Here is a 57671-nt window from a genome sequence, read left to right on the forward strand (position 1 = left end):
AATTACGTCGTGGGATTGGTAATCGAGTGTTTGGCTGTGATGATTGCCAACTCATTTGCCCCTGGAACAGTTTTGCCAAAAAAGCCACGATTGAAGATTTTAATCCACGTCATGGATTAGATCAGGTTAATTTACTGGACTTATGGCAATGGGATGAGCAAACTTTTTTGTCCAATACAGAAGGAAGTCCACTACGACGCACAGGCTACCAAAGCTTTATGCGTAATATTGCCATTGGCTTAGGTAATGCACCTTTTTCACATCAAATTATTGAAATTTTAAAACAGCATTACGACTTGCATGATGAAATTGTGCAAGTCCATATAGATTGGGCGATTCAGGAACAAATGATTAAATCAGGTCTAGTTTGAATCTTTTAATAATATTTTTGTTTACTCTCTCAGTTTTCCAGATATTTACAAAATTTCATCTGTAGAAAAAAATTAGTTGCCTGTTCAAGGCATAGTTAAAAGATAAGTCAAAAAAACTTTGTAACGATAATGGCTAAAAATAGAATAATTTCGTGAATAAAGTTAAATCTTATAATGAGCATAAATTCACAAAATTAATCGATAGATACTATTAAAATTGGCTTTTTATGCCTGTAGATTTTAATTAAATTAGGTATGATAAAATAAAGTAATAACGATGATTATGGATTTCACTGATGACGAATGTACGTAATGACTGGACACGTCAAGAAATTGAGGCTTTGTATAACCAGCCTTTTTTAGATTTAGTTTTTGAAGCACAACGCATTCATCGTGAACATTTTGATCCGAATACGATTCAAGTCAGCACTTTGCTTTCTATCAAAACAGGTAAGTGTCCTGAAGATTGTAAATATTGCTCTCAATCGGCACGTTACGATTCTAAGCTAGAAGCTGAAAAACGTATTGCAGTCGATAAAGTCATTCAAGAAGCCAAAGAAGCTTTAGCCGCTGGCTCTTCACGTTTTTGCATGGGCGCAGCATGGCGAAACCCGCATGAACGCGATATGCCGTATGTACTGGAAATGGTCAGTGAAGTTAAAGCCTTAGGTTTAGAAACCTGTATGACTTTAGGCATGCTAAACCAATCGCAAGCTGAACGTTTAAATTCAGCAGGTTTAGACTACTACAATCATAATCTTGACACCTCTCGTGAATACTACGCCAATATTATTACGACGCGAACTTTTGATGATCGTTTAAATACCTTAGATTTCGTTCGCCAAGCGGGCATGAAAGTCTGTAGCGGTGGTATTGTCGGTTTGGGTGAAAGCCAGCAAGATCGTGTTGGGCTCTTACATGAATTGGCCACATTGGCCATTCATCCAGAATCTGTTCCGATTAATATGTTGGTTCCGATTGAAGGTACGCCTTTGGCAGAAGTTGAAAAATTAGAAGTGACAGAATGGATTCGTACTATTGCAGTGGCGCGTATTATTATGCCGAAAAGTTATATTCGTCTTTCTGCTGGTCGTGAATCTTTGTCTGATTCTGATCAGGCACTCGCATTTATGGCAGGTGCAAATTCTCTCTTTTCAGGCGAAAAGCTATTGACGACACCGAATGCAGGTGAAGGCAGAGATAAACAGTTATTTGATAAATTAGGTTTAATTGCTGAAAAAGCAAAACCCAATGTGAAACAATTATCAGTCGATGCTATGGCAAGCTAATTTATTGTTCTGTGTCATCTATCAAAAAGCCCACTTCGGGCTTTTTTTATTAGAACATTATTCAGCAAAGTTATGCGCCGTGAGCAAAATGCCATAGCTGGCATTGAGATAATCCCCTACTCGAATAATATCTGTTCCATTTGCATGCTGCACCGCTAACTCTTGAGTAAGAGCATTGTAAATAAACGAATCAAAAGTATCTTGATGATGGCATAACCAAGATAAAGTATCAGTTAAATGTTCATCGACAATATAAGTTAGCGATTTAAAATTTTTGCTCATATATAGAAATTCACAGTTATTTTTTCTAAACAAATTTTAGATATAAACGAAAAGCAAATGTAATGATTTTGATTAAATTTTCATATTATTTTTATACCATTTTTTTGATTAATATTCAGTTTTCACAAAAAGAATAAAAGCCTTTCAAACTAAATAATGAAACACGAAATTTAATTTAGCACAGCCTAAAAATAAAAAAGTGAGCTTTACGCCCACTAATAATGATCAATAATATCAGCTAAAGTGACTTATTTATGCCACACTTTCTACATTCCTTATGCTCACCTATTTCTTGCATATACTCATACTCGTAGACATGCAAACAAAATAATTTCATAAGTAATTGAAGCATTTCCAAAACTCCTTATTGGATTGTTTTCAAATTTAAAATTTGAAAAAGACATTTCATCCTGAAACATTAATATAGTTAAAAATAACTTACTTCTATTTATTAGCATATTTTCCAAATAACTCAAGTAAATTTACAATAATTTTTCAAGCAAATTTATGGAAAAATTAAATGACTTAAACACCAAAATTTTATTAGTATGAAATACTTAATTCTATTTACATAAAATTAGACATTAAAAAACCACTTAGGATTAGTACACCTAAGTGGTTGTTTTATCTGGTGGGCCCAGACAGACTTGAACTGTCGACCAACGGATTATGAGTCCGCTGCTCTAACCAACTGAGCTATAGGCCCTTTTATGCTATCAAACCCACTATTATCAATAGTTTGTTTGCGAACCAATACTATCTAACATTTCATTCTTGAGCAAGCATTTTTTACATGTAGACTTAAGCTAGACGCAAGAAATTATTGTGCTATATTTTGAAGTATTGCAATGGTTAGCGATTCTAGCGATGTCATCATCAAGAGTAAAGCTCACGGAGACATTTATTGATCAACTCGAAATGACACCCGCCATTTTTCGAGATAGCGAGCTGATTGGTTTTGCAATTCGAGTAAATTTGACCTGTAAAACTTATATTGTTGAAAAAAAAGTATCAGGCAAAACGGTTCGCTCTACCATCGGTTTACACGGCAATTTAACCTCTATACAAGCGCGAAATATTGCTCAAAGCAAATTGAGTGAAATGAGGCAAGGCATTCATCCCAATTCAATAAAACGTACTGCTACTTTAAATAAAAATGTAAAAACCGATTTACCTAAAAATAAACCTACACTTGAACAAGCCTTTCAAAACTATCTAAGTCATAAAAAATTAAAACAACGAACCCTTCATGATTATACGATAGTCATTGATCGATATCTCCAGGATTGGAAATCTTACAAAATTGATGAGATTTCACCTCGCATGATTCAAGCAAAGCACACCCACCTTTCTTTACAAAGTAAATCTCAGGCTAATATGGCAATGCGTGTTTTCCGCGCAATTTATAATTATTCAATTGAACACTATTTAGATAAAAATGATCAACCCATTCTTAACACTCTTAATCCAGTCACAATCCTAAATAGAAAAAACTCATGGAATAAAATTCGTCTTCGCAAAAACCACCTTAATCAAGATCAGATATCAGCATGGACTAAAGCAGTGTTTGAATATCAAGATCGCGGACAAAAAAATCATACCAATCGAGACTTTTTACTAACTCTCGTGCTGACTGGTTTTAGACGTGAAGAATGTGAATCTTTGTCTTGGTCTAGCATCGACTTAAAAAATGGGTGGATTCACTTAAGAGATCCAAACAGTCGAAAAACTCATTCTTTACCGATGGGTGATTTCTTATTTTCCTTGATGAGAAAAAGACGAGCTCATATTACGTGTAAATGGGTATTTCCATCGGTTAAATCTGAAACAGGCCACATCAGTAATATTTCAAAAGTATGTCAAAAAATTAGTGCGTTATCTGGAATTGAGTTTAACTTTCAAGATTTAAGACGCACATTTAGCATTATTGCTGAAACATTAGATAATGACCCACATACAATGAATAATTTACTCAAGCATCAAAGCGAGGATGATCAAAACATAAACTCAGATCATCTCAAAATCAGTGAGCAAAATTTACGTGAAATCCTGAACAGGATTGAGAATATCGTGTTAGGCGAATATAAAATTAAAGAAATGTAATAAATAATCCAACTCTGATTCTGTATTAAAGTAAGAATCTCCAAGAAAAAAATATTGGATAAAAATCAATAAATTATTTAATTAAAAAATATTTAAAATATTAAACATGCATTTAAACTATGAGCAAACTAAAACATAGAATTAGAGTTGATTTGTTGAAATGAACATATTTATCAAAATGATTTTTATAAGCATGACTTTATCATTTAGGCCTAAAAAGCATTTTTAAAGAGATGTTAAAATTAATTATGTTGAGTCAATTTATAGAGAGCAAAATCTATTCCATTCACTGTGTAATTTTGTTAGCTCTTCGCCTGCTAATTTTTCAACTGTATAGACATAAAAAGTATGCGCTGAATCATGAATAATATTGCGATAGTATTTTTCGGCACCCACCCGCACTTCTTCCAATTCCTGCTGTTGAAGTTCTAATCCTTCGGTAAAAATATATTGATTATTCTGATTCCTATTGGCTATCCATATACTCATATAAACATCCTGAATTCATTGGGCTAAATAAAAATATACCCCATCTTGATCTTTGTTCAATCAACTTAACTTTGGGTTATTGTTATATTTTTGAGTCATTATGTTCTCAAACAACTCTAATGCTTAAAAAATTTCACTCATCAAAAAATCTAAATTTTTTATAATATTTATAACTCTACGAATCTCTATTTTAGCAAATATTTTAAAAAGCCCAATTTGAAATTGGGCTTCTTCTTCACTGTTCAATTTCTATAGGGTCACCATCTTCAAGGCGAATATGGCGTTTACCATCCTCTGCGGGATCGATACTTGATCCATCTTTAGTAATAGGGTTATACATTTCATCCTCTTTCTTATCGTCGAGAAATTCTTCATCCTCGAAATCCTGAGGCTCATCATCATCTTCAAAATCTAAAGGCTTTTCTTCATCTATCATGGCGATCCATCACTTATTTAACCGAGAAAAGACCATGCTCAAACATTTGATCGTTTGATTCAATAGCGAACGATCATCATTCGTGTAACGTTGTATTTTAGAATAACGTTTATGTTCTAGTTGTGTGAAATATTATAAATAAGCGATCTTGTAAACTCAGCAATTTTTAATCATGTATTTACTTAAAGGGTCTCATTTGCCGTTCACGTCTAATCAGACCTAAAGTTTGTTTACGTTGTCTAATTTGATCTTCGGTATAAGGTAAGTGTTTACAGAGTTCATTCAAATTCAATGCACTATTTTCGATCAAGTAAATATCTTGTTCGATGGTCCATTGTGAGGCTGGAACAATTTTAGCAGTCTGGATAGAGCTTATGCGACTTTTCATAATAGCGAGCATTGTTAAATTTCAGCTTTAATTCAAATATTAATATAAAACTAAGGGATTGAAAAAATTATTATTTACTCTCATTTTTTTAATTATCAATGGATATGTTAAAAAGTTAAGTTCCCACTTATTTTTATCATTTTTAGGTATTGATTATTCATTGTTAAAAATTATTTTTTTATAAAAACGGATGATGGATTGATGAAATGTACCATTTAAATAGCTTAATCACTCATCTGTATCTAAAAGCAATCAATACCACTTCATTTTAACTATACTTTTAAAGTCTTAATATTTCATGATTAAAAGATACCACTCATTATTTTGACAAGAAAAATAAAAGTATCGATATTTAATAAAGCTGAATTTTTGATTTTTTGAGTGAACTAAACTTACGTTGCTTGCGATATTCTAGAGTAATTTCGATTAAAGACCACAGCACAATCAGTACAAACAAAATCAATGCCAGTAAAAAAGTAGAAAAATACGTCATTATTTTCATCCCTGATAAAATACACCTAAAGTCGAACATGCTGCTGACACACATTCGATCTTAGACAAAAGTCTAATAGGTTATCTTTAATCTGGATAGGCATTTTTGATCATAATTCATAGTTATTTTAGATCGAATCAGTGTTTTTAAAGATGCATCCGCGTTTATTTATACTTTAAACCAATAAAAACTTTTTTTTGTGGCAATATTTATTGATCAGTTTGAACAAAGCTGCTCTTGACTCCTCTTAAGAACAAGCAGAAATTACCACTCTTTAAAATTGTATTGTAATTTTCTATGCTAAAAAAAATGATAGGCGAATCAGCATTCAAACTTGCCGGATGGAATTACCATGTAGAGCCAAACCTACTTGAAGATAAGCAGGTGATTGTTGGTTTTGAACATACCTCCATGATGGATGCAATACTTTCACTGGCGCTTTTTCAAATACTCGATATGAAAATTCATACACTGATCAAAAAAGAGTTGTTCAAAGGCCCAATGAAACCCATCTTGGACGCGATTGGAGGTATTGCTGTTGATCGTAAAGCCAATACAGATATTGTGTCGCTGATGGTTGAATATTTTCAAAAAAATGAAAAATTCAACCTCGTGATCGCCCCAGAAGCAACACGCGCCAAAACAGGTGAAACGCGTCGCCCTATTCGTACTGGTTTTTGGCATATTGCCAAAGCAGCTAACGTTCCCATTATTTTGATGTATGCCAACTCAAAAACAAAACAAGGTGGAATTTTAGGCAAAATCTATCCCACTGAAATCAATCATGATTTGGCTTTACTAAAACAAATGTACAAAGATAAAGTTGGTTTGGATATTGTTATTCCAGAATCTCTCAACTAAACGCTATTTGTTCAAAAACCTAAAAGCCAGCTCTTCCTAATAAAAAAGGGCTTATGGTAGAATTTATCACATTCGATTCGGCATAAAGCCAATCTAAAAGGAGCATATTTCGCATGGCGGGTCATTCCAAGTGGGCTAATATTAAGCATCGCAAAGCAAGACAAGATGCTAGTCGTGGTAAAGTTTTTACCAAATACATTCGTGAATTAACCACAGCTGCAAAACTCGGTGGCCCAGATGCAGGCAGTAACCCTCGTCTACGTGCTGTTGTTGAAAAAGCATTATCTGTAAACATGACGCGTGATGTGATTAACCGTGCCATTCAACGTGGTGCTGGTGGTGAAGATAACGACGATTTAAAAGAAGTAACCTACGAAGGTTATGGCGTGGGTGGTGTTGCGGTTATTATTGAAACCATGACGGATAACTTAAACCGTACCGTACCTGATGTACGCCACTGTTTTTCGAAAACAGATGGCAACTTAGGCACCAATGGTTCAGTCGCATTCCTATTCACGAAACGCGGTGAAATTACTTTTGAAGATGTCTCTTTAGAAGATAAAATCATGGATGTTGCTTTGGAAGCGGGCGCAGAAGATATCGAAGTTTCAGAAAATGAAATTTTGGTTATTACCACCCCAGAAACATTTGGTGACGTGCAGGATGCTTTAACTGCTGCTGGCCTTAAATCTGATAACGCTGAAGTGGTGATGAACCCATCAACCAAAGCCGAAATTACAGACATCGATCAAGCGAAAAAAATCATGAAAATGATTGATATGTTTGAAGACTTAGATGACGTTCAAAATGTCTATACCAACGTTGAATTTTCAGATGAAGTTCTCGCGCAACTAGATGAATAAATCAACGCTATGATCATCAAACTTCCTTGAATAGGATTGGATATTTTCTCACTGAAAAGTTGCTTGAAATAAAGGAATTTACACCATTTTTTGGCACGGATGCCACTTTAGTTATGCTTTGAACCTGTTTTAAAATCATCTTTTAAATGGGTTCAAAAACTTTATCTAGCGGATAAAACTCTTACACCTTCAGAATATTTATTGGTGTTTTTCATCTTCTGCTTGATTAAAACGAAAGAGCTATAAAACATATTTAAGCTCCCTCTGCCAATTCAATTTTAAACTCTATTCAGTAAACCACTACAGTTGAGCACATTATATTCTTTAATTACAAAACTAGAATGTAGCGCAACCACATGTTCAATTTTACCGATCCGCTTTAAGAGGATGTCACTATAATTTTCCATATCTTTAGCCACGACTTCAACAATAAAATCGGCGGATTGTCCTGTGACTAAAAAAGCATTAATGACTTCTGGAATATTTTCGAGTTCTTCTAAAAATTGGGCGAAAGTGTCGGTATCATGTTTATTTAAAGAAACCTGCAATAGAACATGTAGACTAAAACCTAACTTAGCATAATTAATGTCCCGCTTTAAATGGGTCATAATCTTGGCTTCAATTAAATGTTTGATTCGTCGATGTACAGAACTGACGGATAGATTAATACGTTCAGAAAGTTCATTTAAATTTACATCTTCCTGATTTAATATTTCAACGATCTGTTTATCAAAACGATCCAGTTCCATTACAAACTCCCTAGCAAATACATTCATGAGTTGATCAAAATTTAGTTTTTTACGTCCACATCTGAATAAAAAACTCATCTTCTCATTCAAAATTATTTTTCTATATTATACTTTTTTTATATTTTTCTTTTAATAAAACAGCAATTCAGGAAATTTAATTCGAAAATTAACAGAATAAAGAAAAATTCATAAATTAATGGTTTTATTAGAGCATACAGTAAACTTTAACTTTTAAATTCCTCGCCAATCTACACGAGCGTTACGTTCTGTTTGGTAAACTCTGAGCACATATTGTCCGATCGGTAATTGAGTTAAGCGTTCTTTATAATCTTTAAATTCTTTGGATAAAATTTCTGTATGCTCTTTTTCCCACGGTGTACCCGCAATATCAAGCAGTGGTGCAAGCATCGAACAGACTGAAATATCGGCCAAACCTAGACGCTCTCCCACAAAATAACGTCCATGATTGTCAATTAAACGCTGATTTAACTGTTCCACAATCGTATCGATCTGTTGTTTAGATTCCGCTACTTTTTCGACATCCAACTGATAACTTTTTGACAGTAAGGCTTTCATAAAAGGCTTGGAGTATTTTTCAAATTGACGTAAATAGCCTTTTTCACCGATCATAATATCTAAAGATTCCTCACCTTCAGTCAAACTATGCGCCAACCCCCATCGGCGAACGTGTAAGCCCAATTCAGATGCCTGCGCATTAATCTCTAAAGCTAACTCACGTTCTGCACTATTTGGACGCAGCAAGGAATGTTCTGGATATATTTCATCTAGATACAACGCAATTTCGGTTGAATCCGCCACCCAACAATGCTGATCGCGTAAAATCGGTAAGCGATTTTGTCCAGTTTTTAATTGTGCAAATGCACGATGTACACCAGGAATGAGATTGTGCGCCACAAAATCTAACTCTTTATAATCGAGCAACCAGCGCGCTTTTTCACAAAAATGAGATAAAGGAAACTGGTATAAAGTCCGCATAAAATCTCCGCAGTTCTTTTTGTCATTCGGGTATCAATTGAACCCCGACTATAGTGGGTACTTTAGTCACCCTATTTCAGAAATACAATACACTTTTATTCTAAAAAGGGTTTACCACGTGTTATCTCAAATTTGATTTCAACTTAATGAATGATCTATACAAGAAGCTAAATCAGAAATCTAAATAAGAAAATAAAATCATCAAGTTGTATTATTCAAAATATCCTGATCATCCAGATAAAGCTGGCGATGAAACTGTGTATTTTATAATGATCAAGCAAAGATTCATCATTTTCCAACACTGATAATGTAGATCACTCCTCACCTGAATTTATCAACTGCTTTGTTAAACCATCACCAATGAAAATTTAAAGCCTAATCGACTTAGGGCATTTTCAAGAAACATCACAGCCATGACCTGACTTTGTAGTGGCTTTCATGTAAAATCAGCCACAATTTTTAAATTATACGTTGTGAGTCATTTCATGGGTTTTAATTGCGGTATTGTCGGCTTGCCGAACGTAGGTAAATCTACACTTTTCAATGCGTTGACCAAAGCTGCGATTGCTGCAGAAAACTTTCCGTTCTGTACCATTGAACCGAACACAGGGATTGTACCTGTGCCTGATCCACGTTTAGACAAATTGACTGCTATTGTAAAACCACAACGCGTAATTCCAACCACAATGGAATTTGTAGATATCGCAGGATTGGTGGCAGGCGCATCTAAAGGTGAAGGTTTGGGTAACCAATTTTTGGCTAATATTCGTGAAACAGATGCAATTGCGCATGTGGTACGTTGTTTTGAAGATGAAAACGTCATTCACGTTAATGGTAAAATTGATCCTCTAGATGACATTGCGACCATTAATACTGAACTTGCCCTTGCCGATCTTGAAACTGTGGCTAAAGCCATTACACGTTTAACAAAATCTGCAAAAAGTGGCGATAAAGAAGCAATCGCAACCAAAGCAGTTTTAGAAAAAATTCAACCTGTGCTTGACGAAGGCAAACCTGCCCGTGCAACAAATTTAGATGATGATGAACGCAAACTGGTTCGTGGTTTTGGTTTAATGACTTTAAAACCAACCATGTATATTGCCAATGTGGCCGAGGACGGTTTTGAAAACAATCCACATTTAGATGCAGTTAAAAAGTTAGCGGCTGAAGAAAATGCGATTGTGGTTCCGTTATGCAACCAAATTGAAGCTGAAATTTCGTTGTTAGAAGATGAAGATCGTGCTGAATTTCTAGAAGCAATGGACATGGAAGAACCAGGTCTAAATGTCGTGATTCGTGCAGGTTATTCACTTTTAGGTCTTCAAACTTACTTTACTGCTGGCGTACAAGAAGTACGCGCATGGACAGTGAAAGTCGGTGCAACTGCACCTCAAGCAGCGGGTGTGATTCATACTGACTTTGAAAAAGGTTTTATTCGTGCAGAATGTGTTGCTTATGACGACTTCGTACAATACAACGGCGAATCTGGTGCAAAAGAAGCAGGAAAATGGCGTTTAGAAGGCAAAACTTACATCGTACAAGACGGTGACGTTTTACACTTCCGTTTTAATGTTTAAGTCTTAATATTCAAAAGCCCTGAAATATTCGGGGCTTTTTTATACCAATATGATTTTTGCTTAATGCAAACTTGCCCTAATCTGTTTACTTTCCATGTCCGCCCTCAATATGCGCGCCTGCGCTAAAATTCTTTCTTCTAAGTTTTTACGAAATCCAAGCATAAAGATCATTTCTGCCAAGACAAATAAAGGGCCAATGGCTAAACCAATAATATCATCCGTAAATGCAGGTTTTTTCTTTTCATAGAAATGCCCCACAAATTGAAATAGCCACCCCACCACAAAAATACCGATACTTAAACTTAACCAAAGCATCCAATCCAGATGTGCAATTTTTAATGCGAGCGGATACATTGCCAATAAAATAACCAACATAATGAAAGCGAAAATACGATCTAAACTCAAATAATAAATACTGGTGACGACAATAAGCCCCAAAGCAAGTGTCAGTTCGATCCCTACCCCGATGAATCCCACTCGTGCTGTTAAACATAAAATAGAAAAAACAATAAGAGGAATACCAATAAAATGCGTCAAAATATTTTTATGATTTAAATGATAAGCTGCATATTGGCTGAGCAACCGTTCTAATTTTGTCATATCCTTTGTCCTTGCTAGACTGATATTCTCACTATATAAAAAACTAAAAAGCAAAGTTGTCTTTTAGCCGACAAAGTTCATGTTTAAAACGATTAATAAAAAGGAATCACAATGCTTGAACCTGAATATATCCAGCATTTGGAATCCAATACTTGGTTTTCTCAATTACCGACTCTATTTAAAACCTTTATTGTTCATCATGCAGTTCAGCAAACTTATCAGAAACAACAAACGATCTTTCATTCAGGGGATTCATTTGATGGACTCTATGCGGTTTTAGCAGGTGTAGTTCGCTTAGGCTATATTGATATTGAAGGCAATGAATCAGTGGCGGCCATTGTTGAACCGATTATGTGGTTTGGGGAAATATCATTGGTAGATGGCCAACCTCGTTCGCACGATGCCACCTGTCTTGAAAAAAGTTTAATTTTACATATTCCAAGTGCCGCTATTCAGCAATTACTGATAGAACAGCCCATTTTCTGGTATCACATTGCGCAATTGACCACGCAAAAATTACGCTTTGCTTTTCTGGAACTAATTTCAATTCAAACTCAAAACATGACTCAACGTTTAGCCCAGCGCTTAATGTTTATCTTAAACGGCTATGGGAATCATTTGATAATTGAAAAAAATATGATTCATCTGTCTCAAGAACAGTTGGCACAAATGCTCACCTGTTCCAGACAAACGGTGAATCAAGAATTACAACGTTTAGAAAAGCAAAATATTTTACGCTTATCGTTTCGTAAAATTGAAATTTTAGATATCACAGTATTAGAGCGAATTGCTCATGACTTTCCTAAACGCGATTAACTTATCGAGCCATCAGATGTATTCATCTCACGTTATCTTTAATATTTTTATCCTTTCAAAACTGAAAGTGAAAACCATAAAAAATGAGATTTCAGACTCGTTTTAAACGATTTAAATCCCTTTCTTTTTCGGGTCAGTATTACCTAATTCTGGATGGTCGATTGCACCCTTGCACTGTTGTTTATCCCGTTCGTAATCTGCTTGCTTTTGAGCCAGCGATGAACCCTGCTCGAGTGTTTCTCGTGCCCATATTTCTAAACTGGTTAATGCTTTACGACACAAAGCATATTTTCCTTCAGTCACAGAATCTGTCATTTTGACATTAATACGCCAATCTGTACTGAGTTTACGTGCAGGTTGGCGTACCTGCACATCCAATACATCCAATTGCTTGCTGTACACCAAGCCATCAATTTGATTCATCAATGTCCAAGCTGCATTAGCATAAGTGGTTGCATCGTTGGTTAATTTCGGTGCAGCCTTAATTTCAACTTTCGGCTTGGCTTGTTCAGATGACTGGCCACATGCTTGCAAGAGCAAACCACTCAAGAGGACTGAAATCACCACCATTACACGGGATCTTAACGCAAACATATCAGCAAGCTCGACAAACATTTCGGCACTATGCTAGTGAATTCAGGTAGAATACTCAATCATCATTTTGCCTTTCCGTGTTTAATCTCCCTTAGGTGTGTCGTGTCTGAGCACAAAGTTCTTTTTGTAAAACCTGCTGGCTTTTGGCAAGGTGCTAAAGATAGTCAAGCCATTATCTTTACTTATCTTCCTGTTTCTTTTGCATTTGGTGTGTCTGCTACACAGTTTGGCTTCACTCCATGGGAAGCACTATTTTTGTCTTGCTCGATGTATGCGGGCGCCAGTCAATTTTTGGTGGTTGCGTTACTCGGCAGCGGTACATCTATCTGGATGACGGCCCTTACAGTCATTGCATTAGATATTCGTCATTTACTCTATGGCCCAGCACTACAAAACTTAATCAAAGAGAAATTAAATTTAAAAAAAACTGCAATCTGGGCTTGGGGTTTAACTGATGAAGTTTTTGCTTCAGGAATGATTCAATTATCGCAGCGTCGACAACAATGGTCTGAATCATGGATGCTGGGCTTAAGTCTCTTTAGTTGGCTGTCTTGGGCATTCGGTTCACTTTTAGGTGGATTATTTGCCGACCAAGTCAGTGCCATGCCACAATTTTTACAAGCTGCACTAGATTTCTTATTACCCGCTTTATTCTTGAGTTTTTTATTGGCTGCCTTTGAAAAAAAATATACCTTTGTCGTCGCTGTCTGTTTAATTGTTTCAGCGATCGCCTGTTATTTTATTAATTTATCGGCTGCAATTTTCATTGGTATTTTGTCGGGTATTTTGGCAGGTTTGTTTAAACATTATATTTTAAAACAATACGACCATGATGTTGGAGAGTCTCATGAATCTTGAAATTATTCTAATCGGGATCATTGTCGGAATCGCCAATTTCATTTCTCGTTTTGGACCCTTCTACATCATTCAAAAAAATCAACAAAGCTCGCAAAAACGTGGTTCACTTTGGATCAAAATTGCATTAAGCAGTATCGGTATTGCAGCAATTAGTTCCATGTTGGTGGTTGCTACATTGCCGCCTTTAATGGAAACACCCAATAAAAGTTTTGCCATGCTGATGGGTTTTATCACTTTAGCAGGACTATATTTTAAATTTAAAAAAATTGTCCCTGCCACTTTAATCGCTGCGGTCAGCTATGGTGTAATTTATACCTATCTGCCTTTCCCTTTTTAAAGAAGAAACTGATCAATATGTTTTTTAATGAATCAATACTCCCTATTTCTTTATTCTGAATTCGTCCATTCATGCGATATGTAGGACTGTCTTTATTCATAATTTAAAGCTTGATAAACATCCGCACCCAAATCAAAACTTAATATTTATAACCTATATACTACTCAGCAAGCATATAAGAAGCCATGCGCTAAGCGACTGAACGCCAAATTCTAAAAATAACACGCGACAATGACCAATCTAAAAAATGTGTTATTTATCCTAAAATCGCTGAGTGAATCAAAATAATTGATTTTAGGAAATCAAATTTAAATCCAGACTAAATTTATCAATACATTTGTTAGACAATATGATTATTTTCTTTCAATCAAGACTTAACACTGAAGTCAGTTCTGCTATGCTAAAAGCTCAATTCAGCAAGGATGATGTATATGAGCGTGATTATTGGTACTCCCCTTCAATCTTCAGCTTTTAAAGTTTTACTTTTAGGCTCTGGAGAGTTAGGTAAAGAAGTCGTGATTTCTTTACAACGCCTTGGAGTCGAAGTCCATGCTGCCGATCGTTATGATCGTGCGCCAGCCATGCAAGTTGCACATTTTTCTTATACCTTGAATATGGCAAATGCCGAAGAACTCAAACAACTCATCCAACAGGTTAAACCTCATTTAATTATTCCAGAAATTGAAGCGATTGCGACTGAAGTTTTAGTTGAAGTAGAACAACAAAATATTGCAACGGTCATTCCCTCAGCCAAAGCAGTGAATCTGACCATGAACCGTGAAGGTATTCGCCGTTTAGCCGCAGAAGAACTGGGGCTTCCAACTTCAGCGTACCGTTTTGCAGACTCACTCGACTCTTTCCGTGCAGCCTGTGACGACATTGGTTATCCCAACTTTGTCAAACCCGTGATGTCATCTTCAGGTAAAGGGCAATCCCGCGTCAAAAATTTTGATGAAGTCGATGCTGCTTGGGAATATGCACAAACAGGCGGTCGTGTGAATCAGGGTACTGTGATTGTCGAAGCCCAAATTGACTTTGATTTTGAAATTACCTTATTAACAGTTCGCGCAAAAAATGCTGAAACAGGTGAGATTGAAACTCAATATTGTGACCCGATTGGGCATCGTCAAGATGCTGGAGATTATGTCGAAAGCTGGCAACCTCAAGCGATGACAGCTGCTGCATTAGAAGAATCTAAACGTATCGCGCATAAAGTCACAACAGCTCTAGGCGGCTGCGGAATTTTTGGCGTCGAATTATTTATCAAAGGTGACAAAGTCTGGTTTAGCGAAGTCTCACCACGTCCGCACGATACTGGACTAGTGACACTTGCTTCACAATTCCAAAGTGAATTTGAACTACATGCGCGTGCTATTTTAGGTTTACCTGTTAATACAACACGCCATAGCATGGCTGCCAGTGCGGTCATTTATGCAGGTGTTGATGATCTTAATTTATCATTTTCTGGCTTAAATCTTGCATTAGTACATCCAGATACAGATTTACGCCTCTTTGGGAAACCCGAAGGATTTAAACGTCGTCGTATGGGCGTTGCCACTGCACGTGCTGAAACAATAGATCAAGCACGCGAACTGGCTCAACAGACTGCAGCGCAAATCAGTATTCACCAAAACTAAACTTGTGACTTTATTTATGGATTTCTGTTCATGATCAATACCTCTCCGCTGTTGCATTACGTTAAGAGTAACCACGATATTCAAGCCATTAATCAATGGCGAACTGACGTCGAAAAGCAACTTCAAGAAGGTTTTGAAAATGGACAGAGCATTCGTGAAGTTATTTTAACGCGCTCCAACCTGATTGATGAAGCATTACAGTTCTTATGGAAACATGCAGAACTGGATCAGACCGATTTGGGTTTATTTGCCGTGGGTGGTTATGGTCGTCGGGAAATGTTGCCCTATTCTGATGTCGATATTATGATTTTATCGCAAGATGAAATCACCTCTGATCAAGAAAAATTAATTTCGATTTTTATCTCTTCACTTTGGGATGTCGGTAATTTTAAACCTGCCATTAGCGTTCGTACAATTTCTGATTGTGTAGAACAGGCCACCAATGATTTGACCGTTGCGACTGCATTGATTGAATCACGCTTGATTATTGGCAATATACATTTGACCAAATGGCCACGTCGTATTGTGTCGCAAACGTGGACAGACAAAACTTTTTTTGATGCAAAAATGGATGAGCAGGCCAAGCGCTATGCGGCACACAATGATACTGAAAGTAATTTAGAACCCGATATTAAAAATGCACCAGGTGGGATACGCGATATTAATCAAATTGGCTGGATTGCTAAGCGTCATTTTCGCGTCAATCGCATTTATGATTTGGTGCATTTGGGCTTTATTTCAGAATTTGAACTGGGTGTATTAGAAGAAGCTGAAAGTTTTTTATGGGAAATCCGCCATCATTTACACCGCTTAACCAAGCGCGATGAAAACCGTTTATTGTTCGATTATCAACGTGATATTGCTACGCTGTTTGGTTATAGCCGAACAGAGCATCAATCGCCCAATTATCCGATTGAACAATTTATGAAACGTTATTATCGTAGTGCACAGCAAGTGTCAACGTTAAATGAAATGCTACTGGCCTATTTTAATGAATCTGTGATTACGCCACGTTTACCGCATTATGAACGTAAGATTGAAGAAATTAATGAAAATTTCAAACTGGTCGATGGCAAACTTGCCGTACAACATCATAAAATATTTTCAGAACGTCCAAGTGCCATCTTAGAATTATTTTATATCTTGGCTAACCGTCCTGATATTGAAGGCATTCGCGCACGTACCTTACGACTTCTCACCCTTGCAGCAAAACGAATCGATCAAAACTATCGTAACAACCCTGAACATCAAGCTTTGTTCATGGCAATTATTCGTTCACCGCATCGTCTGTATGACACCTTAGTTGCTATGAAACGCTATAGTGTTTTAGGCAACTATATTCCAGCATTTGGACAGATTATGGGATTGATGCAATATGACTTGTTCCATATTTATACTGTCGATGCGCACACATTATTATTACTTCGTAATTTAAATCGCTTTAAAGCGCGTGAATTTGCTAAAGATTTCCCTGTGGTAAGTTCTGTTTTTCAACGTCTTGCACGACGTGATATTGTTTATTTAGCCGCCTTATTTCACGACATTGCTAAAGGTCGTGGTGGTGATCATAGTGAATTGGGTGCAGAAGATGCGATTAAATTCTGTCGCACCCATGGCTTTACTGAACGTGAATGCAAACTTGTTGCATGGTTAATTCAAAACCACTTGCTTATGTCTATGACTGCGCAGAAAAAAGATATTTCAGATCCAGATGTGGTACAAGCTTTTGCAGAAAAACTGGGAGATATGGAGCATCTGGATTATTTGTATACCTTAACTGTCGCTGATATTAATGCGACCAATCCAAAGCTTTGGAATTCGTGGCGCGCGTCACTCATGCGTCAACTCTATACCCATGCCCGTGACGTCATTCGTTCAGGTTTAGGTCGTCCTGTAGATTACCAAATGTTAATTGAAGACACTAAATTTGCAGCCAGTGAGCTGCTGGTGAATGATTTTTCTTTATATGATGTAGAAACAGTTTGGCAGGAACTGGGCGATGAATACTTCATTAAAGAATCCGCTGATGAAATCGCATGGCATACCCGTGCTATTTTACAACATGGCAATAATCCCGAACCTTTAGTTCTTATGCGTGCTCACAGACAATTTGCGCAAGATGCTGTTCAACTCTTTATCTATACACAAGATCAGCCAAATTTGTTTGCCACCACCGTTGCCGTTTTTGATCGTATGAATTTGGACGTTCAAGATGCACGTATTATTACCGCCACGACTGCATTTAGTTTAGATACTTATGTCGTGTTAGATCGATTTGGCACTTTACTCACTGACCCTGACCGCGCAAAAACAGTGATTGAAGCTTTAGTGAAAGCATTGAGCCAATCTGATAAATATCCAAATTTAATGCAACGTCGTATTCCTCGTCAATTACGCCATTTTGATATTGAAAATACCGTCGATATTACTTTAAATGCTGCATTGCAACAAAATATGGTGGAAATTGCGACCCTAGATCATCCGGGTTTACTTGCCAAAATTGGGGGTTTATTTATGATGCAAGGTTTAGATATTCATTCAGCCAGAATTGCTACTTTAGGGGAGCGCGCTGAAGATATTTTCTTTGTCACTAAAAAAGACAGTATTCCCATGTCGAATTCAGAAGCCAAAACTTTTGCTGCACAATTAAAATCAGCATTGGATGAAGCATCTAACCAAGTTTCTGGTCAACATTAATTTAGATTAAGCGGTATCGATTTCATGAATTCAAGTTTGTCATTATTGCATCCCTATCCTTTTGAAAAGCTCAATACACTTTTTCAGGATATTCAACCTGCAAATTTACCCCTCATTCCATTATCCATTGGTGAACCTAAACATCCTGCACCTGAGTTTGTAAAGCAAGCAATTATTGACAACTTTCACCATTTATCGACTTATCCAAATAGCAAAGGTCTACCTGAATTACGCCAAAGTATTGCAGATTGGCTTACACGTCGTTTCAAGCTCAATAGTATCAATGCTGAAACCCATATTCTTCCCGTTTCAGGAACACGTGAAGGAATTTTTTCTTTTGTTCAAGCCTTGGTCAATCGTGAAGATGCGCCTTATGTGGTAATGCCTAATCCGTTCTATCAAATCTATGAAGGTGCAGCACTTTTAGCGGGTGCTCAACCCTACTTTATTAACTGCACGGAAGAAAACCATTACCTTGGTGATTTTGATTCAGTGCCTGCTGAAGTCTGGGAAAAAACAGCATTACTCTTTGTATGTACACCTGGTAATCCTACTGGCGCTGTATTATCAGCAGAACAATTTAAAAAATTAATTGCGCTGTCTGATCAATATAATTTTGTGATTGCATCGGATGAATGTTATTCCGAACTTTGGTTTGATGAAGCACCCATAGGTTTATTAGAAGTTTGTGCTGAAATGGGCCGTGATGACTATAAAAACTGTGTCGTATTTCATTCACTCTCCAAACGCTCAAACTTGCCCGGCATGCGTTCAGGTTTTATTGCAGGTGATGCTGCATTGCTTAAACCTTATTTACAATATCGGACTTATCATGGTGCAGCACTGTCGGTTCAACATCAATTGGCCTCGATTGCAGCTTGGAATGATGAAACCCATGTGGAAGAAAACCGTAAGCAATATCGTGCAAAATTCGAACTTTTCCAAACAGAACTTGGTCATTTACTGCCATTAAAAAAACCAAATGCAGGTTTTTATTACTGGTTAAAAGTGGATAATGATGAAAAATTTGCTCGTCTTTTAATGGAAAAAGCACACATTAAAGTACTGCCTGGGCGTTATCTATCTCGTGAAACAGAGCACGGCAATCCAGGTGAAAATCATGTTCGTTTGGCTTTGGTGGCAGATCTTGAACAATGTAAAGAAGTCGTAAAACGACTAAAAGCTATTCTGTAAATATCGACAACTATTAAAAATCAGGGCGATGTTTAAATCGCCCTGATTTTTTATCCATAAAAATTTATTTCGCTAGTGCAGCTTGTATATCATTTTCTAAAGTTTCAGGTTTGGTCGTAGGTGCATAACGATTTAAAATCGTGCCATCTTTACCTATCAAAAATTTGGTAAAATTCCACTTAATCCCGTTGCCTAAAATACCTTTACTGTTATTGGTCAAATAACGAAATAAAATATGTGCTTCTGGTCCTTTCACATCTACTTTGGCAAACATAGGGAAATGAACACCATAATTTTTTTGACAAAAATCGCCTATTTGTTCATTTGTACCTGGATCTTGTCCGCCAAACTGATTACATGGAAAACCCAAAATCTCTAAACCTTGATCCTTGTATTTTTCATATAGTTTTTCAAGCCCCGCAAATTGTGGTGTAAACCCACACTTACTGGCGGTGTTTGCAATTAATAAAACTTTACCCTCATAATCGGCAAATGATTTATTTTTTCCATCTAGCAACTCAGCTTCAAACTGATAAATGTTGGTCATGGATAAGTTTCCTCGTCATTTTTTTCTTGTGATTTTAATTCTAATGAAGCGGAATTCACGCAGTAGCGTAAGCCCGTAGGTTGTGGACCATCTTCAAAAACGTGGCCTAAATGTGCATCGCAATGATGACAAATAATTTCCGTTCTGACCATACCATGACTGGCATCTTGATTCTCTTCAATTGCAGCGTTATTGATCGGTTTGTAAAAACTTGGCCAACCACTACCACTATCATATTTAGTTTCGGACGAGAATAATTCTGCGCCGCAACATCGGCATAAATACGTCCCCGCTTGCTTAGTATTCCAGTACTTTCCTGTAAAGGCAGCTTCGGTTCCATGTTGTCGCGTAATGCGAAATTCGTCTGGTGATAACTCTCTTTGCCATTCTCGGTCTGTTTTATTGAGTTTTCCCATCACTAACTCCTTTAAATCTTTGACGTTCAGTGTCATGCTTCAGTACTTCATATTTACGCTAGAGCAAATAAAATATCTAGCTAAATTTCAAAATAGATTGTGATATTTCAGTAATCTATATTTTCTTAACTTCTAATATAATTGGATGGAAATATGTCCGTTTCAGGTAACACTACGCCACGCGAAATTAAAAAATCGTCTAAGCTCGAGCATGTATGCTACGACATTCGTGGACCTGTGTTACGAGCGGCCAATGAAATGGAAGAAGCCGGTCATAAAATTATTAAGTTGAATATCGGCAATCCCGCCCCATTCGGTTTCGAAGCACCACAAGAAATTATCAATGATGTGGCATTAAATCTGCCAAATGCGGTTGGCTATACCGATTCAAAAGGTATTTTCCCTGCGCGTAAAGCCATTTGCCAGTATTACCAGCAAAAAGGTATCCGTGATATGCATGTCAATGATGTGTATATCGGAAATGGCGTGTCTGAGCTGATTGTGATGGCCATGCAAGGCTTATTAGATGATGGCGATGAAATGCTCGTGCCAATGCCAGATTATCCACTCTGGACAGCTGCGGTGAATCTATCAGGTGGCACTGCAATTCACTATAAATGCGATGAAGAAAACTATTGGTATCCTGATATTGCCGATATGGAAAGCAAAATTACGCCAAACACGCGCGGTATTGTGATTATTAACCCAAACAATCCAACCGGTGCAGTTTATCCGCGACATGTGCTTGAACAAATTGTTGCACTGGCAAAAAAATATGATCTGATTTTATTTGCAGATGAAATCTATGACAAAGTGATTTATGACGGAATTGAACATGTAGCGGTGGCCGCGCTTGCTGGCGATCAATTGTGTATTTCCTTCAATGGTTTATCTAAAGCCTATCGTATTGCAGGTTTCCGTTCAGGTTGGATGGCCATTACTGGCGATAAATCTCGTGCGATGGACTATATTGAAGGCTTAGATATGCTGGCTTCAATGCGTTTATGCGCCAATCATCAAGCACAATATGCTATCCAAACGGCATTAGGCGGCTATCAATCTATCAATGATTTGATTCGTCCAGGCGGTCGACTGTATGAACAACGCAATATTGCATGGGAAATGCTCAGTGAAATTCCAGGGGTAACCTGTGTAAAACCTGAAGGCGCAATGTATTGTTTTCCTCGTCTTGACCCAGAAATTTATCCTATTCAAGATGATGAAAAACTCATGCTCGATCTTTTACGTGCTGAAAAAGTCTTATTGGTTCAAGGAACAGGCTTTAACTGGCCTACCCCAGACCATTTCCGTGTCGTATTTTTACCTGCAGAAAATGAACTTCGTGAAGCACTCACACGTTTAAGTCGTTTCCTCGCAAAAATGCGTTAATTCTGTTTTTGAAATAGGAATTAAACATACCCGTGCCAGTCTATTCATGTGTAGACTGGCATTATTATTTTAAGTTTTTTAATCGTACTTTTTTAAAATAGTACATTCTGCTTAATGTCTATAAATAATGAATGTATATCAATAAACGCATTTATTTCAATTTTTTGATTTATTTTTCAGTCCTATTAAAACAATACAAATCATGTTATTGATAGTCTTAATAAATCATCCTAAGCCGTGATCATCCACATGTCTTCAAATACCATTAGACTCAGTATTTTTTTATGCCTTAGCATGTGTTTGGGAATTGGTATCTTACGTTTTTCTTATACTGCTTTATTGCCTTCCACACGCGAAGCATTTGAATGGACAGTACAATTTGCCAGTCTTTTAAGTAGTGCAAATCTATTGGGATATCTGATTGGCGCATTGATTGCGATGCGTTTACCTCAAACTAAAATTATGAGCCTTTATATTCAAATTGCCGCTATTGCCGGTATGCTGAGTTTATTATGCTGCGCATTTTCTGGTTTTTCTGAGATTTGGTATATCTTTTGGCGTATTATTTCTGGGATTAGTGGTGGCTTGCTGATGATTCTATCCCCCAGTGTGGTCGCACAATGCTGTGATCTTCAAGATCGCTTTAAAATTAATTTTATTGGTTTTAGTGGAATTGGTATTGGCGTATTATTGGCCACGTTATTTCTGCCGTATTTAGATCAAATTTCGACTCACACTGCTTGGCTCATTTTATGTAGTTTTGCACTGATCATCTGTATGTGCTTGAGTCGTTTATTACACCAGTTTAAACATCATTTATCGACTGAGACTGTAGCTAGTTCAACAGAAATTCCTTTAAATGCCTTATTTTATAGCTTACTCATTGCTTATAGTAGTAGCGCTTTTGCCTATATTCCACATTCCTTATTTTGGATTGACTATCTCCAGCATACGTTAAAGCTGAATTTGTTTTGGATTAACTTTAATTGGATTCTTTACGGTCTAGGCAGTGCCTTGGGTGCTTTTACGGCCTATGTACTGGCCAGAAAATTTGGTAATTTCAATGCACTCAAAATTTTATATAGTCTCTATATTTTGGCTATTTTTATTGCTACTTTAGCCACCCATCCGATGTTGACCCTGACCTCATCATTTTTTACCGGTATGCTTAACCCTGCAGTGGTTTTTCTTACCTCTTATACGATTTTACAACTCTATGGCATCGCTTATAAAAAACTCTGGAGTATTGCGACGCTATGTTTTGCTTCTGTTCAACTTATTGGCGGTCTGAGCTTTAGTGCTTTACAACATTTTGCTGTCAGCTATCATCAACAATTCTTATTGGCTTCTTTTATTTTGCTTTTGGGAACTTTACAGCTCATTTGGATGACTCGTAAAAAACAAAATTAAATAACAGAATAAAGTCGTCAATTTATAAATGGTTTGAAGTAGAAACCAAATAAGGATAGGGATTAACGGCCCCTTGACCATTTAGATAAATTCCATAATGTAAATGTGGGGGTGTATTTTTAGCATTTCCCGTATTTCCGACATAACCAATAATTTGTCCTACTTCGACCCAATCACCCGCCTGAATGTCATCTGCATATGCATCTAAGTGCGCATAATAATGTCGACTTAAATTTGGCCCTATTATCCAAATCACGTTTCCACCTAACTGATTGGTGCCCACTCGCGATACGATTCCTGAAGTCGCACTGAGTACTGGTGTTCCTCGTTTCGCGAAAATATCTACGCCTTCATGCTTACGTCCTTCGCTACGTGCTGCACCCCAAGTGTCCGCTATTTGACGTGGTTGAATATCTTCCACAGGAATTGCAACTTGTGTAGGTAGATCCATTTTTTGTAATTGCATATACAAAATTGGATAACGCATACCCACGGCTTCACCTGAGGATGGCGGCTGACAACCTGATAGCGTGATCATTCCCAGCATCAAAGTGATGAAGCACAGAATACATTTAGTATTTTTTTGATATTCAGACATAGGCTTTATCAATTAAATTGGGATGAATAATAGCGATCTCAACATTATGAATTTCAAATTATTTAAAGAAATATCATTTCTGTAAAGAAAAAACCCGCATCAAATACGGGTTTCTCTAAGGTGATTTTTAGCCCAAAAATCTAATCCATATTATGAATAATAGCTTGGCCAAATTCTGAACAACGCAACAAGGTTGCATCTGGCATTAAACGTTCGAAATCATACGTCACCGTTTTTGCTGCAATTGCACCTGAAATCCCTTTAATGATTAAATTGGCTGCTTCAGTCCATCCCATGTCACGGAGCATCATTTCAGCAGAAAGAACAATTGAACCTGGGTTAACTTTATCTTGGCCTGCATATTTTGGTGCTGTGCCATGCGTGGCTTCATAAACTTGGATTGCGCCGCCAATATTTGCTCCGGGTGCAATGCCTATTCCACCTACTTCAGCAGCCAGCGCATCGGAAATATAATCACCGTTTAAATTAAGCGTTGCAATAACGGAATAATCTGCAGGACGCATTAAAATTTGCTGTAAGAATGCATCGGCAATCACGTCTTTAATAACAATGTGTTTCCCATTCTTCGGATTTTTAATCGTGACCCATGGACCACCATCCAAAACTTCTCCACCAAAACGCTCAAGCGCAACTTCGTAGCCCCATTCTTTAAATGCGCCTTCGGTATACTTCATGATGTTGCCTTTGTGAACTAAAGTTACGCTTGGCTTGTCATTGTCAATCGCAAATTGAATGGCCTTACGAACCAGACGTTGTGTTCCTTCTTTAGAGACTGGTTTAATGCCGATACCACAGTTCTCTTCGAAACGAATTTTAGTCACCCCCATTTCTTCTTTCAGAAACTTAATGACTTTTTTAGCTTCTGGAGAATCTGCTTTCCATTCAATTCCCGCATAAATATCTTCAGAATTTTCACGGAAAATCACCATATCAGTCAATTCAGGATGATGAACAGGTGAAGGTACACCTTCAAACCAACGAACTGGACGGACACACACGTAAAGATCGAGTTCTTGACGTAATGCAACGTTCAGTGAACGAATACCGCCACCGACTGGAGTCGTTAATGGGCCTTTAATCGAAACGACATATTCACGCAGTGCCTCGAAAGTTTCTTCAGGCATGTAAGTTCCATAAATTTTGTCTGCTTTTTCACCGCAATAGACTTCCATCCATTCAATCGAACGTTTGGCACCATAGGCTTTTTGAACCGCTGCATCTACCACAGCCTTCATGGTTGGTGTAATATCAACCCCTATTCCATCACCTTCAATAAAAGGAATGATAGGATGGTTCGGAACATTGAGTGATAAGTCTGCGTTTACAGTAATTTTGCTACCATCCATAGGAACTGTGATTTTTTGGTATCCCATTGTACAAGTTCTCCCTTTGTCGCTGGCGGATCTAAAAAATAATTGCCAATAAGCATTACTTTCAATTGTTCTTAACGCATAATATTCTAATCGAATTTAAGTGTTTTTAAGATTTAGAGGGGAAATCATCACATTTCCCTACAAAATAAAACGCAATGTTTCCAGTATTTACCTTTATTAAAGTAGTTATTTTTTATGAAAATCGTCATCCTGAATAAACCTTATGACGTTCTCTCCCAGTTCCGTGCCGATGAGAAACATCAAACCATGGCTGATTTCACTCAAGACCCTGATTTACGCATTGCAGGTCGACTTGATTTAGACTCAGAAGGCTTAATGTTTTTAACTGATCACGGTGGTTTAAACCAATTCATTACCAACCCAGCCAGTAAGAAATTTAAAACTTATGTGGTTCAGGTAGATGGCGAGATTACTGACGAAGCGTTAGAACAACTTCGCAAAGGTGTTGAACTTAAAGATGGTATTACTCTACCCGCAAAAGCTGAAAAAATTGATGAGCCAGATTGGTTATGGGAACGTACTCCACCCGTTCGTTTTCGTGCATCAGTGCCAACATCTTGGGTAGAAATTCAAATTTGTGAAGGTCGTAACCGTCAAGTGCGTCGTATGACTTCTGCAGTGGGTTTCCCAACTTTACGTTTAATTCGTACTCAAATCGGAACCATCAGTATTATCAAGCTGGGTTTGCAGCCAGGTGAACAAGTGGAAATTGAACCATTACTTTATCCTGACTTTAAAGATGTTCCCGCGGATAAACCGTATGAAGGTCGCTCTTTTGCGAAAAAGACCACACCAAAAAAACAGCACTTTTCTGTGGCAAAAGATAAAGCTCGAGAAGAAAAAGGCGAAGCGCCTTTTAAAGGCAAGAAGAAAGCCGGTGGTGGTACGACCCGTATTTGGCAAATGGATGATGCTGATAAACCACGTCGTAAAACCAATGGTACAACGCGCCCGAATAGCAAAGCACCTCGGGGTCGCGGACGTAATGCACGTTAAATTTTAGTTTAAATATTTTTCTTTTAGAACCAATTTAAATATTGAAATATCCTAGATAAAAAAGCCGGTGCATATGCACCGGCTTTTTATTTGAGCAACTAGTTCACCCAAATTTCAAGTTAAGCTTGAGCAGCTTCAAGCGCTGCATTAAGCGTAGCACTTGGACGCATGATCGCATCTACTTTCTCTTGATCTACAGCGTAGTAACCACCGATATCAACCGACTTACCTTGAACGGAAGCAAGTTCAGCAACAATTTTATCTTCGTTCTCAGCCAATGTTTTCGCAAGCGGAGCAAACTTCGCTTTCAGCTCAGCATTTTCATCCTGCGCAGCAAGCTCTTGAGCCCAATACTTAGCTAAGTAGAAGTGACTACCACGGTTATCAAGCTCACCAGTACGGCGTGATGGTGACTTGTCATTATCAAGTAATTTACCTGTGGCTTGGTCAAGTGTTTTCGCAAGCAATTTTACACCAGCATTGTTTTCTTTAATGCCCATTTCTTCTAGCGAAACAGCCAAAGCCATGAATTCACCCAGTGAATCCCAACGCAAATGGTTTTCTTCAACTAACTGTTGAACGTGTTTCGGAGCCGAACCACCTGCACCAGTCTCGTACATACCACCGCCAGCCATCAATGGTACGATCGACAACATTTTCGCAGACGTACCCAATTCCATGATTGGGAACAAATCAGTCAAGTAATCACGTAAAATATTACCCGTCACTGAAATGGTATCCAGACCACGTGCCACACGTTCAAGTGTATAACGCATCGCACGAACTTGTGACATGATTTGGATATCTAAACCTTCAGTGTCATGCTCTTTCAAGTATTCTTCGACTTTCTTGATCAACTCATTTTCATGTGGACGGTACGGATCAAGCCAGAAAATTGCAGGCATGCCTGAATTACGTGCACGTGTTACTGCAAGTTTTACCCAATCACGTATCGGTGCATCTTTCACCTGACACATACGCCAAATGTCGCCTTCCTCAACATTTTGAGTCATCAACACTTCACCAGTATCTAGATCAGTGATGTTCGCAATACCCGCTTCAGCGATTTCGAAAGTTTTATCGTGAGAACCGTATTCTTCTGCTTTCTGCGCCATCAAACCAACGTTAGGCACAGTACCCATCGTTTTCGGATCGAAATTGCCATTCCATTTACAGAAATTAATCATTTCTTGATAAATACGTGCGAAAGTTGATTCAGGCATCACCGCTTTACAGTCATATTGCTTGCCGTCAGCACCCCACATTTTACCGCCACCACGGATCATTGCAGGCATAGATGCATCTACAATCACGTCGTTCGGTGAATGAAAGTTAGTAATGCCTTTAGCTGAATCGACCATAGCTAACGCAGGACGGTGTTCCTGACAAGCATGTAAATCTTCAATGATTTCTTCACGCAATGAAGTCGGTAAAGTTTGGATTTTTTCGTAAAGTCCCGACATACCGTTATTCACGTTAATGCCAAGCTCATCGAATAATTTACCGTGCTTCTCGAACGCTTCTTTATAATAAATTCTCACACAGTGACCAAATACGATCGGATGAGAAACTTTCATCATGGTCGCTTTGACGTGTAATGAGAACAAAATACCTGCTTCACGACAATCTTCGAGTTGTTTCTCGTAGAAATCACACAGTGCTTTTTTGCTCATGAACATAGAGTCGATGATTTCGCCATCTTTAAGCGCAACTTTTGGCTTAAGAATAACGGTTTCGCCCGACTGAGTGATCAATTCCATTTTTACGTTGCGTGCGCGGTCAAGCGTCATTGATTTTTCACCGTGGTAGAAGTCGCCTTCTTCCATGTGTGAAACATGTGTTTGTGACCATTGCTTCCATTCGCTCATAGAGTGAGGATGCTTTTTCACATAGTTTTTTACAGCAGCAGGTGCACGACGGTCAGAGTTACCTTCACGCAATACTGGGTTTACAGCAGAACCCAAGCACTTGCTATAACGCGCCTTAATGGCTTTTTCTTCATCAGTGGTTGGATTTTCAGGATAATCAGGAATTGCATATCCTTTAGACTGAAGCTCTTTAATACATGCTGTTAATTGACCAACAGATGCACTGATATTTGGGAGCTTAATAATATTAGTATCTGGATCTTGAGTAAGACGACCTAGCTCTGCGAGCGTGTCAGGAACCTTCTGTTCATCACTGAGGTAATCTGCGAATTCTGCAAGCACACGTACGGCTACAGAAATGTCACTTTTGACGATCTCGACGCCAGCTGGCTTAGTAAAGGTCTCAATGATCGGCAGTAACGAATAGGTCGCTAGTAATGGCGCCTCATCGGTCAGTGTGTAAATAATTGTTGACTTTCCACCAGCCATATATAGCCCCTTGCTTTGGATTAAATTTGTGAGGATCAAGCTTTTGACTCAATCCTGTGAACCGGTTTGTTTAAATAAAACATTTAAAGTATGGATGCTCTTCGCACCTCAGCACAGTCATCACTATTCATATGACTCTGGCTGAATATTTATACACATCAGTGTTGTTCACTAACGCCCATATTCTACTTGAAATTTCATCTTTTTTCGAATAAACACCTCTCTTCTCGATCTTTGGAAGTACTCCAACCCAACTTACCAATCCAGCATCAATTCCAGTATTTTTTAAAAATAATTATTATTTATTAGATACTTAGTAAAATAAAACCAAGTAAAAATGTTTAAAAGTTAAACGACTAAATTCGATGTTTTTTAGCCCAATTACTTAGAACATGTTGGGTATCATGCAAATAAATTATACATGTCAAAATATGGGTTAAATTTCTTCTCATTAGGTTAAAAAAGTGCATAGTTTGCGAGGCGCTATTTGCCACTATATTGCACTCATTTTAACGTTGAAGGGCAAATTTCAGCAAAAATACAGAATACATATATTTATTTGCATGATTGCAAGGTAAATAATATTGGTGATACATATTAGAATCAGTAATAAAATATTCTTGGCTTACCCCCCAAATAACGATTGATCTGTATGCGTTTTAACCCTGATTAATCTTGATTTTTATTTCAATAAAAAACCGATACAAGTATCGGTTTTTAATCAATTCAATAAAACCAAACTTTCCTACTTAGTTTTAAGCCATTGGTCAAGTTTGCTTTGATCTATGACCTTTAATTCAACAGTACTTAACTCAATTTCACTACCTTGAATTTCAAATCGCATCAATTCATCACGGCGGAACGCATAAACACAATACATCTCATTTTGTTTTGCATATTTGGTTAAAAGCTTTTCAGAGGCTTTTAAACCATCAATCGCAATAATGATATCACCTGCAGCAAGTCCTGCTTCGGCTGCTGCACCATGACGGCGAACAGTTTGAACCAATACCCCTTCTGCTTTATCTGCAAACTTCAAACCGAAAGCTAAATTTTGCTCATTTTTAAGCTCAAAAGACAGGCCAAATTCTGGCATTAACTGTTCTAACGGCAACTCATCTGTCGTATTGATGAGATGATTAATTTGCTCTGCCCAATCTTGACCCGTCAATTGCTTACACAGCTCAAAAATAGTCCGCTCATTGACCTGAATACGATTTTGTGCATTTTCATAGAGTTTACGCATTAAGGCATCAAGGCTTGACCCGCGTAGACGTAGCCCTAAATCCAAACAAAGTGCAACCAAACAACCTTTGTTATAGTAGCTTGTTTCAGCATTATTGGAGTTTTCATCTTGACGATAAAATTTTACCCATGCATCAAAACTTGACTCTGCGACAGTCTGAATAGCATGACCAGGATTTTGTAAATAACGATCAATCTGTAGTTTGAGTAACGTCAAATATGATTCTTGATGAATGACTCCGCTACGTAGCAAAATTAAGTCATCATAATAAGAAGTGAATCCTTCAAAAATCCAAAGCAGTGACGTATAACCTTCTTTGTTTAAATCGTAATTGACGAAATTTTCTGGACGAATAAATTTAACTAGCCATGAATGAAAATACTCGTGACTGCACAAACCCAGAAAACGCTGATAATCTTTGGACGGTTCGACAGGTTCATCGGCTTTGGGTAAGTCATCACGGGGGATAATCAAACTGGTACTATTGGGATGCTCTAATCCACCATAACTATTGCCCGTTGCCATAGTCATAAACGTATAATTTTGAAAAGGTGCACTACCAAACATCTCAATTTCTGTACTACAGATTTTCTCAATATCTTGCTGCATTCGTGTTGCATTCATAGCATGTTTGCCAGAAATCACAAACTCATGTGGAATTTCAGCTACATTAAAACTAAAACGAGTTTGCTCTGCCAGCTCAAAAGGCGCATCGATGAGTGCGGCATAGTTTTTCGCTTTTAAAGTATGTCGGCCTTTAACCAAGCTTTTGTTTTCAAGGCCAGTTGCCAATTGGAAATGCTTTAATTCAGTTGGCAGGAAAATTTCAACCTCAATGGCTTTATCTTCCTGATCGTCCAAGCCTAAACAAGTACAGGCTGGGTTCACATATAAACGAGTTTGATCGACATACGCCCCTCGCACCGACAAATCATAGGCATAAACGTCATATTCAACCGTAATCAGTTCATGGTCGGTATTAAATAAACGCCATTTATTTTTTTCAAATTTACTGATTTCTAAAACGCGTCCATCTTCATCATAGGCTTTCACAGATTCTATATGTTTCGAAAACTCACGAATTAAATAGCTTCCCGGAATCCAAGTCGGAAGAGATAATACTTGCGTTGGGTTTGCTAAAAAGCGAATCGTTACGTGAATTAAATGCTGACGATAATCGTCAAATTCGATTTGATAATGCAACATAATAGGCAATATAAAGTTTAAAAAGAGAATCTAACAATTAGCTTAGCATTTTTTACAAAGCAGTGCTGAACTGTCGCATTTGTCTACAATTCAGACTAGCCATTCTTTTAAAAAAGGCATAGCATTCGCCATATTTTTTGCATTTTTTAGTCAATGGACTGACAAATAAAGGAACGACATTGAAAGCTGTTATTTATCTCCTTATATCTTTAAGTATATTTTGTTCTAGCTGGGTAAACGCCGCCCTCCTTAACCTTGTTCCTGAAAGTGTTGAAGCACAAGCATGGACTGTTTTAGATACCCAATCTGGACAAGTAATTGCAGAACACAATAGTCATGTGCAACGCGCACCTGCGTCACTCACTAAAATGATGGTGGCGTATATTACTTTAAAAGAAATTGCAGCAGGTCATTTGCGTAAGGATGATATTTTAACGGCAACGCCCATCGTCAATACAGTGATGTGGGATGAATCACAGATGTATTTAAAACCGGGTGAACAAATTTCGATTGATCAATTGCTTGCAGGCTTAGTGGTCATGTCCGCCAATGATGCTGCGGTAAGTTTAGCTGAACGGATTTCAGGTGATGTTCCTCGTTTTGTTGAACGGATGAATCAAGAAGCGCAAGCTTTAGGCATGAAAGACACACATTTTCAAAATCCAGCAGGGATTACTATGCCAGAACATTATTCTACAGCTGCCGATTTGGCACGTCTGGGACAAGCACTGGTGACACAAACACCCGACTATTTAAATTACTCAAAACAGCAAAACTTTTCTTATAACAATCGCTTTCACCGAGCAACCAATAGCCTGTTGAAATTAGATCCTTCTGTTGATGGCTTAAAAACGGGTTTCACCAAAGCAGCAGGTTATAATTTGGCGGTGACTGCTAACCGCCCTTCTATGAATCCTGACAATCCAGAACGTCGTTTAATTGTTATAGTTTTAGGTACACCGAGTGCAGCAAAACGTGCGGAAGTGGCTTATAACTTGATGAATATGAGTTATACCTATACCCGCAATGAAATTGCAATTAAAAATAAACAACTGATTGCGGAATTGCCTGTCATTAAATCCACACTTAAGATGTTTAAGCTAGAAACCACACAACCTCAAATCATTACCACTTCTTTATATGACCAACCTTATGTCATAGATTTAAAAGCTTTTGATACAGTCAATCAGCGTATTGTCTTGAATACAGGCAATGGCATACTTCAAACAGTAGAACCCTTGCAAGAAACAAAAACACACTTAAATATTGAACTAAATGAAAAATCACTTACTGCACCTTTAGCCAAAGTCATGCAACTAGCCACTGTACATGTGTACCAAAATAATCAACTTATTCGCACCATTAATATTGAAGATCACGTAGAGATTGAAGAAGCAAATTTTTTGCAAAAAATCATGCTTTGGTTCAAGCAACTGTTTACTTTATTCTCCAATGAGCAGGTAGAAAGTAAAACTTATCCTTTAGGATAAGGAAATTATTTTTATTTAAATTATGTAAGTTGTATAACAATTTTAACAATAACAGCAAATTAAAGATGGCATATTAACGCCATCTTTTTTTATTTTCAAAATAACAAATAGGTTAAAAATGAATCTTCCTCATAAAATTGTGATTATTGGTGGTGGTGCTGGAGGTTTAGAACTGGCAACGCAACTGGGTCAATCTTTAGGTAAAAATCATAAAGCTCAGATTACTTTGGTTGACCAAAAACTGACTCACATCTGGAAACCACTTCTACATGAAATTGCGGCAGGCACCCTTAATCCGCATGCAGAAGAAACCAACTACTTTGTGCATGCCTCTAAAAATCATTATCAATTTGTATTGGGTAGCTTCATCGATGTTGATCCAAGCAATAAAAAAGTCCTCATTGAAACCACATCTGCTCAGCAAAAAGAATCGGCCATAAAAAACCATAGTTTAGAATACGATACGCTGATTATTGCAGTCGGTTCAACCTCAAATGATTTTAATACTGAAGGAGTAAAACAATATTGTCATTTTCTGGATAGCCGTAAACAAGCAGATACTTTTCAGCAAGACTTATTACACTTATATTTAGAAGCACAAAATCAGGAAAATACACGCGCATTAAATATTGCCATTATTGGTGCGGGCGCAACTGGTGTCGAGCTGGCTGCGGAACTTTTTCAGGCAAAACAAACTTTCTTTAAATATGGCTTAAACAAAATTGACCCGAACAAGGTCAATATTACCTTAATTGAAGCAGCTGACCGAATTTTACCTGCCCTGTCTGACACCATAGCCAAGCATACCCATGCACAATTACAACAATTTGGCGTTAATTTACTGACTCAGCATCGTGTAGCAAAAGTCGATCAAGATAAAATTTATTTTACCGATGGAAGCTCAATTGATGCTGAATTAAAAGTCTGGGCTGCTGGCATTAAAGCACCTGCCGTGATTGAAAAGTTAAAAGACTTTCAAAAAGACAATATTCATCGTTTAAAAGTGTATGCGACTTTACAAACCCTTTCTGATCCCAATGTATTTGCCTTTGGTGACTGTGCACATTGCCAACCGGCTGCCGATGAACCAGTACTTGGCCCACGCGCCCAAGTTGCAAGCCAACAAGCCAGCTTTCTCGTTGAAGCGATGAAAGCGAGAATCCAAGGCAAATCTCAACCCATGTTTAAATTTTCTGACAAAGGTTCTCTCGTCTCTCTAAGCCATCACAAAGCAGTGGGAGAATTACTGGGACAAGTCAATGTACAAGGATTTATTGCCAAATCAATGTATGTTTCTTTGTATCGTTTGCATCAGGCCACCATTCATGGCTATACCCATGCAGGCCTTTTAACAGCTAAAGATTTTGTCACAAGAAAAATCGGCCCTAAGATAAAATTGCATTGAAATTTAAAAAACCGTCCCTATTAATAAAAAAACGCCATATAAAAGGTGGAAAATGCAGTTTTTTGATAAATATGGTCTACAAAAACTGCTTTTCACTTTATGATGTACCCTTTAAAAATTGAATGGATCAATGACATGACTGCTATTGCAAATGACCTCGTGGTTTCTTTCCACTACACGTTGACTAACGCAGAGGGCGAAACTCTCGACCAATCACAAGGTGAGCCACTTGCATATTTGCACGGTGCAGGTAACATCATCCCAGGTTTAGAAAACGCTTTATTGGGCAAAACTGTTGGTGAAAAATTCACTGTAAACGTTCCTGCTGCTGAAGGTTATGGCGAATACAACCCAGAATTAGTTCAAGAAGTTCCCGCACAAATGTTCCAAGGTGTGGACAATATCCAAGCGGGTATGCAATTCCAAGCGCAAACTGATGACGGCGTTCAAATTGTGACTGTTAAAGCAGTTGAAGGCGAAAACATCGTTGTTGATGCAAACTTCCCACTTGCTGGTCAAGATTTAACTTTTGAAGTTGAAATTGTTGAAATTCGTGAAGCTTCTGCTGAAGAATTAGAACATGGTCACGTACACGGCGCAGGTGGTCATCACCACTAAGATCTTTACAGATCAAAAAAAGGCAAAGTTTTTACTTTGCCTTTTTTATGATTTTAAAAATAGTACAGCTTTCATTCGATTTAAAATAAATCAAATCATCATAAATTTTATTTTTAATCAACACATCATTTAAATCAAAAACTTAAAGTGCTTTTTAGCATCTACATGATTCGATATTATCATTATAGATAATCGCCTTCACGCTCTGGTTGATACAACACTTTTTCAATCTTAACCTTCATTAAATGACCATCTGGTTGTGGCCATTCGATTTCTTGTCCTTCGGACAGTCCCAAAATTGCTGCACCCACTGGTGCAAGCACATTGACCTGCCCTTTATCCCCGCGGAAATCATGTGGATAAACCAAAATAATTTCTGTAGGTTCATTGGCAGGTGCAATCGTTATTTTTACGCGCGCGTTCATGGTGACTACATTTCCAGGTATCTCTTGCGGAGCAACCACATCAGCACGAGCCAACTCATCTTCAAGATGTTGCATCGTTGGCGTCAATTTCGATTGATGCTCAAGCATCGTTTCTAAACGTTGTAAATCTTGCTGAGAAATAATAATTGCGGGTTTAGCCATTTACCTGATTCCTTTGAATGAAAGATGTCATTAGAGCAACAGCAAAATGATTTATATTTGGTATGAGATATTATTCTGTTATAGCAGAAATATAATCTTTGAGAATATCACTTTTCACTATATAAAAAAAAAGCCCCCCTTGAGGGAGCCTTCTCAAGTGTTTACTTAGTTTGCGTAAACAGGGAATTTAGCGCAAAGCGTTTCAACTTTTGCTTTCACAGTATTGATCACTGCTTCATCACCTTTCGCATCTAGAATATCAGCAATCCAACCTGCCAATTCACTGACTTCCGCTTGACCGAAACCACGCGTGGTAACAGCTGGTGTACCAATACGAATACCCGAAGTTACGAATGGAGAACGTGGATCATTCGGTACAGCATTTTTGTTCACAGTAATGTGAGCTGCGCCTAACCAAGCATCTGCTTCTTTACCTGTCACATCTTGTTTAATCAATGACAATAAGAATAAATGGTTTTCTGTACCACCAGAAACGATATCATACCCACGTGCAATTAATACTTCAGCCATCGCTTTAGCATTAATGACCACTTGTTTTTGATATTCTTTGTATTCAGGCGCCATAGCTTCTTTAAAGCAAATCGCTTTCGCTGCAACCGCGTGAACCAATGGACCGCCTTGGTTACCCGGGAATACAGCAGATTGAAGTTTTTTCTCAATCTCTTCGTTGGCTTTTGCAAGGATTAAGCCTGAACGTGGGCCACGAAGTGTTTTATGTGTCGTTGTGGTTGTTACATCAGCAATTTGCACTGGGCTTGGATAAACACCCGCAGCAACTAGACCTGCCACATGCGCCATATCTACAAATAGGTACGCACCAACTTTATCTGCGATATCACGGAAACGTTGCCAATCTACAATTTGACTATATGCAGAGAAACCCGCAACGATCATGCGTGGTTTATGCTCTAGAGCCAAACGTTCAACTTCTTCATAATCAATTTCGCCAGTTTCAGTGTTTAAACCGTACTGAATTGCGTTATATGTTTTACCAGAAAAGCTTACTTTTGCACCGTGAGTCAAGTGACCACCGTGTGCCAAGCTCATCCCTAGAACAGTATCACCCGGGTTTAATAGGGCTAAATATACGGCAGAGTTTGCTTGTGAACCTGCATGTGGCTGTACGTTTGCATAGTCCGCACCGAACAATTCTTTAGCACGGTCGATGGCTAATTGTTCAATCACATCTACATATTCACAGCCGCCGTAATAGCGTTTGCCTGGGTAGCCTTCTGCATATTTGTTAGTAAGTTTTGAACCTTGCGCTTCCATAACTGCTGGAGAGCAATAGTTTTCAGATGCAATCAGTTCGATGTGCGCTTCTTGGCGAGCATCTTCCTTTGTGATTGCTTGCGCGATTTCTGGATCAAATTCAGCAATTGAGATATTGGCAAACATTAGCGAGGTCCTATGAATTAGGGCTTTTAAGCCGTGCTAAGATTGGCGCGTATTGTAGCATGAAGTTTATAAATATCGGGAGTGAACTTTGTGTAGTTTCCAAATAAAAAAGCTTATGTTTAACAAAACCATAAGCTTTTTATTTCATTCAAGTTATTTACTTGGCATTAATGTATTTATATCTTTGATAAAATTGGCAAAGTTATTGGTATAAACAGTCGTATGATCGAAATTTGGATCTACCTTGTATTGAATTGTCATCCCTTTCGCTTCAGCTGTTGCTTTTAATAAATCTGTAGCCGCTTTAGGTACAGTCTGATCGATTCCACCTTGATAAATGATCAATGGCGTAGAAACTCTTTCTGATAAGGGTTGTGAATCTTTAACTAAAAAGTTTTGAATAACAGGTATAGACATAAAGTTATCCTGATTTCGTCCATAACCCTCTAATGAATTCAAATGTTCAGGCATAGAAGCATAATCTTGCATTCCTTTAGCCAAAACAAGTCCTACTGTATCAGAACATTCTTGTTCTGCAATAGGTGCAAGTGCTGCAGTTTGTAGTTTAAAGACCTGAGCATAATTGACTGAAATTTTATGCCCTTGCATGCCAGCAACGATTAAGCTCGTAAAAGTATCCAAAGGTGCTAAAACAGGTATTTGTATATCTGCAGGTTGATTGTTAACTGCATTTTCACCGCCTTGTAATATAGCTGCAAGGTTTGATGCCGGAGCAACCGCAATGGTTCCTTTATAATTTAATTGTGCCCGTGATGCATATTGAGCCGCACCAAGAACAGCCTGTCCACCTTGTGAATGTCCAATAGCCAACCAATCTTTTGAGACCAATTTACCTTGGCGACTTAAATAATCTCTGGTTGCAACAACGGCATCAGTAATAGAATAGGCTTCACTTTTAACATTGAGGAAAGGATGTGACTCCTTACCGCCCGGCTCTCCCAAACCTTCATAATCGGGTGCTACAATGACATAGCCTTGTGCAAGAAGTTGTTGTAATAAATATTGCGTACCCTTTAAACCCTGTTGACTGGGTGCACACTTATCGGCTACACCTGTCGTTCCGTGTGCCCACACAATCGTTTTCCACCCGCCTGCCGGTGCAGCAGTTTTAGGCACAAAAACGAGTGCTGTTGCTTGAGTTTCGGTTCCATCTACACCCAACATTTTATATGTCATTACGCGACTTTCTGCTGCAATTTCAGACATTCCATCTTGTGTATATTCAGTTGAGGTCACAAAAGGCTTATCAATATTGTTTTTGGGTATTCCATCATCAAATACAATAGAATCATCATCCCCACCACAGGCAGTGAGTAAAAATGCGCTGCTCATTAAAACCGTTAATACATGTTTATTCATCCCTAACTTCCTTGGTTTTTGTTTTTAAATATTTATTTGAATTTTATTGCATGTATTCGCAGCTAACACAATAGGGTGACAGAACAATTACACATTTTGCGAAAAATAAGACGCTTTAAAGTTTTTTGTTTTTAAAATTGAATTAACACTTCGTAAAAAGTTGCGATTTAGCTCAAAATAACGATTTCGCAGAAATGGATGATTATCTTATTTGATAAAATGTAAATTTGATCTGATCTATACACATTTCGTTATTAAGCTATATTTTCATCATCTAAAGGCCAAAGCAGTAACATTTATAGGTCTTTCATTTGTTAATGTTCCATGCAAATGATAAATTGACGTTTTAGTCATCTTCCACATGTGATCAGCGATGCAAGCCATTATTCTCGACACCGAAACCCATACCCTAAATGGTCAACCGATTGAAATTGCTTATGCACCGATACAAGTGAATGAAGGCAAACTCACACTAGATAAAACCCAAATTTTTGATCAATTTTTCAGTGTAGATGAGCCGATTTCTTATGCAGCAATGGCTGTTCATCATATTTTAGAATCGGAGTTGGTAGGTCAACCCCACTACACCACGTTTCAGCTTCCAGAAAACACCACCTATATCATTGGTCATAATATTGATTATGACATTCGTGCAATTGCAAAATGTGGTATCGATACCTCGAATATTAAAGCAATCTGTACCCTCGCCCTTGCACGACTAGTTTGGCCCGAAGCTGAAGCACATAATATTTCAGCACTCATTTATATGATTTCTAAAGGCAGTGAAAAAGCACGTGAGATGATTAAAAAAGCCCATCGTGCAGACATGGATATTATTTTAACGGCAAATATTTTGATGCATCAAATTTATCATTTAAAAATTCAAAATATTGAGGCACTCTATGCGGCGTCCGAAGATGCGCGTATTCCTCGCACAATCAATTTTGGTAAACATCGCGGTTCAGCGATTGCTGATTTGCCTGCTGATTATATGCAATGGCTGCTTCGCCAAGAAGATTTAGATCCCTACCTGCGTAAAGCGATACAGAACACCAATCTTTTCAATTTATAATCTTTTGATTTGTAATATTTTTTAAATCATATTGTCATATTTATCCCCTACAATCTGCTTGAATTTATTTTGGGGGAGTAAATTAAGCAATGTCTCAGTATTATAAAACCGATTTAGGCATTGAAAGTTTAAAACAGCGTTCTATGAATTTGAATGCTCGACAACGACGGCTTTTACTGCTCATTGGTACAGAAGATTTTGATCTACTCAATGAACAGTTTAAACAACGTATTGCCTCACGAGAATTATTGGAGCAATTAATCAATTTGGGATTGATTGCTGATGACGCTCCTTCACATGTTAATTCTTCAAGCATCTTAAAGAGCTTCGAATCTGCAAGTGAGATTACTCATCCAAATCAGTTAATCAAAAAAAATCAAGAAAACATGACCGATGCGATTATCACGCCTCGAGTCAACGACAATCTTAGTCCTGAAATTCAGGCTGATCTTTCCATTACAGACACTCATCACCCATTAGAAATCAAATTACATACTTTGGGTTTTGACGAAGTAAAGCAGTTGATGGCACAGCTACTCCAACAAAATTGTGGCTTAATGGCCAAACAACTGATTAATCGTATTTTACAGGCTTCTGATTTAGCGCAATTGAAATTATGTCAAATGCAGTGGATTACGACATTACAAGAAAGTCGAATTTCATCGAATGAGTTAAATTTTCATTTAAAGCAAATCAATTTTTCACTACAAAAAATTATGAGTTCATAGCATGCATAGTTTGATTTTTGAGATCAGCTGAATCTATTATTTAATTAAGCGAGTTATTCTTATATAAAAAATAAAAAAAAACGCTTTATTTTAATAATTGATTTATTTCAAAAATTATTTTATGAACTCAATTTCTATTTTGATGATATTAAATTAATTTTAAAACTATTCAACCACACGATAGATACTATCCGACTGGCGACTTTCAAATAGTAATTCAATACTGGGACGAATGGTTTCACCCTTTACGACTATATGTTCAATCCGCTGAAACAATGAGAGTTGATTCAATTCAGCTTGTTGAGGAATTTCTCGAAGTAAAGCTTGAACTTCGTGTATTTCACTAAATTGATCTTTGACCTTTATCTCTATCATTTTCGTCATTTTGGAACTCCCTATTCTTGTGTTTAATTGATCTTTTTTATAGCACAAGATATTTTAAAGACCATCATTTAAAATGTTAGATTTTTTGGCAATGTAATTTTTTATAACACTTAATGACGTTTTTTTCTTTGTTTAGGAAAACAAGATATCTTATAAATTTTAAATATAAATAACAAAAAATCAATCATTCAAATGGGTGCACAATAAAAAAGCCCACATTTCTGCGGGCTTTTATGTTGGAAGGCTAGTGCTGATTTATTGTTTAACCCTTAAGGTTATAAACTCAACGAGCTGTCATTGATCCGTCCAACTTCATCGTAGCGTCTGTAACGACCTACTGTATGATCAATATATAACTTTATTTTTTCCTATGCAATAGCGTTCAACATTTATACACATCAATCCAATAAAATTCTTATTGTGTAATCCTTGAAGATCAAAAACTAAAAACACTAAATTGCATTAAAATTAAATATTTATCTTTTTATTGAATCAATTAATATGATTTTATAGAAATTTAAAATAAAAAAATTACGTTTATTTTTTGTCCAGCCCTTAATTTTAAAATTTAAAAGTGCTCTTTATATTCTTATGCTTATTACAATAAAATAATGAAACTTAACTCAGACATACAAAGTAATTTTTCATTATTGTTTGTATGCCTTATTTTATTATTCTCCCCTTTATTTTTTAAATGATATACCTTAAATGCTGTTCTTAACCAATATACATTCTATAGAGGTACAACATGACAGCTATTAATATTACAGATATTAAAGAACATTCAAACGTTATTGCAGCTTGTGGTACGAAAGTGGGTGATGTAGATCATGTTCAAGGTTCAGATATTAAATTAACCAAACATGGCGATGGTAAGCATCATTTGATTCCTTCTGCTTGGATAGGTGAAATTCGAGACGGAAAAGTCATTTTAAATAAAGACTCTCAAGAAGTAAAAGATACTTGGATTGAAGCATAATTTTTAAATCTCTATTTAATCTATTCTTATCAAAAATATGGAATAGATAAATAAACTCTAAGACTGATTTCTATAATAAATAGAAATCAGTCTTTTTTTAGTTTGGTTTATTATAAAATTAATTTATTTTATTAAAACGTGATAAAAAATAAAGAAATTAACTCAATAAAGTCTATCGAATAAATAAGCAGTAGATCTAAAACGATTCATTCATTTAAGTAGACCTTATATTAGAATTATGTCTTCAATTTAAATAAGCTTAAAAAATTCAACGTTTACATTTTTATTTGATAAAGCATATTGAGTAGTGCAAATTGTATTTTCATATCTATCAGACTGCTAACTTCATTTAGGTGTTTTTTCACGACAACCTAACAAGGTATTGGACAACACAGATCCTCACTTAGCATAAATTTATTATTCTTAAATTATTTTAGATGTTTCTAGAGGTGATAAAACACAAAGATGGTACGGCCAGCGGGACTCGAACCCACGCCACAGGCTTCGGAGACCTGTACTCTATCCAGTTGAGCTATGGCCGCTTCTTTTGGATTGCGCACATCATAACAAAAAAAACTACAAGGTAAAGCAACTATATAAAGTGATTCATCTTTTGTGCTTATAGTTTAAACAATATCTCAATATTGAAACGCAGAATTCCACCTGAATTACTTGGTTTATTATGCAAGATCACTCACAATACCCATATTATTCACTCTGTGAGAATTTTATGACTGATGCATTGACCTTGAGAGAGTTATCAAAAACTTATCGAAATGGTTTTCAGGCACTTAAAGGAATTGACTTAACTGTGCCTGAAGGTGAGTTTTATGCCCTTCTTGGACCCAATGGCGCAGGTAAATCTACCACCATCAGCATTATTAGCTCACTGACCAAGAAAACTTCGGGTACGGTTGAAATTTTTGGACATAATTTGGATAGTCATCCATCTAATGCCAAACAATGCTTAGGCGTTGTTCCACAAGAATTTAATTTCGGTCAATTCGAAAAAACCTTTGATATTTTAGTTACTCAAGCTGGGTACTACGGAATTCCCAAAAAAATTGCCGAACAACGTGCCGAACAATATTTAGAAAAACTGGGACTTTGGGATAAACGTGCCGTTCAGGCCCGAATGCTGTCTGGGGGCATGAAAAGACGTTTGATGATCGCACGAGCAATGATGCATCAACCTAAGTTACTCATTTTAGATGAACCTACTGCGGGTGTAGATATTGAATTGCGTCGTTCCATGTGGGATTTCCTTACTGAAATGAATGAGCAAGGCACGTCTATTATTTTAACCACCCACTACTTAGAAGAAGCTGAAATGCTGTGCCGTCGTATTGCGATTATTGATCGAGGCGTGATTAAGGAAGATACCAGTATGAAATCTTTCCTCAATCAGCTGAGTGAGGAATCCTTCATTTTCGATTTAGTTGAACCTATTCAACCGATTCATATCGATATTATTGGCGTACGTTTTAATTTGATTGACTCTGTCACCTTAGAAGTCACTATGGACAAAGCTCACACTTTAAATGAGCTATTCCAACTGTTAGAAGCTCAAGGCATACAAGTAGCCAGCATGCGCACTAAATCGAATCGACTTGAAGAATTGTTTGTAAAAATGGTTGAAAAAAATCTTGAAGGAGCTACGTCATGAATTTCAATCAGTTATGCGTAGCACTTTATACCTTGGTACATAAAGAAGTACGCCGCTTCATGCGTATTTGGCCACAAACGTTGCTTCCACCTGCCATCACCATGAGTCTTTATTTCGTGATTTTTGGTAATTTGGTCGGATCTCGTATTGGGCAAATGGGCGGTTTCAGCTACATGCAGTTTATCGTACCTGGCTTAATTATGATGGCAGTGATTACCAATAGTTATGCCAACGTGTCTTCCAGTTATTTTAGTGCCAAGTTTCAAAAAAGCATTGAAGAACTGATTATGAGTCCTGTGCCTTTACACATGATTCTTTGGGGATATGTGATTGGCGGGGTTTGTCGTGGGGTCTTGGTCGGTATTATTGTGACTGCAATGAGCCTGTTTTTCACCGACCTTTACATTAACAATTGGTTTGTAACGATTTATACCGTTTTAATTACCTCGCTATTGTTTTCTTTAGGCGGTCTTATTAATGCAGTTTATGCCAAATCCTTTGACGATATTTCAATTATTCCAACCTTTGTGCTAACACCACTTACTTATTTAGGTGGGGTATTTTATGCGATTAGTGCTTTAACGCCATTTTGGCAAAATCTCTCTTTAATTAACCCGATCGTATATATGGTCAATGCTTTCCGTTTTGGTATTCTGGGACACAGCGATGTTAATGTGTCTATTTCATTAAGTGTGATTACTTGCTGTTGTATTGCACTTTACGGTATTGCTTACTATTTACTGTCTCGTGGTTCAGGAATGCGTGAATAATGACTGTAGAACTTTCTTTACTCGGTAAAGACACTCACTATCCAACTCAATATCAACCAGATATTTTATTTGCTATTGCACGTGCTCAATCACGTGAAAAATATGCACATATTGAAGGCATTCAACAAGGGCAGGATTGGTGGCATGTTTTTGAAATTTCTTGGCTAAATCCACAGGGTATTCCCCAAGTCGCCATTGGTCGCATTTCAGTACCTGCAACCTCTCCCAATTTGCTCGAATCAAAATCGTTAAAACTCTATTTTAACAGTATGAACTTTACCGAATTTGACTCTAAAGAAACTTTCATTAGCGTCGTAGAAAAAGATTTATCTGCGGCGGCAGGTGCAGCCGTCAGCCTGAGTCTATTCCAAGCCGATGACTTAGAGGTTTCAAAACCTGAAGGCATTAATATTGATGACTTGCTTCCTGAACGTTTAGAAAATCATCCAGATTCGACACTATTAAAGTTTGATACAGAAAATAGCGAACATGTCGAAGTACAACTGTATTCACATTTGCTTCGGAGTAACTGCCCTGTAACGGGACAACCAGACTGGGGTACAGTTTTTATTCGCTATCAGGGCAAAAAACCTTGTTATCGCAGTATTTTAGCTTATATTATTTCCTATCGTCAGCATAATGGCTTTCACGAGCAATGTGTGGAACAAATATTTGCAGATCTTTGGCAATTTTTTGCGCCACAAAAGCTGATGGTATATGCAACTTATACACGTCGTGGTGGATTAGATATTAATCCTTGTCGTGTTTCAGATTTCACATGGATGCCTCGCCCCATTCGTTTGGCGCGACAGTAAAATAAAGAACAATGAGGTTTTAAACATGCCCTTTTTTGGTTTTATCCCTTCTGATGAACTATTAGCCAGTATTCAAACAGGTCAGGAAAAGAAAAATTCGAGTGAACCCCTTTATCCCTTACGTGATAAAACAGCCTTACTGATCAATGACGAAATTATTGATGCCGTTTTGACTGAACTGGTTCGTCGTTTTCCACCTAGCGATAAACGCGATACCGCAGAGAAACTTGCAGGTTATATCAAATCAACTGTTGCGGTGTTACTGAAACAGTTACTCGGAAAATCTTCAAATGATGTGGTAAAAAAATCGATCGAATTTTCTGAAAGAAGCTTATTTAAAGATACAGATGGTAATTTCCGCGTCGGTGAACCTTTAGATGCAAGTTTAGTCATCAATCTTAAAAATAGTTTTGCAGAAATTAAAGCTGGCAATGAAGTTGATAAAGCAGTTTTAACCGAACTTTACAAACAGTTCGCTGAAGCGACTGTACGTCACTTTATGAGTGACTTTAACAAAACCCTTGATTTAGGTATGATTAAGCGTAAAGCAGCTGATATTGGCGCTGCTGCTGTGACCAAAGCCGTTCATATTGCTGTGAATAAAATTATTCCCAATTTGAACAAGGAAGAATTAAAGCAACTGGCCGAATATCATGATACTTTATTTCATGTATAACCATGTCTAAACCTAAAAAACCTAGCTTTTGCTAGGTTTTTTATTGAAATAAAAATGTCATTATTGCCTATCGTATTTTAATTATTTTTTTTAAATTCGCTCTATTTGATTGAATAAATAGCAGCTTAGTTAACTGGATCATTAACTTGAAATATAAAATGTTTAATTTACTGATCTGTTGAATTCTATAAATTGGACTTTTAGCATTATAAGGTCGAATTTTTATCTTAAAATTTTATAGCTACATTTAAATTGACTTCATAATCATTTAGCATTCTTCATCAATAGATGCGCTTTGTGGTTTTTTATATGACGATTTGTTAATCCTCTACTAGTCGATGATATGTTACTTCTTATATAGATTCTGGCTGTATGTCTACACTTTATTATTGAAGTAATTTTTGACCTTAATCGCTGTTTTTAGCGTCGCACTCTCTAATCGTACACAAATCATGTTTTTGGAACTTCGAGCAATATGTTAAATATTCACTTTTATAACAAGATTAAGCGTTTTTCTTTGCTTTGTGGTGCTTTTTCTATTACCAGTTTCTGTCAGGCCAATGATTTTTATAATCACCCTAGCTACAACAGTTTTAAACAGAAAACCATGCAAACTTATGGTCTGACTGCACAGCAAGTAGACTGGTCAATGAATGGTTCTAAAAACCTACCCAATATTATCAATATTATGAATCGTCCAGGCGAAAGCAAACCGTGGTACGAATATAAAACCAATTTTATGGCCGAAGGAACCATTCAACGCGGCATACGCTTTAAAAATCAATATGCAGACACCTTAAATCGTGCCGAGCAGCAATTTGGCGTACCTCAATCTATTATTCTTGGAATTTTAGGTGTAGAAACTGGTTTTGGTGCCAATAAAGGGAATTTTATTACCCGTGATGCTTTAGCAACTTTAGGGTTTGGATACGAACGCCGCGCTCAATATTTTCAAGATGAACTTTCTGCACTGATTGCTTGGTCATATAAAGATGATGTGCCTACACAATCCGTGGTGGGTTCTTATGCAGGTGCGATTGGTTACCCTCAATTTATGCCGAGTAATATTCCTAAATTTGGTGTTGATTATGACGGCAATGGACATATTGATTTGAGAAATTCTGCAGTCGATGCAATTGGTTCAATTGCAAATTATTTAGCCCAACATGGTTGGCAACGTAATCAACCGATTGGATTCGCTGCACGCTATACAGGGAACAGTCCTGAGTCAGTAATTGCTAAAAACTTAGAACAACCTACCCCTTATGGCATTCTTAAAAATCAGAATATTAGTCCCATCAATCCTATTGTTAAAATTGATGATTTAGACATGGTCAATATCATTCAACTGCAAGAACGTTATGGGGCTATTTACTACATTACTTACCCTAATTTTCAAGTGATTACGACCTACAATAAAAGTCGTATGTATGCCACAGCAGTGTGGCAATTAGGCACTGAAATTGCGAGCCGATAAACACACGTTTTACTAAAGAACACAAAAGTCAATCATTTTTTATGCAAAATAGCGCACATAATGCGCTATTTTAATAAAATGTTACAATATTGATTATTTTTTAACCGTAAAACGTTATATTTCTGTGCTTTTTGTAATTATTTTAATTAAAAAGTAGACAGCTTAAGCGTGGCATGAATATTATCCATTTCGTCAAATGTAGTTGCAAAAGAGAATTAACAGACTGGATTACTTATATTTCAATTAGTTAAACGAAATTAAGTCAAAGTCTTTAGGAGTTTAATAATGCAGTCAAGGCTTAAATATGTTTTAGCTATAGCCACCACGTTCGCCCTGAGTCATTCTCAAGCAGAGTTGGTACAATCTTCATTCAATACCGATAACGATACTTCACGTTTAGCTGCTCGCGTTTTAAATAAAGATGCGCAAGATTTTAATTCACACTTTTCGAATTTAAATAGCCTTTCAATCACTGAACGTTCTGGCGATAAAATTCGTCGTCAAACTATTGCAGCAAAAATTGAAATTCCTGAAGATGAGCCTTCAGTGATTGAAAAGTTAAACAATGTTGCTTCTAACACTGTACGTAAATTTAGCCAAACTGGCGCAGCGTCTTGGTACGGTCGCCAATTTCATGGTCGTAAAACGGCAAGTGGCGAAACATTTGATATGAATGCCATGACAGCCGCTCACCGTAGCTTACCGCTGAACTGTTACATTCGTGTCACCAACAAAAATAATGGTAAGAGTGTTGTAGTCAAAGTAAATGACCGCGGCCCATTCCATGGTAACCGAGTACTTGATTTGTCTTATGGTGCTGCTAAACAGTTGGGTATTACCAATGCAGGTACTGCCAAAGTGAATATTGAACGTGTAGATGGTCCAAATTCATAAGCTATTACTCAACTCCTAATTCATTTGACGTTAAAGCCACCTTTTGGTGGCTTTTTTATGTCTGCTCAAGTAATCATCCTGTTCTCACATATTCAAACCATACCTTCTAGAGCCAATATGAATAGACATAGCCATTCATTTTAATCTTGGCTTAAATCACCCACTAAATGCTAGCCCCCTCAAACAACCCTTACGTTAATTCTAAATTCCTTTTTCTTAAACTTTTATAATTTTCATCTTAAAATTAAATTTTAACTTCAAAATAGACAACTCAATTGAAAATGAATGTTATTGAAACACGTCTAAACTTTGACCCGTCCATCCTTCTCGTTTATATTTGAACTGAATAAAAATAAGTTAATAAATGTGATTCCAAAGGAGTGGAAGATGAAAACAATAGCTGAATGGTTAAATGAGTACAGCGAGAGTCATCAGAACCAAACCAATAAAAAAATTCACTGGATATGCGTACCTGCTATTTTATTTTCAATTATTGGAATGATTATGCATTTTAGTGCCCTATTAACAGCTTTGCTCTTGGTATTAAGTTTAGTGTTTTATGCACGACTAGATTTGATTCTTGCCGTAGCTATGGCTGCACTTATGATGCTTATGGTCTGGCTGATTGTTATTTTACCTGTGGGGGTCGGTTTTTATATTGCAGTTTTTGTTTTGGCTTGGATTGGACAGTTTTATGGACATAAAGTTGAAGGGAAAAAGCCTTCTTTCTTAAAAGACCTCCAATTCCTTCTCATTGGGCCGGTATGGTGCATGGATGCTTATTTAGCTAAAGTTATACCCAGATGGAAAACACGCCAAAAATCGCAAATGAACGCCATTTAGGCTATATCATCGTTTTATACGGATGAAGAACCGTTATTGATAGGTTCTTCCTTTATATTTCAACCAACCATCCGCATGTTTTTTTGTGGATCATGATGTGTCCAATGGATGATTCCCCCTTGATGGCTATATTCGTACTCTCCATAAAACTCAACAATCTCACCTTTTTTCAAGCCATCTAAACGTGGGCTCAAATCAATATTATGTGCAACCAAAACAGTTAAGCCATGTTTAAGCTCTAAAATAAACTTTTGATGACGTGAGCCTTCATTATCATCACGCAAAATGGCTTTAACGCGTCCGCTCGATTGAACTTGAATATTACTTCTTTGATCTCTAAATGCTTGTCGAATTTTATCTTCATCATTTTCAGCCGCTACATTAACTGGATTTGAATTGATCGTTTTGTCCAAATGGGAATTCGGTAAAATTTGAGTTTTTGAAACAGACTGATCCAGTGTCTGATGGCTAGGATTGTGCTGTTGTTTTAAATCTATTCCCAAATAAGCTGCTATCAATACAATAATGACAACACCAATCCCCATATTCATTTTATTTGCCATTTGAGCATTCCTTAAAATTAAATTTTTATAATTCTATTTTTCATAAAAAAAGCCCCTCTCGGGACTTTTTTACAAAATATTTTTAGCTGTATAGCAAAAAATTATTTTGCAGCAGCTTGAGCAGCAGCAACTTCTTCAGCGAAGCTCATTTCTGCCTTTTTCTCAATGCCTTCGCCTACTTCAAAGCGAACAAATTCAACCACTGTAGTTGCAGTTGCTTTTAAAATTTCAGCGACTTTCTTGTCATTGTCGATCACGTACATTTGACGCTCAAGCACAACTTCGTTCAAGTATTTCTCAACTGAACCTGTGACCATTTTTTCAACGATATTTGCAGGCTTACCAGATTCGATTGCTTTTGCTTCAGCAATTTCTTTTTCTTTCGCAATAAGCTCAGCAGATACGCCTTCAGCATTTACAGCAACCGGATTGAATGCAGCAACGTGCATTGCAATACCTTTACCTGTTGCAGCATCACCAGCAAAAGATACAACAACACCAATTTTTAAACCGTGTTTATAAACTGCAAGGTTTTCACCTTCCACAATTTTTGCACGACGTACTTGGATGTTTTCACCAATTTTTTGAACCAAAGCAATACGTGCTTCTTCAACAGTCACGCCGTCTTCAAGTTTCAATTCAGAAATTTGAGCAGCATCAGTTACGTTAGCAGCAAGCGCAGCAGCAGCAACTTTCGCAGAGAAACCAGCAAAGTTTTCGTCTTTTGCAACGAAGTCAGTTTGGCAATTAACTTCTAAAAGAAGTGCTTTATTACCTTCTTGGGCAATTGTGATCGCGCCATCAGCAGCAATGTTACCCGCTTTTTTAGCAGCTTTTGCTTGACCTGATTTACGAAGATTATCAATCGCTAATTCAACATCACCATTTGATTCTGTTAATGCTTTTTTGCATTCCATCATGGCAAGACCAGTACGGTCACGTAATTCTTTTACCATGCTCGCAGTAACTGCAGTCATGTTGTTCTCCTAAATACGGTAGAAAAATGAATCTGTTCAACAAAAACGGCCCAAAGTGTTCTCTGGGCCGTTCTGCTTTCTTGACGCTTAATTTGCCACGATTACATGTCGCAAAAATGACAAGCCTGCGTCAAAACGCATTAAGCCTCTGGCGCTTCTTTAGCAGCAACTTCTTTAGCAGCTTCTTCGCCTTTCGCTTGTGCATTTGCTTGTGATTGAGCGTACTCTTTACCAGCAAGAATCGCATCAGCCATAGCAGAAGCATAAAGTGTTACTGCACGGATCGCATCATCATTACCCGGAATAACGTAATCTACGTTGTCTGGGTTAGAGTTTGTATCAACGATACCAATTACAGGAATACCTAGGTTTTTCGCTTCTTTAATTGCAATTGATTCATGATCAACGTCAATTACGAATAATGCGTCAGGTAAACCACCCATGTTTTTAACGCCGCCTAAAGCACGTTCAAGTTTTTCCATCTCACGCGTACGTTCTAAAGCTTCACGTTTAGTCAGCTTAAGGAATGTACCGTCTTGAGATTGAGTTTGAAGGTCTTTCAAACGGTTGATCGATTGACGAAGAGTTTTCCAGTTCGTCAACATACCACCTAACCAACGGTGATCTACATATGGTTGACCAGCGCGTTGAGCTTGTTCACGGATGATGTTAGAAGCAGCACGCTTAGTACCAACGAACAATACTTTGTTCTTTTTGCTAGCAAGATTGTTAACAAAGTTCAAAGCATCATTTAACGCAGGAACAGTATGCTCAAGGTTGATGATATGAATTTTGTTACGTGCACCAAAGATGTATTCACGCATCTTTGGATTCCAGAAACGAGTTTGGTGACCAAAGTGTGCGCCAGCTTGAAGAAGGTCGCGCATGCTTACGTTGTAATCTGCCATTTTCTTTACCTTAAAGTTTGGGTTAGGCCTCCATATATCCTCATCCTCCACCCCAAAGGGCACCCAGAGAAATGTGTCGATATATGTGCGGATTTTGTTGCCCCATCCAACAAAGCCCGTGAAATTTATTCACGAAAAAGCATTTGATAAAATGGGCGGCTATTTATACCATAGTCACACATAAATTTCCAAAAGTTTTTAGAGATCATGAACAGTACTTACGAAGCTCCGCGTCGCCTGATTAAAACCTCAGATGAAATTGAGAAAATGCGGGTTGCTGGACGACTGGCAGCTGAGGTTTTGGATATGATCAAACCACATATTGTGCCAGGTGTAACCACTTTAGAACTTGATACAATTTGTCATGATTATATTGTGAATAAACAAGATGCTATCCCAGCTTGCTTAGGCTATGGAGCAGCGCCGGGTCGCCCTGCGTTTCAACATGTAATTTGTACATCTGTAAACCACGTGGTGTGCCATGGCATTCCATCAGATGCGAAAAAGCTCAAAAAAGGCGACATCCTCAATATTGATGTAACCGTGATTAAGGATGGTTATCACGGTGATACCAATATGATGTACATCGTAGGTGGTACAACCTCTATTTTGGCTGATCGTTTATGTAAAGTTGCTCAAGAAGCGATGTATCTAGGTATTGAAACAGTGAAACCAGGTTCGACTATTGGGGATATTGGTCATGCCATTCAAAAATATGTCGAATCTGAACGTTTTGGCGTAGTTCGTGAATATTGTGGTCATGGAATTGGAACTGTTTTCCATGACGAACCTCAAGTGTTGCATTATGGTCAAGGCAATAGCGGCATGATTCTTGAAGAAGGCATGACGTTCACCATTGAACCTATGGTTAATGGGGGTGATTGGAAAACCAAACTTCTCGGTGATAAATGGACTGTCGTGACTAAAGACCATAGTTTATCTGCTCAATATGAGCACACTCTTTTAGTGACTAAAACTGGCGTCGAAGTTCTTACTGCGCGCCCTGAAGAAGATTTATCACGCTTCGTGCAATAAAGCTTCATTTGAACTTTCAAGAATGGTTATCTCAACCTAACCATTCTTGAAGCATTTTTATAAAATAAAAAAATCAATATAAAAGAATATTTTTAGTCTTTTTCACAATCACTTTTTCTTCAATAAAACCATATTTTTTTAACTGACATCCCAGCCTACGCCCCCTTTTCATTATTTTTAAGCTAAGATAGTGTGCTTTTTATTTTTAATCCCCCATAAGAAGGAATACTGCCGTGGACGTACGTCTCTCTGATCGTGTAAATGCCATCAAACCGTCCCCTACACTTGCTGTTACCAATAAAGCCGCTGAACTTAAAGCTGCGGGTAAAAACGTGATTGGTTTAGGTGCAGGTGAACCAGATTTTGATACTCCTCAACACATCAAAGATGCAGCAATTGCAGCAATTAACAACGGTTTTACCAAATATACCGCTGTTGATGGCACTCCAAGTCTTAAAAAGGCGATTATCGCAAAATTCAAACGCGACAATCATCTGGATTATGCAGCGAACCAAATTTTGGTTTCTTGTGGTGGTAAGCAGTCATTTTTTAACTTAGCCTTGGCTTTGTTAAACAAAGGCGATGAAGTCATCATCCCTGCACCATTTTGGGTGAGCTATCCAGACATGGTCATTATCGCTGAAGGCGTACCTGTTATTGTAAAATGTGGTGAAGAACAACGTTTCAAAATCACCCCTGCTCAACTAGAAGCAGCAATTACAGACAAAACGCGTTTAGTGGTGCTCAACAGCCCATCAAATCCAACAGGTATGATCTATACCAAAGCGGAATTAGAAGCTCTGGCTGAAGTACTTCGTAAATATCCAGAAGTCTATATCGCTTCTGACGATATGTACGAACCAATTCGTTGGGACGACGAATTTTATAACATCGCAACTGTTGCACCTGACCTTTATGACCGCACTATCGTGTTAAATGGTGTGTCTAAAGCCTATGCAATGACAGGCTGGCGTATTGGATATGCAGCGGGTCCTGCAAAACTGATTGGCGCAATGAAAAAAATTCAATCGCAATCAACCTCAAATCCAACGTCTATTTCACAAGTTGCTGCTGAAGCTGCCTTGAATGGTTCTCAAGATGTTCTTAAACCTATGATTGAAGCGTTCAAGCGTCGTCATGACTTAGTGATTCAAGGCTTAAATGACATCAATGGTATTTCTTGTTTACCTGCTGATGGTGCATTCTATGCTTATGCCAACATCAAACCTCTTATTCGTGCAAAAGGTTTAAAATCTTGCACAGAATTTTCTGAATGGTTACTGGAAGAAACTGGTGTTGCAGTGGTTCCTGGTGATGCATTCGGCTTAGGTGGTTTCATGCGTATTTCATATGCCACTGCTGATGAAGTCCTTGTAGATGCGCTTGCACGTATCAAGAAAGCAGCCGACTCAATCGATGGCATAGACGCTGCAATTGCTTCAATTGCTGCTGAAAAATAAGCGATAAGAGTTTCAATCTTTAAATTTGAAAAACCCACGATATTCGTGGGTTTTTTTAATCATAGAAATGAATACTAAATACGAAAACTGCTTCTTCTAGATTAATATCAATCACTAATTTATATGTTCAGCCTGTTCAATCATCTTCCCTGCTTAACTTGACGAATATAAAACAGCGCATTAAGTTACTGGTAGATTCTTATTTTAATATCTTTAATAATTGAGAAAAAACAATGAACCCAAAAGAAATGACAGGACTGCAACTTTTACAAGCAATGTGTGTAGGAAAAATTCCACCGGCCAGTATTAGTGAAACCATTCCAATGCAACCGTATGAAGTCACTCACGGAACTGTTCGCTTTACAGTCAAAGCAGATCAACGCCATTTGAATCCGCTTGGTGGTGTTCATGGAGGCTTTGCAGCCACAGTTCTAGATTCGGTAACAGGTTGTGCAGTGCACAGTATGTTAGAAGCGGGCGTCGGATATGGCACCATCGATTTAAATATTAAAATGTGCCGCCCTATTCCACAGAATAAAGAACTTCAAGCTGTCGGTAACGTCATTAATATTAGTAAGAATTTAGGCATTTCAGAAGGTAAAATTACCGATGAAGATGGGAAAATTTATGCACATGCAACTGCAACCTGCATGATTATTCGACCTTAAAATATGAAAATTGAGATTCAAGTATTTTTAGAGCTTAAGCATTTCGCCTAAGCTCTCATGTTTGAACAGTACCAGTTAGCCAGCAGATTTTAAAGGTTTTTCGATAATCAACGTATCTTCTGGACGTGTCGTTCCTTTATAAATACACAAATATTTAAATACACTATCCAATGATACAGAAAGCTTTTTTTGCTCTGAACGAGACCAAACTTTTGAATTATTTCGTCCAGATAACGCGCTCCCATTTAATTGATATAAGTATAAATCGTGATCGCGTTGCAAAGATTGCTTACGTCCATTTGAATAACTATCCAGAAGTAATTGGCATGGAGCATTAATCAACCATTTATCACTGAACCAAAGTTGCAGTAAATCACCTAAATACAAAGGCTGTGTTCCGACAGGCCATACTTGGATATAAGCATCTTCAACCGCAGTCTGATAGCGTTCTGGATCTTGAATAATCGAAATATAATGATTTTGATAAAAAGAAAAATTTGAAAAGATTTCGGCAATCGTCAGCGTATGCATTCGCTTTCTCCTGTTTAGCCATTTTAGTGCTGGCAAGTTGGTTTAAATCCACACTGGTTGAACTTTCATTCAAACCCTCTGTTATGTATTTAATCTAACAAGCCTATTTTGGCTGTGCAAGTTTTTTTAAGACTTTTAATTTATTTGCTTAAAATAAAAGCATACAACACAAAAATGAAGCTATCGTGACATTTTTAGCTTGACCGTCTACAAAATCTCCTTATAATCGCATTCAGATTCTCCAATAGCTCAGTCGGTAGAGCGACGGACTGTTAATCCGCAGGTCCCTGGTTCGAGCCCAGGTTGGAGAGCCAAATACGAAAAAGCCCACAGCATTAAAGTGGGTTTTTTTTTGCTTAAATTATTTTTTTTAAACTGACTTATTGAGTATTTGACTTCCAGCTTCTGCTGGACAAAAGTTTAATTGGATTTTCTAAAACTTAAAAAGAAAAAAGCGCATCGAAATGCGCTTTAAACCTATATTTGGAAATGAAGTAAATACCCCAGAAAGCTTTAGCGTTGTGGTAAAGGAATATATTGCGAACTATTATTTTGTGCTTTGCGTTCCCCAACCACCACGTTTAAAGTTAAAGGCTGTTCATCACGAATCACATTCACCTTAATCGTGCTATTTGGTGCTTGTAATGCGACGTAATTAATTAAATGTGATGCTGAATTAATCAATTCATCATTCACTTGAATAATCTTGTCTGCCTTCTTAATTCCCGCAGTTGCCGCGGGGCCATCATCTAAAACGTCTGCAACGACCACGCCACTTTGCTTAGGCTCAAGAATATTATCCTGCTGTACAGGCATTAGACTGATTCCCAGCCAACCACGTACCACTCGACCATCTTTTAAAATTGAATTGAGAATTTGTTGACATACTTTGGCAGGAATGGCAAAACCAATACCCAATGAACCGCCAGATTGAGAAAAAATAGCCGTATTCACCCCAATTAAGTTACCTGCCACATCTATGAGTGCGCCACCCGAGTTTCCTGGGTTAATTGCAGCATCAGTTTGAATAAAATCTTCATAGGTATTAATCCCTAAATCTGAACGATTGGTGGCAGAAATAATACCCTGTGTAACCGTTTGACCCACTCCGAACGGATTACCAATCGCAAGAACCACATCGCCGACTTCATTACCACTTAATTTAAACGGTAAAACAGGTAATTTATCGAGTTCAATTTTAATCACAGCAAGGTCAGAATCTGGATCGGTACCAATAATTTTTGCCGTTGCACGACGCCCATCATTTAAGCCCACCACAATCTGATCAGCTTGTGCAATGACGTGATTATTGGTCAAAATATAACCATCAGAGCGAACAATCACCCCCGATCCAAGACTATTTTCATTCTGTTCCTGAGCGAATTGATCTGGAAGTTGATCACCAAAGAACTCACGAAATGCAGGATCATTTAATAAAGGATGCTGGTTTTTCTTTACTTTCTGCATGGTAAAAATATTGACCACTGCTGGTGCTGCCACTTTCACAGCCGCACTATAAGAATCAACCCCACCTGTTCGAGTTGTGTCAATCAATGGCTCTAATTTTTCTGCAGGCATTTTTATACCATCAGCAGCCACAGGTGCTTTGGGCTTTTGATATTGTTGCCATCCGAGAAAACCCAGAGTAACTAAAATGAGTAAAACCCAAGGTAACCATGAAAATGTGCGGCGCACTTTAATATCCTCTAAAAATATTTTAATTTGTTGATGACTAAGTAATTTATGTGCCATTGTAAAATGAAACACAATAAGAAACATAAAAATAGTTCAAGAGTTTTGTCATGCTTTAGTTACAATTCAAAATATGTTTTGATGGTTACTGATAGTGAGGGATGTAAATATTTATGGCAAAGCTCAACGAGATTATTCAATGGTGTGACCACATTTTGAAATCACATGAATTTAAAGACTATGCACCCAATGGCTTACAAATTGAAGGCGACGCAGAGGTCAATAAAATTTTATGTGCCGTGACAGCATCACAAGATGCCATTGAGGGCGCGATTGAACAAGGTGCTAATTTACTTTTGGTCCATCATGGTTATTTTTGGAAAGGTGAACCGTACCCGATTACAGGAATGCGTGGTAACCGAATTAAACGTTTAATTCAACATGACATTTCCTTATTGGCTTACCACTTACCATTAGATAGCCACCCTACTTTAGGAAACAATGCATCAATTGCAGATCTTTTAGAATTAGAAAATATTGAAGCGTTAGATCCTTCTGAACGTCATCCTATTGGCAATATCGGTTATTTAAAACAGCCCATCTCTGCGACAGACTTTAAACACTATGTATCGACACGCTTAAAATTCGATGTGACTCATCTTGCTGCAGAAAAAGCCAGCATTCAAAAAATTGGATATTGTACTGGAGGCGCTCAAGATTTCATTGTTAAAGCTGCAGAGCAAAATTGTGATGCTTATATTTCTGGCGAAGTCAGTGAACGTACTTTCTATGAAGCCAAGGAATTGAATGTTCATTATTACGCGTGCGGACATCATGCCACCGAGCGTTTTGGGGTACAACGCCTTGGAAAAGCTATTTCAGAACAGTTCAATATTGAGTATAGTTATTTCGAATTAAACAATCCGATTTGATTTTAAAAACCGCTGTGTTTGGCTTTTTTCTTTATACGTATAAATTCAGGTTTTATTCTGTATTGTTATTTATACGCAATGCGCAATTTGCCTCAATAATCCATTACAATAAAGCACTTAATGTCAAAACCCAGCAAAAACGCAAGGAATTGAAAACATGACAATCATTACTTTACCAGCACTTCCATACGGTTATGAAGATCTTGCTCCACACATCAGCAAAGAAACTTTAGAATACCATCATGACAAACACCACAATACCTATGTGGTTAACATCAATAATCTCATCAAAGGAACTGACCTTGAAGGCAAAACCTTAGAAGAAATTATTACAGCAACTGCAGGCGATGCAGCGAAAGCAGGCATTTTCAACAATGCTGCTCAAGTTTGGAACCATACTTTTTACTGGAACTGTATGGCTAAAAACGGTGGCGGTAAAGCGACTGGTACTCTAGCGGCTAAAATTGACGAAGCCTTCGGTTCTTACGAAAA

General features: G+C 37.5%; 56 protein-coding genes, 3 tRNA genes and 1 pseudogene (2 of these 60 only partly in view). 34 read left to right on the forward strand and 26 right to left on the reverse strand.

The window, feature by feature from the left end; all coding sequences use genetic code 11:
* Positions 1–371, forward strand: partial view of a tRNA epoxyqueuosine(34) reductase QueG gene (gene queG / locus H0S58_RS08615; RefSeq protein ID WP_195727587.1) — the final stretch only. Its footprint begins 730 nt before the window's first position; the window shows 371 of its 1101 coding nt (coding positions 731–1101); its start codon lies beyond the left edge, outside the window; its stop codon occupies positions 369–371.
* Positions 372–667: 296 nt separating this feature from the next.
* Positions 668–1660 (forward strand): biotin synthase BioB, encoded by a 993-nt coding sequence (gene bioB, locus H0S58_RS08620; RefSeq protein ID WP_053580049.1) that lies wholly within the window; start codon positions 668–670, stop codon positions 1658–1660.
* 57 nt (positions 1661–1717) lie between these two features.
* On the opposite strand, the gene H0S58_RS08625 is transcribed toward bioB, so the two are convergent.
* Positions 1718–1942, reverse strand: coding sequence for a hypothetical protein (locus tag H0S58_RS08625; RefSeq protein WP_053580048.1), 225 nt, complete (start codon positions 1940–1942; stop codon positions 1718–1720).
* A 629-nt stretch (positions 1943–2571) separates the two neighbouring features.
* Positions 2572–2648 (reverse strand) — tRNA-Ile (locus H0S58_RS08630).
* Between the two features lie 269 nt (positions 2649–2917).
* Between H0S58_RS08630 and H0S58_RS08635 the strand changes: the two genes are divergently transcribed.
* Positions 2918–4045: a tyrosine-type recombinase/integrase gene (locus H0S58_RS08635; RefSeq protein WP_227592228.1), complete on the forward strand. Its 1128-nt coding sequence runs from the start codon at positions 2918–2920 to the stop codon at positions 4043–4045.
* Between the two features lie 261 nt (positions 4046–4306).
* On the opposite strand, the gene H0S58_RS08640 is transcribed toward H0S58_RS08635, so the two are convergent.
* The 4 genes from H0S58_RS08640 to H0S58_RS08655 form a co-directional block, all read right to left on the reverse strand.
* Complete coding sequence (locus H0S58_RS08640) at positions 4307–4534, reverse strand: hypothetical protein (protein WP_092717968.1); 228 nt, start codon at positions 4532–4534, stop codon at positions 4307–4309.
* Between the two features lie 235 nt (positions 4535–4769).
* On the reverse strand, positions 4770–4970 hold the full coding sequence (locus H0S58_RS08645; RefSeq protein ID WP_195726293.1) for a hypothetical protein: 201 nt from the start codon (positions 4968–4970) through the stop codon (positions 4770–4772).
* A 178-nt stretch (positions 4971–5148) separates the two neighbouring features.
* Positions 5149–5358 (reverse strand): acyl-CoA thioesterase, encoded by a 210-nt coding sequence (locus tag H0S58_RS08650; protein ID WP_195726294.1) that lies wholly within the window; start codon positions 5356–5358, stop codon positions 5149–5151.
* Between the two features lie 352 nt (positions 5359–5710).
* Positions 5711–5851 (reverse strand): hypothetical protein, encoded by a 141-nt coding sequence (locus H0S58_RS08655; RefSeq protein WP_171250331.1) that lies wholly within the window; start codon positions 5849–5851, stop codon positions 5711–5713.
* Between the two features lie 297 nt (positions 5852–6148).
* Here H0S58_RS08655 and H0S58_RS08660 point away from each other — a divergent pair, with 297 nt between their 5' ends.
* Positions 6149–6712 (forward strand): 1-acyl-sn-glycerol-3-phosphate acyltransferase, encoded by a 564-nt coding sequence (locus H0S58_RS08660; protein WP_092717965.1) that lies wholly within the window; start codon positions 6149–6151, stop codon positions 6710–6712.
* 113 nt (positions 6713–6825) lie between these two features.
* A complete protein-coding gene (locus tag H0S58_RS08665) occupies positions 6826–7575 on the forward strand; it encodes a YebC/PmpR family DNA-binding transcriptional regulator (protein WP_053580042.1) in 750 nt (249 codons plus the stop codon).
* Between the two features lie 278 nt (positions 7576–7853).
* On the opposite strand, the gene H0S58_RS08670 is transcribed toward H0S58_RS08665, so the two are convergent.
* A complete protein-coding gene (locus tag H0S58_RS08670) occupies positions 7854–8324 on the reverse strand; it encodes an Lrp/AsnC family transcriptional regulator (protein WP_053580041.1) in 471 nt (156 codons plus the stop codon).
* 231 nt (positions 8325–8555) lie between these two features.
* Positions 8556–9320, reverse strand: a complete 765-nt coding sequence (locus tag H0S58_RS08675) for a glutathione S-transferase family protein (protein WP_053580040.1) — start codon at positions 9318–9320, stop codon at positions 8556–8558.
* Positions 9321–9805: 485 nt separating this feature from the next.
* On the opposite strand from H0S58_RS08675, the gene ychF reads away from it, so the two are divergent.
* Complete coding sequence (ychF, locus tag H0S58_RS08680) at positions 9806–10897, forward strand: redox-regulated ATPase YchF (RefSeq protein WP_195726295.1); 1092 nt, start codon at positions 9806–9808, stop codon at positions 10895–10897.
* Between the two features lie 60 nt (positions 10898–10957).
* Here the strand turns inward: ychF and H0S58_RS08685 are convergent, their stop codons facing one another.
* Positions 10958–11497 (reverse strand): DUF962 domain-containing protein, encoded by a 540-nt coding sequence (locus tag H0S58_RS08685; RefSeq protein ID WP_053580038.1) that lies wholly within the window; start codon positions 11495–11497, stop codon positions 10958–10960.
* A gap of 111 nt (positions 11498–11608) precedes the next feature.
* Between H0S58_RS08685 and H0S58_RS08690 the strand changes: the two genes are divergently transcribed.
* The gene (locus tag H0S58_RS08690; RefSeq protein ID WP_195726296.1) at positions 11609–12313 is read left to right on the forward strand and encodes a Crp/Fnr family transcriptional regulator; all 705 of its coding nucleotides are present in this window, start codon (positions 11609–11611) and stop codon (positions 12311–12313) included.
* Between the two features lie 111 nt (positions 12314–12424).
* On the opposite strand, the gene H0S58_RS08695 is transcribed toward H0S58_RS08690, so the two are convergent.
* On the reverse strand, positions 12425–12907 hold the full coding sequence (locus H0S58_RS08695; RefSeq protein WP_195727589.1) for a hypothetical protein: 483 nt from the start codon (positions 12905–12907) through the stop codon (positions 12425–12427).
* 102 nt (positions 12908–13009) lie between these two features.
* On the opposite strand from H0S58_RS08695, the gene H0S58_RS08700 reads away from it, so the two are divergent.
* The 5 genes from H0S58_RS08700 (at position 13010) to dapC (ending at position 19630) form a co-directional block, all read left to right on the forward strand.
* Complete coding sequence (locus H0S58_RS08700; RefSeq protein WP_195726297.1) at positions 13010–13765, forward strand: AzlC family ABC transporter permease; 756 nt, start codon at positions 13010–13012, stop codon at positions 13763–13765.
* Positions 13755–14102: an L-valine transporter subunit YgaH gene (gene ygaH, locus H0S58_RS08705; RefSeq protein ID WP_195726298.1), complete on the forward strand. Its 348-nt coding sequence runs from the start codon at positions 13755–13757 to the stop codon at positions 14100–14102. Before H0S58_RS08700 ends, ygaH begins: the two co-directional genes overlap by 11 nt.
* A gap of 422 nt (positions 14103–14524) precedes the next feature.
* Positions 14525–15739: a formate-dependent phosphoribosylglycinamide formyltransferase gene (gene purT, locus H0S58_RS08710; protein ID WP_193890212.1), complete on the forward strand. Its 1215-nt coding sequence runs from the start codon at positions 14525–14527 to the stop codon at positions 15737–15739.
* 30 nt (positions 15740–15769) lie between these two features.
* Positions 15770–18436 carry a [protein-PII] uridylyltransferase gene (glnD, locus tag H0S58_RS08715; RefSeq protein WP_195726299.1) on the forward strand — a complete coding sequence of 889 codons (2667 nt, stop codon included), beginning with the start codon at positions 15770–15772 and terminating at the stop codon, positions 18434–18436.
* A gap of 24 nt (positions 18437–18460) precedes the next feature.
* Positions 18461–19630, forward strand: coding sequence for a succinyldiaminopimelate transaminase (gene dapC / locus H0S58_RS08720; RefSeq protein WP_195726300.1), 1170 nt, complete (start codon positions 18461–18463; stop codon positions 19628–19630).
* 64 nt (positions 19631–19694) lie between these two features.
* Here the strand turns inward: dapC and H0S58_RS08725 are convergent, their stop codons facing one another.
* A complete protein-coding gene (locus H0S58_RS08725) occupies positions 19695–20177 on the reverse strand; it encodes a glutathione peroxidase (RefSeq protein ID WP_195726301.1) in 483 nt (160 codons plus the stop codon).
* Positions 20174–20593, reverse strand: coding sequence for a peptide-methionine (R)-S-oxide reductase MsrB (msrB, locus tag H0S58_RS08730; RefSeq protein ID WP_053580030.1), 420 nt, complete (start codon positions 20591–20593; stop codon positions 20174–20176). Before msrB ends, H0S58_RS08725 begins: the two co-directional genes overlap by 4 nt.
* A gap of 153 nt (positions 20594–20746) precedes the next feature.
* Here msrB and H0S58_RS08735 point away from each other — a divergent pair, with 153 nt between their 5' ends.
* Together H0S58_RS08735 and H0S58_RS08740 are read left to right on the forward strand one after the other, a co-directional pair.
* Positions 20747–21982 carry a pyridoxal phosphate-dependent aminotransferase gene (locus H0S58_RS08735; protein WP_053580029.1) on the forward strand — a complete coding sequence of 412 codons (1236 nt, stop codon included), beginning with the start codon at positions 20747–20749 and terminating at the stop codon, positions 21980–21982.
* A 249-nt stretch (positions 21983–22231) separates the two neighbouring features.
* Positions 22232–23392: a YbfB/YjiJ family MFS transporter gene (locus H0S58_RS08740; protein WP_195726302.1), complete on the forward strand. Its 1161-nt coding sequence runs from the start codon at positions 22232–22234 to the stop codon at positions 23390–23392.
* A 22-nt stretch (positions 23393–23414) separates the two neighbouring features.
* Here the strand turns inward: H0S58_RS08740 and H0S58_RS08745 are convergent, their stop codons facing one another.
* Positions 23415–23939, reverse strand: a complete 525-nt coding sequence (locus tag H0S58_RS08745) for a M23 family metallopeptidase (protein WP_227592274.1) — start codon at positions 23937–23939, stop codon at positions 23415–23417.
* A 191-nt stretch (positions 23940–24130) separates the two neighbouring features.
* The gene (gene icd / locus H0S58_RS08750) at positions 24131–25384 is read right to left on the reverse strand and encodes an NADP-dependent isocitrate dehydrogenase (RefSeq protein ID WP_195726304.1); all 1254 of its coding nucleotides are present in this window, start codon (positions 25382–25384) and stop codon (positions 24131–24133) included.
* 195 nt (positions 25385–25579) lie between these two features.
* On the opposite strand from icd, the gene H0S58_RS08755 reads away from it, so the two are divergent.
* Positions 25580–26401 carry an rRNA large subunit pseudouridine synthase E gene (locus H0S58_RS08755; protein ID WP_092717919.1) on the forward strand — a complete coding sequence of 274 codons (822 nt, stop codon included), beginning with the start codon at positions 25580–25582 and terminating at the stop codon, positions 26399–26401.
* 119 nt (positions 26402–26520) lie between these two features.
* Here H0S58_RS08755 and H0S58_RS08760 read toward each other — a convergent pair whose 3' ends face one another.
* Together H0S58_RS08760 and H0S58_RS08765 are read right to left on the reverse strand one after the other, a co-directional pair.
* Entirely contained in the window at positions 26521–28758 is a 2238-nt protein-coding gene (locus tag H0S58_RS08760) for an NADP-dependent isocitrate dehydrogenase (protein ID WP_092717917.1), read from the reverse strand.
* Between the two features lie 745 nt (positions 28759–29503).
* Entirely contained in the window at positions 29504–31210 is a 1707-nt protein-coding gene (locus H0S58_RS08765) for a M61 family metallopeptidase (protein WP_195726305.1), read from the reverse strand.
* Between the two features lie 179 nt (positions 31211–31389).
* Between H0S58_RS08765 and H0S58_RS08770 the strand changes: the two genes are divergently transcribed.
* The 3 genes from H0S58_RS08770 to slyD all read left to right on the forward strand — a co-directional run bounded on the left by H0S58_RS08770 (position 31390) and on the right by slyD (position 34723).
* Complete coding sequence (locus H0S58_RS08770; protein ID WP_195726306.1) at positions 31390–32700, forward strand: D-alanyl-D-alanine carboxypeptidase PBP6B; 1311 nt, start codon at positions 31390–31392, stop codon at positions 32698–32700.
* A gap of 118 nt (positions 32701–32818) precedes the next feature.
* Positions 32819–34105, forward strand: coding sequence for an NAD(P)/FAD-dependent oxidoreductase (locus H0S58_RS08775; RefSeq protein WP_195726307.1), 1287 nt, complete (start codon positions 32819–32821; stop codon positions 34103–34105).
* Positions 34106–34240: 135 nt separating this feature from the next.
* A complete protein-coding gene (gene slyD, locus H0S58_RS08780; RefSeq protein ID WP_053580321.1) occupies positions 34241–34723 on the forward strand; it encodes a peptidylprolyl isomerase in 483 nt (160 codons plus the stop codon).
* Positions 34724–34905: 182 nt separating this feature from the next.
* On the opposite strand, the gene rnk is transcribed toward slyD, so the two are convergent.
* From rnk to H0S58_RS08795, 3 genes are all read right to left on the reverse strand, one after another.
* Positions 34906–35310 (reverse strand): nucleoside diphosphate kinase regulator, encoded by a 405-nt coding sequence (gene rnk / locus H0S58_RS08785; RefSeq protein ID WP_195726308.1) that lies wholly within the window; start codon positions 35308–35310, stop codon positions 34906–34908.
* Positions 35311–35475: 165 nt separating this feature from the next.
* The gene (gene glyA, locus H0S58_RS08790; RefSeq protein WP_053579958.1) at positions 35476–36729 is read right to left on the reverse strand and encodes a serine hydroxymethyltransferase; all 1254 of its coding nucleotides are present in this window, start codon (positions 36727–36729) and stop codon (positions 35476–35478) included.
* Between the two features lie 153 nt (positions 36730–36882).
* The gene (locus H0S58_RS08795; RefSeq protein WP_195726309.1) at positions 36883–38109 is read right to left on the reverse strand and encodes an alpha/beta hydrolase; all 1227 of its coding nucleotides are present in this window, start codon (positions 38107–38109) and stop codon (positions 36883–36885) included.
* Between the two features lie 373 nt (positions 38110–38482).
* Between H0S58_RS08795 and H0S58_RS08800 the strand changes: the two genes are divergently transcribed.
* Both H0S58_RS08800 and H0S58_RS08805 read left to right on the forward strand, forming a co-directional pair.
* On the forward strand, positions 38483–39181 hold the full coding sequence (locus H0S58_RS08800) for a DUF3820 family protein (RefSeq protein WP_195726310.1): 699 nt from the start codon (positions 38483–38485) through the stop codon (positions 39179–39181).
* 89 nt (positions 39182–39270) lie between these two features.
* Positions 39271–39909: a hypothetical protein gene (locus H0S58_RS08805; RefSeq protein WP_195726311.1), complete on the forward strand. Its 639-nt coding sequence runs from the start codon at positions 39271–39273 to the stop codon at positions 39907–39909.
* A 165-nt stretch (positions 39910–40074) separates the two neighbouring features.
* Here H0S58_RS08805 and H0S58_RS08810 read toward each other — a convergent pair whose 3' ends face one another.
* Complete coding sequence (locus H0S58_RS08810) at positions 40075–40293, reverse strand: hypothetical protein (RefSeq protein WP_053579954.1); 219 nt, start codon at positions 40291–40293, stop codon at positions 40075–40077.
* Positions 40294–41041: 748 nt separating this feature from the next.
* Here H0S58_RS08810 and H0S58_RS08815 point away from each other — a divergent pair.
* The gene (locus tag H0S58_RS08815) at positions 41042–41272 is read left to right on the forward strand and encodes a DUF2171 domain-containing protein (RefSeq protein ID WP_092717894.1); all 231 of its coding nucleotides are present in this window, start codon (positions 41042–41044) and stop codon (positions 41270–41272) included.
* A gap of 466 nt (positions 41273–41738) precedes the next feature.
* Here the strand turns inward: H0S58_RS08815 and H0S58_RS08820 are convergent.
* Positions 41739–41814 (reverse strand) — tRNA-Arg (locus H0S58_RS08820).
* A gap of 188 nt (positions 41815–42002) precedes the next feature.
* Here H0S58_RS08820 and H0S58_RS08825 point away from each other — a divergent pair.
* The 7 genes from H0S58_RS08825 (at position 42003) to H0S58_RS08855 (ending at position 48413) form a co-directional block, all read left to right on the forward strand.
* Positions 42003–42938: an ABC transporter ATP-binding protein gene (locus tag H0S58_RS08825; RefSeq protein ID WP_092717866.1), complete on the forward strand. Its 936-nt coding sequence runs from the start codon at positions 42003–42005 to the stop codon at positions 42936–42938.
* Positions 42935–43708: an ABC transporter permease gene (locus H0S58_RS08830; protein WP_195726312.1), complete on the forward strand. Its 774-nt coding sequence runs from the start codon at positions 42935–42937 to the stop codon at positions 43706–43708. Before H0S58_RS08825 ends, H0S58_RS08830 begins: the two co-directional genes overlap by 4 nt.
* Positions 43708–44523 (forward strand): NADPH-dependent 7-cyano-7-deazaguanine reductase QueF, encoded by an 816-nt coding sequence (queF, locus tag H0S58_RS08835; protein ID WP_195726313.1) that lies wholly within the window; start codon positions 43708–43710, stop codon positions 44521–44523. The genes H0S58_RS08830 and queF overlap by 1 nt, the downstream gene beginning before the upstream one ends.
* A 25-nt stretch (positions 44524–44548) precedes the next feature.
* Entirely contained in the window at positions 44549–45199 is a 651-nt protein-coding gene (locus tag H0S58_RS08840) for a hypothetical protein (RefSeq protein WP_195726314.1), read from the forward strand.
* Positions 45200–45674: 475 nt separating this feature from the next.
* Complete coding sequence (mltB, locus tag H0S58_RS08845) at positions 45675–46676, forward strand: lytic murein transglycosylase B (protein WP_195726315.1); 1002 nt, start codon at positions 45675–45677, stop codon at positions 46674–46676.
* A 285-nt stretch (positions 46677–46961) separates the two neighbouring features.
* Positions 46962–47570, forward strand: coding sequence for a septal ring lytic transglycosylase RlpA family protein (locus H0S58_RS08850; RefSeq protein ID WP_227592229.1), 609 nt, complete (start codon positions 46962–46964; stop codon positions 47568–47570).
* A 387-nt stretch (positions 47571–47957) separates the two neighbouring features.
* Positions 47958–48413: a DUF962 domain-containing protein gene (locus H0S58_RS08855; RefSeq protein WP_053579945.1), complete on the forward strand. Its 456-nt coding sequence runs from the start codon at positions 47958–47960 to the stop codon at positions 48411–48413.
* 33 nt (positions 48414–48446) lie between these two features.
* Here H0S58_RS08855 and H0S58_RS08860 read toward each other — a convergent pair.
* From H0S58_RS08860 to rpsB, 3 genes and pseudogenes are all read right to left on the reverse strand, one after another.
* A pseudogene (locus tag H0S58_RS08860) lies at positions 48447–48976 on the reverse strand (DUF3465 domain-containing protein).
* Between the two features lie 101 nt (positions 48977–49077).
* Positions 49078–49953: a translation elongation factor Ts gene (gene tsf, locus H0S58_RS08865; RefSeq protein ID WP_053579943.1), complete on the reverse strand. Its 876-nt coding sequence runs from the start codon at positions 49951–49953 to the stop codon at positions 49078–49080.
* A gap of 140 nt (positions 49954–50093) precedes the next feature.
* Positions 50094–50861 (reverse strand): 30S ribosomal protein S2, encoded by a 768-nt coding sequence (rpsB, locus tag H0S58_RS08870; protein WP_092717853.1) that lies wholly within the window; start codon positions 50859–50861, stop codon positions 50094–50096.
* A gap of 207 nt (positions 50862–51068) precedes the next feature.
* Between rpsB and map the strand changes: the two genes are divergently transcribed.
* The 3 genes from map to H0S58_RS08885 all read left to right on the forward strand — a co-directional run bounded on the left by map (position 51069) and on the right by H0S58_RS08885 (position 54024).
* Positions 51069–51896 carry a type I methionyl aminopeptidase gene (gene map, locus H0S58_RS08875; protein WP_195726316.1) on the forward strand — a complete coding sequence of 276 codons (828 nt, stop codon included), beginning with the start codon at positions 51069–51071 and terminating at the stop codon, positions 51894–51896.
* Between the two features lie 233 nt (positions 51897–52129).
* Positions 52130–53356: a pyridoxal phosphate-dependent aminotransferase gene (locus H0S58_RS08880; protein ID WP_195726317.1), complete on the forward strand. Its 1227-nt coding sequence runs from the start codon at positions 52130–52132 to the stop codon at positions 53354–53356.
* Positions 53357–53589: 233 nt separating this feature from the next.
* Positions 53590–54024 carry a PaaI family thioesterase gene (locus H0S58_RS08885; RefSeq protein ID WP_053579939.1) on the forward strand — a complete coding sequence of 145 codons (435 nt, stop codon included), beginning with the start codon at positions 53590–53592 and terminating at the stop codon, positions 54022–54024.
* Between the two features lie 75 nt (positions 54025–54099).
* Here H0S58_RS08885 and H0S58_RS08890 read toward each other — a convergent pair whose 3' ends face one another.
* Positions 54100–54555 (reverse strand): hypothetical protein, encoded by a 456-nt coding sequence (locus H0S58_RS08890; RefSeq protein WP_053579938.1) that lies wholly within the window; start codon positions 54553–54555, stop codon positions 54100–54102.
* 238 nt (positions 54556–54793) lie between these two features.
* On the opposite strand from H0S58_RS08890, the gene H0S58_RS08895 reads away from it, so the two are divergent.
* Positions 54794–54869, forward strand: a tRNA-Asn gene (locus tag H0S58_RS08895).
* 199 nt (positions 54870–55068) lie between these two features.
* On the opposite strand, the gene H0S58_RS08900 is transcribed toward H0S58_RS08895, so the two are convergent.
* Complete coding sequence (locus H0S58_RS08900) at positions 55069–56250, reverse strand: trypsin-like peptidase domain-containing protein (RefSeq protein WP_195726318.1); 1182 nt, start codon at positions 56248–56250, stop codon at positions 55069–55071.
* Between the two features lie 170 nt (positions 56251–56420).
* Here H0S58_RS08900 and H0S58_RS08905 point away from each other — a divergent pair, with 170 nt between their 5' ends.
* Complete coding sequence (locus H0S58_RS08905; RefSeq protein WP_195726319.1) at positions 56421–57179, forward strand: Nif3-like dinuclear metal center hexameric protein; 759 nt, start codon at positions 56421–56423, stop codon at positions 57177–57179.
* Positions 57180–57336: 157 nt separating this feature from the next.
* Positions 57337–57671, forward strand: partial view of a superoxide dismutase gene (locus H0S58_RS08910; RefSeq protein ID WP_195726320.1) — the 5' portion only. Its footprint extends 292 nt past the window's final position; 335 of the gene's 627 nt are visible here — the first part of the coding sequence; its start codon is at positions 57337–57339; its stop codon lies off the right edge, out of view.

The organism is Acinetobacter sp. TTH0-4 (assembly GCF_015602665.1).
GTDB classification, from domain to species: domain Bacteria; phylum Pseudomonadota; class Gammaproteobacteria; order Pseudomonadales; family Moraxellaceae; genus Acinetobacter; species Acinetobacter albensis.

What these genes read in the sequence shown, in the direction of transcription:
- bioB (WP_053580049.1), top strand. Translation starts at nt 668, where the DNA reads ATGACGAATGTACGTAATGACTGGACACGTCAAGAAATTGAGGCTTTG.
- H0S58_RS08625 (WP_053580048.1), bottom strand. Translation starts at nt 1,942, where the DNA reads ATGAGCAAAAATTTTAAATCGCTAACTTATATTGTCGATGAACATTTA.
- H0S58_RS08640 (WP_092717968.1), bottom strand. Translation starts at nt 4,534, where the DNA reads ATGAGTATATGGATAGCCAATAGGAATCAGAATAATCAATATATTTTT.
- H0S58_RS08645 (WP_195726293.1), bottom strand. Translation starts at nt 4,970, where the DNA reads ATGATAGATGAAGAAAAGCCTTTAGATTTTGAAGATGATGATGAGCCT.
- H0S58_RS08650 (WP_195726294.1), bottom strand. Translation starts at nt 5,358, where the DNA reads ATGAAAAGTCGCATAAGCTCTATCCAGACTGCTAAAATTGTTCCAGCC.
- H0S58_RS08655 (WP_171250331.1), bottom strand. Translation starts at nt 5,851, where the DNA reads ATGACGTATTTTTCTACTTTTTTACTGGCATTGATTTTGTTTGTACTG.
- H0S58_RS08660 (WP_092717965.1), top strand. Translation starts at nt 6,149, where the DNA reads ATGCTAAAAAAAATGATAGGCGAATCAGCATTCAAACTTGCCGGATGG.
- H0S58_RS08665 (WP_053580042.1), top strand. Translation starts at nt 6,826, where the DNA reads ATGGCGGGTCATTCCAAGTGGGCTAATATTAAGCATCGCAAAGCAAGA.
- H0S58_RS08670 (WP_053580041.1), bottom strand. Translation starts at nt 8,324, where the DNA reads ATGGAACTGGATCGTTTTGATAAACAGATCGTTGAAATATTAAATCAG.
- H0S58_RS08675 (WP_053580040.1), bottom strand. Translation starts at nt 9,320, where the DNA reads ATGCGGACTTTATACCAGTTTCCTTTATCTCATTTTTGTGAAAAAGCG.
- ychF (WP_195726295.1), top strand. Translation starts at nt 9,806, where the DNA reads ATGGGTTTTAATTGCGGTATTGTCGGCTTGCCGAACGTAGGTAAATCT.
- H0S58_RS08685 (WP_053580038.1), bottom strand. Translation starts at nt 11,497, where the DNA reads ATGACAAAATTAGAACGGTTGCTCAGCCAATATGCAGCTTATCATTTA.
- H0S58_RS08690 (WP_195726296.1), top strand. Translation starts at nt 11,609, where the DNA reads ATGCTTGAACCTGAATATATCCAGCATTTGGAATCCAATACTTGGTTT.
- H0S58_RS08695 (WP_195727589.1), bottom strand. Translation starts at nt 12,907, where the DNA reads ATGTTTGCGTTAAGATCCCGTGTAATGGTGGTGATTTCAGTCCTCTTG.
- ygaH (WP_195726298.1), top strand. Translation starts at nt 13,755, where the DNA reads ATGAATCTTGAAATTATTCTAATCGGGATCATTGTCGGAATCGCCAAT.
- purT (WP_193890212.1), top strand. Translation starts at nt 14,525, where the DNA reads ATGATGTATATGAGCGTGATTATTGGTACTCCCCTTCAATCTTCAGCT.
- glnD (WP_195726299.1), top strand. Translation starts at nt 15,770, where the DNA reads ATGATCAATACCTCTCCGCTGTTGCATTACGTTAAGAGTAACCACGAT.
- dapC (WP_195726300.1), top strand. Translation starts at nt 18,461, where the DNA reads ATGAATTCAAGTTTGTCATTATTGCATCCCTATCCTTTTGAAAAGCTC.
- H0S58_RS08725 (WP_195726301.1), bottom strand. Translation starts at nt 20,177, where the DNA reads ATGACCAACATTTATCAGTTTGAAGCTGAGTTGCTAGATGGAAAAAAT.
- msrB (WP_053580030.1), bottom strand. Translation starts at nt 20,593, where the DNA reads ATGGGAAAACTCAATAAAACAGACCGAGAATGGCAAAGAGAGTTATCA.
- H0S58_RS08735 (WP_053580029.1), top strand. Translation starts at nt 20,747, where the DNA reads ATGTCCGTTTCAGGTAACACTACGCCACGCGAAATTAAAAAATCGTCT.
- H0S58_RS08740 (WP_195726302.1), top strand. Translation starts at nt 22,232, where the DNA reads ATGTCTTCAAATACCATTAGACTCAGTATTTTTTTATGCCTTAGCATG.
- H0S58_RS08745 (WP_227592274.1), bottom strand. Translation starts at nt 23,939, where the DNA reads ATGCTGGGAATGATCACGCTATCAGGTTGTCAGCCGCCATCCTCAGGT.
- icd (WP_195726304.1), bottom strand. Translation starts at nt 25,384, where the DNA reads ATGGGATACCAAAAAATCACAGTTCCTATGGATGGTAGCAAAATTACT.
- H0S58_RS08755 (WP_092717919.1), top strand. Translation starts at nt 25,580, where the DNA reads ATGAAAATCGTCATCCTGAATAAACCTTATGACGTTCTCTCCCAGTTC.
- H0S58_RS08760 (WP_092717917.1), bottom strand. Translation starts at nt 28,758, where the DNA reads ATGGCTGGTGGAAAGTCAACAATTATTTACACACTGACCGATGAGGCG.
- H0S58_RS08765 (WP_195726305.1), bottom strand. Translation starts at nt 31,210, where the DNA reads ATGTTGCATTATCAAATCGAATTTGACGATTATCGTCAGCATTTAATT.
- H0S58_RS08775 (WP_195726307.1), top strand. Translation starts at nt 32,819, where the DNA reads ATGAATCTTCCTCATAAAATTGTGATTATTGGTGGTGGTGCTGGAGGT.
- slyD (WP_053580321.1), top strand. Translation starts at nt 34,241, where the DNA reads ATGACTGCTATTGCAAATGACCTCGTGGTTTCTTTCCACTACACGTTG.
- rnk (WP_195726308.1), bottom strand. Translation starts at nt 35,310, where the DNA reads ATGGCTAAACCCGCAATTATTATTTCTCAGCAAGATTTACAACGTTTA.
- glyA (WP_053579958.1), bottom strand. Translation starts at nt 36,729, where the DNA reads ATGTTTGCCAATATCTCAATTGCTGAATTTGATCCAGAAATCGCGCAA.
- H0S58_RS08795 (WP_195726309.1), bottom strand. Translation starts at nt 38,109, where the DNA reads ATGAATAAACATGTATTAACGGTTTTAATGAGCAGCGCATTTTTACTC.
- H0S58_RS08800 (WP_195726310.1), top strand. Translation starts at nt 38,483, where the DNA reads ATGCAAGCCATTATTCTCGACACCGAAACCCATACCCTAAATGGTCAA.
- H0S58_RS08805 (WP_195726311.1), top strand. Translation starts at nt 39,271, where the DNA reads ATGTCTCAGTATTATAAAACCGATTTAGGCATTGAAAGTTTAAAACAG.
- H0S58_RS08810 (WP_053579954.1), bottom strand. Translation starts at nt 40,293, where the DNA reads ATGACGAAAATGATAGAGATAAAGGTCAAAGATCAATTTAGTGAAATA.
- H0S58_RS08815 (WP_092717894.1), top strand. Translation starts at nt 41,042, where the DNA reads ATGACAGCTATTAATATTACAGATATTAAAGAACATTCAAACGTTATT.
- H0S58_RS08825 (WP_092717866.1), top strand. Translation starts at nt 42,003, where the DNA reads ATGACTGATGCATTGACCTTGAGAGAGTTATCAAAAACTTATCGAAAT.
- H0S58_RS08830 (WP_195726312.1), top strand. Translation starts at nt 42,935, where the DNA reads ATGAATTTCAATCAGTTATGCGTAGCACTTTATACCTTGGTACATAAA.
- queF (WP_195726313.1), top strand. Translation starts at nt 43,708, where the DNA reads ATGACTGTAGAACTTTCTTTACTCGGTAAAGACACTCACTATCCAACT.
- H0S58_RS08840 (WP_195726314.1), top strand. Translation starts at nt 44,549, where the DNA reads ATGCCCTTTTTTGGTTTTATCCCTTCTGATGAACTATTAGCCAGTATT.
- mltB (WP_195726315.1), top strand. Translation starts at nt 45,675, where the DNA reads ATGTTAAATATTCACTTTTATAACAAGATTAAGCGTTTTTCTTTGCTT.
- H0S58_RS08850 (WP_227592229.1), top strand. Translation starts at nt 46,962, where the DNA reads ATGCAGTCAAGGCTTAAATATGTTTTAGCTATAGCCACCACGTTCGCC.
- H0S58_RS08855 (WP_053579945.1), top strand. Translation starts at nt 47,958, where the DNA reads ATGAAAACAATAGCTGAATGGTTAAATGAGTACAGCGAGAGTCATCAG.
- tsf (WP_053579943.1), bottom strand. Translation starts at nt 49,953, where the DNA reads ATGACTGCAGTTACTGCGAGCATGGTAAAAGAATTACGTGACCGTACT.
- rpsB (WP_092717853.1), bottom strand. Translation starts at nt 50,861, where the DNA reads ATGGCAGATTACAACGTAAGCATGCGCGACCTTCTTCAAGCTGGCGCA.
- map (WP_195726316.1), top strand. Translation starts at nt 51,069, where the DNA reads ATGAACAGTACTTACGAAGCTCCGCGTCGCCTGATTAAAACCTCAGAT.
- H0S58_RS08885 (WP_053579939.1), top strand. Translation starts at nt 53,590, where the DNA reads ATGAACCCAAAAGAAATGACAGGACTGCAACTTTTACAAGCAATGTGT.
- H0S58_RS08890 (WP_053579938.1), bottom strand. Translation starts at nt 54,555, where the DNA reads ATGCATACGCTGACGATTGCCGAAATCTTTTCAAATTTTTCTTTTTAT.
- H0S58_RS08905 (WP_195726319.1), top strand. Translation starts at nt 56,421, where the DNA reads ATGGCAAAGCTCAACGAGATTATTCAATGGTGTGACCACATTTTGAAA.